We start from the raw sequence: 57671 nt of genomic DNA, 5'->3' as shown, positions 1-57671 counted from the left end.
TAACCAAAAAAGGCCATCGTTTAAAACATCAATGCCGGTTTGGGTGAAGCGAGAAATGCCCCGGGTAACCATAGAGAATTCGCTGGTCAGCCAAGTCAGACCGCTCTCAATCCAATCACCTAGCGGGATGCGTGGGATCTCCATTATTGCTCTCCTGCTCGTGCCAGTTCGTCGAGTACAGCGCCTTTAACCACCACGCCCAGTAACTGCTCCTGCTTATCAATAACGGCGATAGGGAAGCTCTTTTCGCTAAACATGGCAAATAGGTTATGCAACGGTTCATCCATGGGGACTTTGCGAAAATCCTGGGTTAAGTAGGGGATAATCGAATCGGAACCCTCTTCAATCGCCCGGCTTGCAGCGTCGGCCTCGAGTAGACCGATCAAGCGGCGGTCACGATCAACCACATAAATAGAGTCGATAGTGTGGTCACGCATGCGGTGCAGTGCCGTGCGCGGCCCATCGCTTTCGCGAGCGGTAGAGCGCAGGGGCCGCATGGCGCTTTCAGCGGTCAGGATACGTGCCCGGTCGACGCCTTCGATAAAGCGTCGCACGTAGTCATCGGCAGGTTTAGTCAGAATTTCTTCCGGTGTGCCGATCTGCACCACTTCACCATCTTTCAACAGCACGATACGGTCGCCAATATTGAGCGCCTCATCCAAATCGTGGGTAATGAAGACCGTGGTCTTTTGCATTTTAGATTGCAGCTGCAAAAGCTCTTGCTGCATGTCTTTACGAATCAGCGGGTCGAGCGCGGAGAAGGCCTCATCCATTAGCAGTACGGTGGCATCGTTAGCCAAGGCGCGGGCCAGGCCCACGCGCTGCTGCATGCCGCCAGAAAGCTGGTTGGGATAGGCATCTTCCCAGCCCTCTAGACCTACTTGCTTCAGCGCATCATGAGCAATCTTGTGTCGCTCAGCTTTCTCTACGCCACGGATTTCCAAACCGAACTCGGCATTCTGGTGCACAGTGCGGTGGGGAAATAGCGCGAAGTTCTGAAACACCATAGAGAAATGGCGGCGACGACACTCCAGCAGCGCTTTTTCCTTCAGCGTTGGAATGTTTTCACCGTCAATAATGATTTCACCTTCGGTGGTCTCAATCAGACGGTTAAGGCAGCGGATCAAGGTCGATTTGCCCGACCCCGATAGCCCCATGATGACCAAAAGTTCGCCTTCATAGACATCAAACGAAATATTGGATAGCCCCAGCGTTTGGCCGGTTTTCTCCAGAATTTCGGGGCGTTTCATTCCCTGGTTGCGAAGCTCAATGGCTTTTTCTGGCTGCTTGCCAAAAACTTTACTTAAGCCGCGCACTTTAATTTTGACGGGTCGTGTCTCGTCCATCGGCGATGCCTTTTTTTCAGTAAAAACATGTTGAGCAGAACGGGCGTGTGTCGTTGCTACGCCATTCATAAAGAAATAAGAGCTTGAGTCGGATAATTTATTAAAAATTATTATACATAGGTAGGGCCGGTGTGTCACAACGGCTCGCTCAACGGGGCAATTAACGCTACATGTGTCATTTTTTACCCACCCTAGGGGGTTAGTTAACCACTAATGGCGATATATTATTTTTTACATAAATAATTGATTTAATTTAATTAATGATTAATTTTTAATATTTGGCATGTAAAGTGAATAGCATAAGTGTATGCAAAATATTATATGTACAGAATTAGCTCTCGATTACCAGTAAGACGTTTAGAAACATACGGTGTTAGCAATGGAGGTGGGTATTATGGACAAGCAACATGACCACATTGAGAGTAAGCAGATTGCCAATCGCCCACGCTGGTTAACGCTGTGCATGATGGCGACAGCAGCGAGCGTTATTGTATTAGCTGGCTGTGGTGACAACGAAGAGCCAGCCTCGCCTGCGGATGAAACGGCGCCACTTGAGCAAGATGCGACCACTCAGCCAGAGCCGGGCATGAACGAAGAGCCATCAATGGAGCAAGACCCAGGTTTAAACGAAGGTTCAGCATCAGAAAGCACTATGCCTGAAGACACTATGGATGAGCCTGTAGAAGGCACCACCATGAATCCAGAAGAAGATGAGCCTGGTTTTGGTGAAGGTACAGATCCAATGCCTGGTGCAGAAGAAGATGATGAGAACTCGACCAGTAACTAGTCAGTTACCCGTTTTGAGATTTGAGTAAGTGTACCGATCCCTACGATGGTAAATCGATCCAGCTGTTTGTTCCCTGCGGCTGCTCCACACGGTTTACCATCATTTCCGCCCCCGCGCCCGCGGGGGTTTTTTTGTCTGCGTGTTAGGGCCTGCCGCTTCTCGATTTAGAAGGGGGTAAGCAGTGTCGAGTTGGTTACTCTTCATTATCTTCTAAGCGACGATAGAGAGTCCGACGAGCAATCCCAAGTACCTCTGCCGTGCGCCGCTTGTTGCCACCCGTTGCTTCTAGCACCTTGTTAATATAGCGCTTTTCAACTTCCTCTAGACTGGGCCAGCGGATCGGCGGTGGCGTTGGCATTTGACCTCCAGCCAGCACTTCGCCGCGGACTGCAGGTACCAGAGGCGTGCCGGTTTCCACCGTTGATTGCTCGCGCAAGCGCTCGGGCAGATCTTTATAGCTGAGTGAGCCGTCTTCGCTCAGGGTGACGGCCCGCATGATGGCGTTTTCCAGTTCGCGAACGTTACCGGGGTAGGCGTAGTTGAGTAAATTGCTCAGCGCTTCCGGTTCGATTTGCTCTATCTGTTTGCCCTGTGCCTCCGAATGCTTGTCGATAAGCGCAAACACAAGGTGCTCGATATCGGTGCCGCGCTCGCGTAGCGGGGGGATGCGCAGCGAGAATGTCTCCAAGCGGTAAAATAAATCGCTGCGGAAATTCTCCTGCTCGATCTCTTTCTCCAGGTTGCGGTGGGTCGCGGCAATGATACGTACGTCCACCGGCTCTTCTCGCTCCCCGCCTACTGGGCGCACGGTTTTTTCCTGCAGAGCGCGCAGCAATTTCGCCTGCAGATTAATCGGCATTTCACCAATTTCATCTAAAAACAGGCTGCCGCCCTGGGCGCTATGAAATAACCCCCGGCGCGCTTCGTTAGCCCCGGTAAAGGCGCCTTTGACATGGCCAAAGAACTCACTTTCCATCAAATCCGCGGGAATACTCGCACAGTTAACTGGCACAAATGGCTGGTCATGACGCGGACTTTCCTGATGAATAGCGCGGGCAAGTAGCTCTTTGCCAGTGCCGCTTTCACCTAAGATCAGAATGGGGGCATCGCTTTTGGCAAGTCGGGAAGCGTCATGAAATAGCGTCTGCATGACCTGACTTTTACCCACAATGCCATGGAAATGACTGATATCCGTGTCGTGGAAAACCGCCAGGCGTTGGCGTTCCAACACACGAAATACAGCTTCGCGGATGGCATCAAGGTCTAACGGCTTGGTTAAAAAGTCGTCAGCTCCAAGTTTTAGTGCTTCAACCGCCTGATCAATAGTGCCAAACGCGGTAATCACAATGATGCCCAGCTCGCTGCCTGCTTGGCGGAGCTGCTGAAGTAACTGAATGCCGGTCATGCCCGGCAAGCGCACATCGGTAATCACCAGTGAGACGGTGGTGTGGCTCAATAAGGCAATCGCCTCTTCAGCACTAGATACGCCGAGCGTTGTGTAGCCTGCATCCTGCAGCTCTTCTTCCAATAACTCACGTATAGCGGCGTCATCTTCCACCACCAACAAAGGTAAAAGGGGTTCCTGTTGGGTCACAAATGTTGTCCTCACGCGGATGCGGTTTCACTAATAGGTAGCGTAATTTCAAATCCAGCGCCGCCTAGGGCGCTGTCAAACACGCCGATCGTACCGCCGTGGTCATTAATAATGCGATGTACCATAGAGAGTCCCAAACCGCTGCCTTGGCCGACCGGTTTGGTGGTAAAAAATGGGTCGAATACTTTATGGTGATGGGCGGTGGGAATCCCCGGGCCATCATCTTCCACCCACAGTGTCAATTCGTGCTCTTGCTGCTGGGCGCGCACCCGAATACGGGTTACTTCAGGAGCCTGCGCTGCATTGCGCAGTAAATTGGTCAGCACCTGTACAATTTGTTGGCCGTTGGCGAGTAAGTTGGGTGTCGGCGACGGTAATTCAATGTCTAAACGAATATTGCGTGGTTCTAGCTCATCTTCCACTAGGTCTTTGGCACTTATAACAAGCTGATCGAGCGCCTGTTCGTCTTTTTCTACGTTATGTTGACGGCCTAACTCCATCAATTGGCGAACAATTTCAACGATGCGCTCCACTTCGCCGCGTATGCGTCCTAATCGTGCACGTTCGTCGTCGCCAATCACATCGCGTCGAGCCAAGCGCTGAGCCTGGCCGTTAATCACCGTCAGCGGCGCGCCTATTTCGTGGGCTACCCCCGCCGCCAGTACGCCCAGTTCAGCCAATTTCTTTGATTTACGCAGGCGCTTTTCAAGCTCAATTTCGCGCCGCTGGCGATTTTCGATCTCTTGGTCTTTCTCGGCCATCGCATCTAGCATGCCATTCAAACCGGAGGCGAGGTGGCGATATTCGATAGGGCCGTCTTCGGTGGCGCGTTGGCTACGATCACCTTCCTCAACCAACTGCATCACGTGCACCAACCGATTCAGCGGGCGCTCAATATGGCGGCGAAACCCCCACCAAATACTAAATACGATCCCGGCCGCGCCAATCACAAACACCAGAACGGCCACAATACTGATAAAACCCGTGTAGTTCTCGATCCCGGTATTTAACCGATTTACCTGCAGCACGCCATAGACAGTGCCATCTTGTGAGCGCAAAGGTGTCAACGCAGAGTAGTAATTCCAACCCTCGTGTTGTCGGTAATTACTGTATAAGTCATCGCGTTCAATGACTTGCTGAATTTCTTCGCGGCTGAAAATATCTTTGCCAAGGCCTAGTCCGTAAATATCACGACCCTGGGTATCGAAGACATAAGCACCGTAAATGCGATGGAAGGAGAACGCCGACTGCAGCGCTTCTTCAAGCGGTGTGTTGCTATCCGGCGTAACCGCGTAGCTGAGTGATGAGCTCAGCGTGCGGGTAATAATCTCAACTTCCGTTTGTAGCTTCGAGCGTACGTTATCTTCAAGCGACTTGATCGCCACTAAGCTAAACACCACCAGGATGACAAACAGCGGCACAATCACCGTTAAAATAATTAAATTGCGTAATCGCATGGGGCATCCATGGTGGTTTTGATACGTTTAGCTAGCGGCGAGTGAGTGAAACGCTATTGGTTTGTTGGTTTGTTGGTTTGTTGGTTTGTTGGCTTGTTGGCGCCAGGCGATACAAGCTGCCTTTAGGGTCGTCAGTGAGTAAGTAAATGGCGCCATCAGCACCTTGACGAACATCCCGAATACGGCCTACTTCGCCTTGTAAAATCAGCTCTTCTTCGGCGACACGGCCCTCTTCTAAGCGCAGACGCAGTAGCTTCTCGCTACCTAGCCCGCCCGCCAATAAATTGCCCTGCCACTCGCCGAAAGCATCGCTGGTCACTTCAGTAAGCCCGGCAGGCGCAAAACGGCCTTCAAAAACGTACACCGGGTCAACCATCCCTGGTAGTGAATCTTCGCCAATCGGCTCATTAGTCGCGTAGTCATTGCCCTGGCTGACGGTAGGCCAGCCATAATTGTTGCCTGCTTGGATATGATTCAGCTCGTCGCCGGTGCGGGGGCCGTGTTCTGACGCCCAGGCTTCGCCGTTACTGAGTACGGTCATACCCTGAATGTTGCGATTTCCCATGGAGTAAATTTCATCCAGAGTGGTGTCATCGTCAACGAAGGGGTTGTCGTCAGGAACGTCGCCCGTGGCGGTAAGGCGCAGGGTAGACCCCGCATGGTCATCGCTGGCCTGGGCGCGGGGTGGTTCGCTGCCGCGGTCACCAATACTCATGAGGAGCGTGCCGTCGGGCAGCCACGCCAATCGGGAGCCGTAGTGGCGGCCAGGCCCAGAAGCACGATCCTGCTCGAATAAGTGTTCGACTTCGCCCAGCTCATCGCCCTGCCATTTTACCCGTGAGAGTGCTGAACGGCTGTCATTACCATCGGGTTTGCTCCAGGTGAAGTAGACCCAATCGTTGTCGCCTTCGCCGTCTCCTCCTTCAAAATCGGGGTGCAACACTACGTCTAACAGCCCGCCCTGGCCCCGAGGACTCACTTCCGGCATGCCTTCCAGCGTACTGGTTTCCCCATTCGTGGGGTCGACGAGTTTCAACTGCCCGCTGCGTTCGCTCACCAAGTAGCGACCATCGGGTAAAAACGCCACCGCCCAAGGGTGCTCAAAACCATCGGCGATACGCTCAATGGAGAGGTTTAAATGGTCGGTTTCCAGCGATTCCTGGACGACTTCCGCATTTGCCGTGTTAATAGCGCTCGCCAGCACTAGCCCACTGATGCCTGCCCAAACCGCAGGGGTCAGCCGGGGGTGAGTATGATTGCTCTTGTTGATAGACAGCATAGCGTGCCCTCTGGTGATATTAATCATTGGCATCCTTGTCAGTAGTCTAGCAGTGACCTTTTAGCTATGTTGGGGTTCCACTACTTCATGATGAGCAGGGCAATTAACTACATGAGCAGGGCGAGTAGCACGGGCAGGTAAAACAGCGCTAATAACGTAGAGCAGAAGACCAAACTGGCCACATAGACAGGTTCGCGCTGGGCGCGCTGAGCAAAGAGATAGTTGAATACCGCCACCGGCATGCACATCTGCACCACTAAAATACTTTGAGCCAGGGGCGGCAGGCCTACCCAGCCTGCAATCAACCAGGCGACCCCAGCGGCGAGGGGCACGCGCACTAAGCTAAATCCGAGCCCGGAACGCAGGTTCTTCACCTGAATGCTGGCCAGCGATACGCCTAGGGTAATCAGCATCAGCGGTACCGTGAACCCCGACATTAAGTCCACCGTATTCGCCAGCCACGGCGGCAGGGAAGTGTCCGTCAGCAGCAGTGCCATGGAAATCGCGATGGCGTAGACCGTGGGCGTTTTAGCGAGGGTTTTGAGCGGGTTGCCTTGGCTGCTAAGCACGGCGCCTAAGGTGAACTGAAACAGTGAGACGGTCACCATTACGGTAATGCCGTAGGCAAACCCGGCACTACCAAAGGCGTAAAGCACCACGGGTAAGCCCATGTTGCCGGTATTGGGGTACATCATGGGGGCTAGCAGCACCCGCCAACTGCGGCGCAACAGTTTTGCTACCACAAAGGTAGCTGCCCCCATGGTGAGAATCACCAACGCAGCGGCTAGCATCGTCTGGCCAAAAGTGGTGGCATCAATATCAGCGCCCGCCAGAGACGCCAACACCAGCGATGGGGTGCCAATGTTAAACACCAGTCGGGTAATGAAGTCGACTGGGTAGGGATGGCCTAGGCGTACCCACAAGTAGCCGAGCCCTGCACCCGCCAGCACGGGCGCCATGACAGCAAAGAGTTCGGCGAGCATTTACAGTCCTTGGCTAATCGTTAGCCGCCTATTGTCGTTAATAAGCGGGCTAACTGGCAAGGTAAACACTCGAATTAACTTACACAGTGGCGGGTGATGCGCGCCACGGTGCGGGCACCTGGCTACGTAAAAACTCTAAGAGCGCGTGGGTGCGGCGGGACTGGTGGCCGTAGGCGTAGAGCAGCGTAATCGGTAGCGGCACCGGTTCCCAGCCGGGTAGGCAGTTGATCAGCTCGCCCGGATGATGCTGCTCGCGCTTGGCGGTTAACCAGTGGGAAAGCAAGCCTATGCCCTGGCTGCGCGCGATGGCGTCAATGTGCAGCGTGGTGATATCTACTCGCAGCCGTGAACGGGGTGGATTAAAGGTGTATTGGCCATGCTCTGGGTGAGTGAGCAGCAGCCCATCCGAAGAAGTGCCCAGCAGGTCGATCCAGGCGTGCTGGTTCAGCTCATCCGGATGGTGGGGCGTTCCAGCAGCGGCCAAATAGCGGGGGCTGGCATACAGTCCGCGGGTTAAGTGGCCCAGACGCTCCTGGTTTAGCCCACACTCGTGAGTCGGCCCCAACCAGACGTGCACGCTATTGCTGTGCATTTTGGTGGGGGGGGACTCTCGGGTATGCAGTGTCAACTCAACCTTTGGGTGGCGTTGTAAAAATGCCTCAATAGCACTCGCAAGCCAACTGCGCGCCAGGGCACCGTGCACCTCAAGGGTAATCTCGCCGCTAATTTCTTCACGCAGTTCTGCCAGTGCCTCCTGGCTATGCGCCGCCATCGCCAGAAGCTCGGTGCAGTAGTTATGAAACAGCAGCCCCGCCTCGGTGGGAATTAAGCGGTTGGCCTGGCGCCGCAGCAGCGGCTGGTTAAGCCGGGTTTCAAGCTGGCTGATGCGGCGGCTTAGGGTCGATTTGGCTAACCCAAGCTTTTGCGCGCTGCGCGTCAAACTGCCCGTGGTCATCACATCGGCAAAGGCGGTCAGTTCGTCAAAGTCATACATGGTCAGGCCCACGGGAAAAGGGTGAACGCTAATTGTGCCACTGTTTGGTACGAATGAAAATAATAGGCATTTGTGTTCCGGTATGCTGAACGTACCGTCTCACCCTAATATGCAAAGAGTGTGTAAAAATATTAATGCTAATAATTCGCATTTAATAGAGTGAATGCCTATCCACATTGCTCACACATTCTAATTGCTCACACATTCTAATTGCTCACACATTCTAATTGCTCACACACTATGAAGGACGAAGTTATGTCTCCCTGTTTGCGCCGTACGCTGCTGGCCAGCGCTATCTCTTCGCTTGCCAGTAGTGCTCTTTGGGCACAAGACGCGCCCCGCTTAGACGATATGGTGGTAACCGCGTCAGGCTTTGAACAGCAGATTACCAATGCCCCCGCGTCTATCAGCGTGGTTTCCCGCGAAGAGTTGGAACAAGGCCACTATCAGAGTGTTATTGATGCGCTGCGCGATGTGCCCGGTGTGATTGTCACCGGCGGCGGGAGAGGGGATAACGGCCAAGATATCTCCATTCGCGGTATGCCCTCCCAGTACACGCTGATACTGGTGGATGGTCGCCCGCAGAATTCCCGCGAGTCTCGCCCTAACGGCGATGCGGGTTTTGAGCAAGACTGGCTGCCGCCGCTACAGGCTATTGAGCGTATTGAAGTAGTGCGTGGGCCGATGTCGACGCTCTACGGCTCTGATGCGATTGGTGGCGTGATCAACGTGATAACCCGTAAGGTCGCCCAGCAGTGGCACGGCAATGTCCAACTCGACACCGTGCTGCAGGAAAACAGCGACTCCGGCGATAGCCGCCAAGCTAACTTTTATCTTAGTGGCCCGCTGGTGGGAGATCGCTTAGGGCTTCAGCTCTACGGACGCACCTCTCAGCGTGATGAAGACAACATCCTTAACGGCTACGAAGATAAAAGTCTGCAAAGCCTGACTGCGCGGTTGAGTTTTGCGGCGACTGATAACCATGACGTCACTTTTGAGGCGGGTATTACCGAGCAGGAGCGCGAATCGCTGATGGGCAACTCGGCGCCATCCGAGGGCTGCCGGGGCGGCTGTTCTGATAGCTTTAATGAATTCACTAACCAGCATGTCGCTGTGACCCACAGCGGGCGTTTTGACTGGGGCACCAGCGAAACCTATCTGCAGCGAGAAAGTAGCGAAAACAAATCGCGGGATATTGAAATCACCAACACCACCGCCAAAACCAGCGCGGTCATTCCGCTAGGGATGCATATGCTGACGATAGGCGCGAGCTACGAGGAGGAGTCGCTAGACGACAGTACGACGAATCAATTGCCTGGCTCTGATCGTAGTGAAATTGAGAATAGCCAATGGGCTCTCTTTGTGGAAGATGAGTGGATGCTCACCGATGCTTGGGCATTGACCGGCGGTTTACGTGTCGATGACGACGATAACTACGGTAGCCACCTCAGCCCGCGCCTTTACAGCGTGTGGAATATGACCCCTGACTGGACGTTGAAAGGCGGTGTCTCCACTGGCTACCGCGCGCCCAACCTGCGTGAGATCACTCCCGACTGGGGGCAGGTCAGCCGTGGCGGCAATATCTACGGGAACCCTGATCTTGAGCCAGAAACCTCGCTCAATAAAGAGCTGGCCCTGCTTTACGCCAATGAAAATGGCTTAAATGGCGGCGTCACGGTGTTCCATAACGACTTTGACGATAAAATTACCCGCATCGCTTGCCCCATCGATATCTGTACGGATGGCGCCAATCAGTTTGGCAGTGATCCCACCTATCGTATTAACGTTGATGAAGCGGTGACCCAGGGCGTAGAGGCGAGTGTGGCTGCGCCGCTAAGCGATACCGTTGAGCTAACGGCCAGCTACACCTATACCGATAGCGAGCAAAAAAGCGGTGAGTATGCAGGCGAGCCATTAACACAACTGCCTAAGCACCAGGTATCCGCTTCGTTAGATTGGCAAGTCTCTGCCAAGTTGAGTCAATGGACAAAAGTCACTTACCGCGGCGAAGAGAGTCAGCCCACTACCGGCCCTTCGAGCAGTGCCATTGTGGCTCCTTCCTACACCTTTGTAGATGCAGGCGTTGGCTATCAGTTGAGCGAAAGTACTCAACTGAACGCGGGTATCTACAACCTGTTCGACGAAACGATCAACTATGACGAGTACGGCTATGTAGAAGATGGTCGTCGGGTTTGGTTAGGTCTCAACGTTGCCTTTTAAGCGCTAGGTTCCCGTCCTAAACGCAACACAGCAGCGGCTATCCAGCGATAGCCGCTTTTTCTGACGGCTTTTTTAAAGAGCGTGGGAAAAGGGAGGGGGTAAGGAATAAGGGAAAAGGAGAGGGGGGCGGAAACAAAAAAGCCCCAGCGCATGGCCGGGGCAGAAGGAGAACATCGAAACAGAACATCGAAACAGTAGCGAGCTGAAACCGATTAGAACTCGTAGCGAGCGGAGAGCCACAGGCGGCGGCCTTCTTCGCTATTGGCGTAAACGTTGCCAAAGCTGGTGCCATCGCCGTAGGCGCGGTAGTCGACAAAATCTTTGTCAAACAGGTTGTAGATGGTCGCGCTCAGATTAAGCTGATTGGTAACTTCGTAATTACCGCCCAAATGAAACAGTGAGTAGGCTTTGAAGTCGCCCAGGTCATCAAACGAGGGTGCACCACGCACGCCTACACGATTACGGTAGCGCTCGCTGCGGTATTCTGCTGAGAGCCAGGTATCAAGCTTTGCTGTTGCCTGCCAGCGCAGCGTGGCGTTAATGGCGTGTTCCGGGGTGTCCGTCAGCGGTTCGCCCTTGTTATCGCCACTCTTCTGTTCGCTATCGGTGTAGGTGTAATTGGCATTGACGCGCCAATCGGGGGCGAACTGGTAGCTGGTAGAGAGCTCAACCCCCTGTGTGATTGCCTCATCGACATTGACCTGTTGGCTGTAAGTGCCGTCAGGAATTAGCGGGTCATTTTCCACTAGGATATCGCTGCCGCTGGCAATCTTGTCGTCAAACTGGTTGTGGAACAGCGTGGCGCTGGCAGTGAAACCCTGTTGGTTATCGTAATGGGCGCCGATCTCGCTGCTGGTGCTGGTTTCAGGCTCAAGACCGGGGTTACCAATAGTGAGTATCGTGCCCTGGCCCGTCACACCGTTAATGCCGTCATGCAGATCATTAAGCGACGGCGTTTTGTAGCCGCGGCTCACACCACCTTTTAATGTCCAATTAGGCGTCGTATTCCACACCAAGTAGCCGCGCGGGCTGAACTGGCTGCCAAAGGCGTCATGGTGATCGTAGCGACCGCCCAGGGTTAGCGCTAAATCGTCGCGTAGCAGCCACTCATCCTCGGCAAACAGCGACCAGGTGGTTTGCGCAAAGGTCTCACCGGCCAAGCCATCGTCAAGCTCCGCATCCCACCACTGCATTCCCAGGGTGGCCATATGATTGTCTAACGGCATGATGAATTTGCTGTCGAGCACGGTATTGGTGGTCTCCAACTCCCGCGGGGCTCCGCCGACAATGCCAGGAAAGCCTTCATAAGCAACGCCCATATCGCCAGGGATCGTGCGGCCCTTGGTTTCGGTAGTGTTGCGCATCAGGCTAGACTCCAAGGTGCCCGAGGCAAAGCGTCCGGTGTGGCCAATGGCGATTTGCTCGCGCTCAAAACGCAGTTCGTCGGAGTAACCGAAGGCCTCGCCGGGCTCGGGTTCGCAGCTGCGCGAGCGGCCATCTAGCGTGCCTAGCTGGCACTCATCGTTGTCGTAGCGCTGACGGCTGACTTCACCATCCAGCCATAAGTCGTGGTCGTTGCTAGGCGTCCAGGTCAGTTTGCCGCCCAAACTATAGGTATCGCCTTCCACTGGGCTGGGGCCGCGCTGGTCGACTTCAATCGGGTCGCCGTTGTTGTCGGTATAGGTAAGCGCGGAAGCGTCGCGCTCATACATCCGCCCACGCAGTTGAATGCCCAGCGTATCTTCAATCAGCGGGCCACTGGTGTAGAGGTTAATCTCGCGGCGATCACCGAAGTCGCGATCTTCGTTAAAGGTACTTTCGACCTCAACAGAGCCTGTCCACTCACGGCCCACCCGACGGGTAATAATATTGATGACACCGCCCATGGCATCAGAGCCATACAGCGTCGACATCGGCCCGCGAATCACCTCAATGCGCTCAATGCTGGAAACGGGGGGAAAGAAGCTGGTCGAGGTTTCGCCAAAGCCATTGGGTGTCACGCTGCCCGCTGCATTCTGGCGGCGGCCGTCAATCAGAATCAGCGTATAGTCGCTGGGCATGCCACGGATGCTAATGTTACTACCGCCGGTTTTGCCCACCGCGCCGCCTACATCTACCCCTTCAACGTTGCGCAGTGCGTCGGCGATGCTCGTCACCCGCGAACGCTCCAACTCTTCACGAGAGATCACCGAGATGCTGGCAGGCGCGTCGACCATTGCCTGCTCAAACCCGCTGGCCGAGACAACGATATTGTCCAGTTGCTGATTTTCTTGGGCGGAAGCGGTGCCTGCAGAAACAGCGAGCGTAACGGCGCTAGCCAGAACAGAGCGGGTAAAGCGTGGCATATTATTCCCCTTGATGACGATAACTGTTAGCTAATGATACTAATTATCAAATAAGGGCGAGAGTCTAAAAAGAAAAGTTCCCAAATACGAGGCGGTAGCGAGGAACATCGCGTTGCGTAAAGTGAAACGCCGGTGAGGTGTCTGGTTGTACAAATGCGATTGTACAAATGCGGTTGCACAAAATGGAACACGCTATTCGCAGGAATAGTAGTGCAAGTGTTTTTGAGAATCGTTACTATCCATTTTAATATACCGTATTGAGAGATATCCATAGTGGCTAAAATGCTAGTTAAAACGGCGCGGGTTACAACGGCGATGGCTAAAAAGACGATGGCTAAAACGACCTCAGTGGCCGCTATCCTCACTAAAAGTGCCCGCTTAAGTATGGCAAGCGTGCTACTAAGCGCTTTAGCGATAGGCACCGCGCAGGCACGCACACTAGATACAGCCTTTGGTGAGGTAGACCTAGAGGGAACGCCTGAACGCGTGGTAACGCTTTACGAGGGCGCGCTAGACGCAGCCCTTGCGGCTGGCATTACGCCCTTAGGTGCCGTCACCACTCGCGGTGGCGATAATGTCGCCGAGTACGTGGAAGCCCATTTAGGCAATGACCGCCCCGCGATTATGGGGGTGGTGCGCGAGATCAATATTGAAGCCGTGCTGGCGCAGCAGCCGGATCTGATTTTGGCGCCCGCCCAGCTTTCTGATGAACAGTACCAACTGCTTTCACGTATTGCGCCAACCGTTGTTCCGCATACCCAGCCATTAGCCGCGGATAACTGGGAAGCTGAGGCGCGACTTTACGGCGAAGCGTTAAACCGTGAAGAAGCCATTGAGGATGCCATTGCCGCGGTAGATCAGCGCACTGCAGAGCTGGCTGACGCGCTAGCCGCCGCCGACGTAAGCGGCACCGCCTTTTTAGTCCGCTGGATGCCGGGTGGCCCGATGGTAATGTCGGAAAACCTGATTGCCACAGGTCTGCTGGAGCGGGTTGGCCTGGATGTGCAAGGTGCGGATCTGATCGGTGAGCGCGGCGTACACAGCGATGTGCTCAGCCTGGAAAACCTTGCCGAGATAGACGGTGACTGGCTCTTCCTAGCCACCCTCAACGAAGATGGTCAACAGGCCTTGGACGCCGCTAAACAAAGCCCTGCGTTCACTCGCCTCAATGTGGTTCAGCAAGAGCAGGTGGTGCCAGTGAATGGCCAGCTGTGGAGTAGTGCCAATGGCCCGCTGGCCGCGCAAGCGATTCTTGATGATATAGAGGCTGCGCTGTTGCCGTGACGGTTCCACGTTTTGCAACGCCTGCCATCAGGCGTGCCTCACCTCGTCTGCTAATGATGCTGCTACTCACCGCCCTTGTGGCGGTGAGTGGCGTTAGTTTATTGATTGGCGCGGGCAGCGTTGGCCCCGGCAGGGTGTTGGCGCTGCTAAGCGGCGCCCAGGACAGCGAAGCGCGCTTTATTGTTTGGGAACTGCGCGCCCCGCGTACCTTAATCGGCATTGCAGTAGGCATGGCATTAGGCGTTGCCGGGGCGCTGCTGCAAGCGGTTGCCCGCAACCCACTGGCCGAGCCAGGGCTTTTAGGGGTTAGCGCGGGGGCGGCGTTTGCCGTGGCGCTGGCCCTGGTGCTGGGGGCCAGCGCCGCCACTTTGCGCATTTCAGTCGCTCAGCTCGGCGCCTTGGTGGGCTGCGTGTGCGTCTTAAGCGTGGCGCGCTTTCGCGGTGTCGGCAACGACCCGATCCGGCTTGTGCTCGCCGGGGCAGCGTTTTCGGGTCTGCTGGCGTCATTAACTTCATTGCTACTGCTTTACGACCAGCGTGCCGCTGACGAAATTCGCTTCTGGGTCATTGGCAGTGTGGCTGGCCGCCGCTTAAACGACTTGTTCGCTGTGTTGCCGAGTATGCTGGTGGCATCGGTTGTTGTGGCGCTGATCGCCCGGCCATTAGCCGCGCTGGCGTTAGGCGAGAGAGTTGCTTCTGGTTTAGGCCACCACCCCAACCTTATCCGTTGGTTGGTCGTGGCCTGCGTAGCATTACTGGTGGGTGCTGCCACCGCTATCGCAGGGCCGATTGCCTTTGTCGGATTGGTAGTACCGTTTGTGGCCCGTGCATTCGCAGGGCCGGATATTCGTCGTACGCTGCTGTTTTGCCTGCCCATCGGGCCGCTGATGGTGCTCGCCGCCGATATCATCTCCCGCGTAGTGGTGGCGCCTTCAGAACTACCCCTGGGCGTGCTCACGGCGTTATGTGGCGCCCCCGTTTTAGTAGCGGTTGTACGTGCGCGCCGCTTACCGATGTTATGAGTGGGTTTATGAAAAGCGCATCAAGGCCTTCTGAATCAATGACTGGCTCAACGGGTAAATCTGCTGCCATGCCTTTCTCTTATGCTACCCAAGCGGTTTCGGGAAAAAACGGCAGCGTATCGCCGCCTCCAGGGTACTGGCGTTTAGCCTGGCGACATCAACGGGGTGCGCACAGCGTCCTGTTTGAACAGCGTGCGGTGGTGGTCAACCTGGGGCTATTGGGCGCGCTGCTGGTTGCCAGCATTATCTATTTGAGTCTCGGCAGCGTTAAAGTCGCGCCAGTGGCGGTGCTGCAGGCGCTGTTGGGCAATGCGGATATGATGGCGACCTTTGTCGTGCAAGAGCTACGTCTGCCACGTTTGGCCGCTGCCTGTTTCACTGGGGCCGCCTTCGCATTAGCGGGCATCTTAATGCAGACCCTGGCCCGCAATCGCCTGGCAACGCCCGGTATTATCGGCATTGATAATGGCGCGACGGCGTTTGCGGTGGCCTCCATAGTGGGTGTCGGCTTTTCCATCGCGCCGCCCGCCATGGCGTTAGCCGGGGCAACCACCGCCGCGGTACTCACTTTCGGGCTAGCCGCGGGCAGCGGTACCCAGGGCTATCGCTTTATCGTTGCGGGGATTGGCGTGGGCGCGGTGTTTGGCGCGGTGACGCAACTGATGCTGGCGCGAGTCGCGATTGACACCGCGAATGCCGCCTACCCATGGACGGTGGGGTCGCTCAATGCTCGCCCCAGCGGCGCACTTCAATTACTCATGCTCGGCTTGGCGTTAGGGCTGGCCACGGCAATGGCGCTAGCCCGCTCGCTTACACTGCTGCGTTTCAAGGATGCCACCGCCAGCGGGTTAGGCGTGAACGTCAAACGGCGCCGGTTGGAAGTGTTGCTGCTGTCTGTCGCGCTAACCGGGCTGGCGGTCGCCGTTGCCGGGCCGGTGGGCATGGTGGGGTTGATTGGCCCCGAGATTGCCCGGTCGCTGTCGAGCTCCCGTAGCGTACCGGTTTTGGCGGCAACGCTGGCGGGGGCGCTGGTCATGGTGCTCGCCGACTTGGCCGGCCGTACGCTGCTGGCGCCTATCGAGATTCCGGTGGGCATTGTTACCGCCGTGGTCGGCGGGCCTTGGTTACTTTGGATATTAATGCGTCCCCAACGGAGTTTTACATGAGCCAATCCCCGGCGTCGCCAATGCCCTCTCTGGCTACCCAGACACTGGGCATGAGCTATGGCTCACGGCAGGTGATTGATGGCTTGAATATCACTCTGCCTAGCGGTCAAGTCACCGCTATTGTGGGCCCCAACGGTTGCGGTAAATCAACGTTGCTGGCCGGGCTTGCCCGCCTGCATAAACCCGATAGCGGCGCGGTATTGCTGGATGGCGCCGATATTCAACGCCTGCCCACCCGCCAACTGGCCACTCAGCTGGCGCTACTGCCCCAGGAGGCCGTGGCGCCAGAAGGGCTCACCGTGACCGAACTGATCCGCTTTGGCCGCCAACCCCACCAGGGCTGGCTGCGCCAGTGGTCAGCAGAGGATCAGCGCGTGGTGCAGCACGCGCTGGCGGCGGCAGGGCTTGAACAACTCGCGGATAGGCCGATTGATGCGCTCTCCGGCGGCCAGCGGCAACGCGCCTGGATCGCCATGACCATCGCCCAACAAACCCCGCTGTTGTTGCTGGATGAACCCACCTCTGCGCTGGATCTTGGCCATCAGATTGAAGTGTTCGAGCTGGTACGTGAGCTGGCCTGTCATGGCCGCACCGTGGTGATGGTACTGCACGATCTGGCCAGCGCCTGCCGCTACGCCGATCATCTCATAGCGATGCGCGAAGGGCAGATTGTAGCGGAAGGGCCGCCCGCTCAGGTGGTGACGCCTGATCTGGTGCGAACGCTCTATCAAGTAGAGTGCACGCTGCTGCTAGACCCCGATACCGGCAGCCCGCTGCTGGCCAATGTGCGACGCAGCACGGCACCCGCTTAACCCCCCAAGCATTAACGCGTTGAGCCCGAGCATTGAATTCATTACGCTAGCGTCTACCTAGTTGGCCTAATACAACCTCAGTAAGGAATGCTCGTGGCTCCTTCTCCGCCCCGTTCTAAGAATCAGAGCTTTCAAGCCCTGGTGCGGCTACTCCGCTACGCCAAAGGCTATCGACGGCGCATTATTGCCGCCACTACCTGTTCGGTGATCAACAAGCTGTTTGATATTGCCCCGGAAATTTTGATTGGTGTGGCCATTGATGTCGTGGTCAACCAAGAGCAGAGCTTTGTGGCCAGCCTGGGGTTTGAAACACCCCAACAGCAGATCACCATGCTGGCGGTACTAACGTTCTTTATTTGGGCAGGCGAATCGTTGTTTGAGTATCTGTTCCAAATTCTTTGGCGCAACTTAGCCCAACGTTTACAAGCAGATATGCGCCAAGATACCTACGAGCACGCCCAGCGGCTGGATATGGCGTTTTTCGAGTCGAAAAGCTCTGGCCAGTTGGTGGCCACCATGAACGATGACGTCAACCAGCTTGAGCGTTTTCTGGACGGCGGGGCGAATGCGATTATTCAGGTGGTCGTCACCGTCGTGGCGGTTGGCGCGGTCTTCTTCGTGCTTTCGCCACTGATTGCGCTGCTGGCGTTCACGCCTATTCCGCTGATCATATGGGGCGCGTTCTTCTTCCAACGTAAAGCCGGGCCGCTGTACAGCGATGTGCGTGAAAAGGTCGGCGATTTAGCCAGCCGGTTATCCAACAACCTTAGCGGCATTGCGACGATTAAAAGCTTTACCAGCGAAGCCCGCGAGGCCGAGCGCCTGCGCGATGCCAGCGAAGCCTACGTAGACGCCAACAGAAGGGCGATCAAGGTGAGCTCCGCGTTTATTCCGGTCATCCGCATGGCGATTTTGGCCGGTTTTCTAGCCACTTTCACCGTGGGCGGCATGATGGCGCTCAACGGTTCGCTGAACGTGGGCGCTTACGGCGTGCTGGTGTTTTTGACCCAACGCCTGCTCTGGCCGCTGACCGGCCTGGCCCAGGTGATTGACCTGTTCGAGCGCGCCATGGCCAGCACGCGGCGCATCCTCGATCTGCTCGAAGTGCCGATTACGGTAAAAGACGACAGCACCACACCGCTCACCCAGCCAGTGCGTGGCGAAGTAACGGTTGATAATGTGAGCTTTCACTATGCCACCAGCGGCGTTGGGGTGGATGGTATTCACCTGCACGTGCCCGCAGGCAATACCCTGGCGCTGGTGGGGGCGACAGGGTCGGGCAAATCCACTCTGATCAAACTGCTGCTACGTTTTTATGACCCCGAAAACGGCCGCGTGCTCATTGATGGGCAGCCCATCACCGAAGTGAGTATGAACTCACTGCGTCAATCGATTGGTTTGGTCAGCCAGGATGTTTATCTGTTCGAAGGCAGCATTCGCGACAATATCGCTTACGGTAAGCCGGACGCCGACGAAGCCGCGATTATCGACGCCGCCAAAACCGCTGAAGCGTGGAGCTTTATCGAAACGCTGCCCCAAGGTTTGGACACACCGGTAGGCGAGCGGGGCGTAAGGCTTTCCGGCGGCCAACGCCAGCGGCTTTCACTGGCCAGGGCGCTGCTTAAAGACCCGCCTATCTTGGTGCTGGATGAAGCCACCAGCGCGGTGGACAACGAAACCGAAGCGGCGATTCAGCGCTCGCTAAAACGCATCGCCCATGGCCGCACGGTGATTATGATTGCCCACCGGCTTTCCACCATCGTGCACGCCGATGAGATTGTGGTGATCGAGAAAGGCCAAGTGGCCGAGCGCGGCAGCCACTCAAGCCTGCTTGCGGCTAACGGCCACTACGCCGCCCAGTGGCGGGTGCAAACCGGCGAGGCCCAGGCGGGGGATATGGAAGTACTCAGTCGTTAATCTTTAGCGGTTCTCTACTACCGATTAACTAACAGCGCATTAAGGGTGACGGGCACATGCTCGTCAATCTCCTGATAGCCCAGCAGCGACATCACGGTACGTACCGTGGTGTTGGCCATCAGCGCTCTGCCATCCATTGCCATGGGCTCTGCGTGCGTCACGCGTATCTCGTTCAAGCCTTCACGGGTAAACCGCAGTGGCACGGACTCCTGCTGGTTAACCATGTCGGACTGCACGCTAAACGTCAGCGTTTCAACCAGCGATTCACCAATATCCAAACCGTCTAGCCGCTCTGGGGGCATTTGCGCCTCCAGCGTTACCAAGGTGGTGTTCGCCAGCAAGCCTATCCACGGCGGAAGCTCGCCAAAGCGCTCAAGGACATCCGTTTGGCTGAGTTTTAACGGCAAGCGCAGCGTGCCATCGCTGGAGATATCCCCCTGCAGATCGCGCACCTGATGGTGGTGGGTTTGCGGCGCCTCGCCGTTGAGCTGGGTAATCGACGCCTGCACCCGGGACTGGGCCGGGTCAAGCTGCCAGTCCGCCTGCACGGGCAGTACCAACAATAAAGGAACTAGAGCAATCAATGCTTTCACAGCGCGTCTCCGCATAAAGAACTACTCACCAGACTGCCCAATCCACATAAAGTGCCGTAATGACATCAAGATAGCGCAATGGGGCTAGCCTCACACCGCCACATTCGCTATGATATGTACGCTTTTCGGGCCTATAGCTCAGTTGGTTAGAGCAGGGGACTCATAATCCCTTGGTCGTAGGTTCAAGTCCTACTGGGCCCACCATTGTTGCTTTTTAGGCAAGGGATTATGAGTTAGCTTTTAAATCAATAAGATACTGAACTTACTACGAAATCCACAGTAACCTTGCAAAGGTTAAAGTATAAAACTATCAATAGCTTAGCGAAGGTTAGTGTAACCTATCCGAACCAATCACTGTACCGTCACTGTACCGATATCAGTCCATTTCCCACGGGTTGATCGTCTCGACGCTCAGCGTCTCGAAATCCTTTACATTGCGTGTCGATAACACCGCTTCATGTTGGATGCAGATAGCCGCAATTTGGGCATCGGCCATGTGAACTTGCCTTCCTGCACTCTCGCAGGCAGCGACCTGCTCTGCGTAGTGAATCGCAGCCCCGCTATCGAACGATAGAATCCGTCCAGAGAAATCTTCTTCGAACATTGCCGCCGCCTTGGCCGCGAAACCACGCTTGCGCTTGCCGTTGGGCAGGCGCTCGATACCATAGAGAATTTCAGCCACCGTAATAGCGGAAATTGTCACGGAAATAGCATCCTGCCTGTCCAGCCAGTCGACAACCCGTGCATCTGGTACAGGCCGCATCAGCTCGGATAGCACATTGGTATCAAGAACTATCATGCGCCGAAGCCCAGATCACGAGGCTTATCAGACCTAGGCGGTACTTCCAGTTCGAAGCCCCCCGCGTCTGCGAATCGCTCACGTATGCGACTCCCTAGCCCCTTTGCTTGAGGCTGGTTCAAGGCACTACGCAGAATGATGCGAACCTCCTCTTCCATGGAATGGCCATGCCTAGCCGCCTCTACGCGAAGCTGAGCCTTCAATTGGTCGTCCAAGTTGCGGATCGTGATCGAAGCCATGCCAGACTCTCCATATGATTGCATATGCAATCAATGATAGCACAAGGCCAACGAGTACGCCTATGCATTCAAATGACCACGAGATACACACACTTGGCACCTGACCACTTAAAAGCAACGATCACGCTCGGCCCGAAGATATTCGGTTGACACTTTGTTGTCACTTTAATGAGAAGATACAGCTAGGAAGGGATAAAACGCGGGTAAGTCATTGATAAATGGTGGGCCCAGTAGGACTTGAACCTACGACCAAGGGATTATGAGTCCCTGGAGCTGCGGTATATCTGATTCTAGTTAACCCTGCGCACGTCTGAAATATTCAAGTCTCCCGTTTTCACACAACATTACCCAACCCACCAGCGCCAACCCGCAGCGCAAAGCATACCCATGGCAATCGATACCAGCGGGCTTCTCATGACTACCGCCACCGTGCCAGCGGCAATGGCCGCGAGACGCACGCCGCCATCACCATGAACAATGATAGGCGTAATAACGGCAATCAGAACTGAGCTAGACATGGCATCGACGAATCGCCTAACGCGTGGGCCTAGCGGTACATGTGACATGACCAGCAGCCCCAGCACTCTGGAGCCATAAGCAATCACCACCATGACCATGATGGCTATTAACGACTGCCACACTGATGATGAGCTCATAAGGCGCTTTCCCTGAACCAGCGTCCAGGCAACAGCACGGCCACCACGCCACCGGTAATGGCGCCCACCATCACATGTAGGTAGGGCGGTAACCACCAATACGCCATTAATGCGCTAGCCGCTGCTGCCAGCCAGGGCAGAACCATGGCTGCTTTGGGGTTGCCACCGACAACGATTATCAGCAGAAAGCACAGCATAATCACGTCAAGGCCGAAGCGTTCAGGCTGGGTAATGCCTCCGCCAAAGGCTAGCCCAAGCGCCGTGCCCACGACCCAGGCACACCACAGCGCTATTCCGCCACCTAACAAAATGCCCAGATTGCGCTCGCCGCGCTGATACTCTCCCAGTGCCATCGCCCAGTTGGAGTCGGTTAGCAGTATGACCATCGCGAATTGCTGGCGTCTAGGTAACGGCTTGAGCCAGGGATAGAGCGCCGCGCTCATTAGCATATGCCGGGTATGGATAGCTATTGTGACTGCCGCCAAAGCCAGTAGTGGTAGCGGCGAATGCCACATTTCCAGGGCCGCAAATTGCGATGGCGCCGCGAATACAAACAGGCTCATTAACATCGCTTCCCAACCGGCTAACCCTTGATGCACCGCGGCAACGCCAAACGCTAATCCAAAAGCGATCGTAAAAACCGCTAAAGGCAGCATCATGCGGATCCCTCGCCAGGTGCCCGCCATATCAAGCAGCGTTGGATTTTCCTTTGCTTTCATTATGTAACCTTGCTCCGCGGAATCGATCATGTAAAAAACAAACAGACCTGCTTGTTTTTTTATTATTTGAAGTCTAGATTGAATTACGTACACGCGCCACACCGGGTGACGTGTCAATAAGACCTAGTAATAAAACAGAAGTCATACAACAGAAAAAAACAGCCGATTAAATCGGCACGGGAAACTACATGAACTCCACTCGTAAGACGCTGACACTAGCCGTTGCGGCGTTGGCTTTGCCTGCCATGGTCTCATCGGCACAGGCAGCAACATCATTCATCGCCAATTCGTTCTACGATCAACAACACCCTCACTCCCTTAATGGTTATATCGAGTGGGCCGAAATGGTCAAGGAGCTCTCGAACGGCGAACTGCAACCCGAGGTATATACAGGCACCGTGCTGCTGGCACCACGCGCTAACCTGCAGGGTATTCAAGATAATATCGTTCAGGTTGCTCATCATGCCGCAATCTACACGCCTTCCGAAATGCCGGTGGCTAATGCCGTTCAGGAGTTAGGCTTTAACTATGACGATCCGCTGGTTGGCATCCTGGCGGTGACAGATTTCAGTCTGAATAATCCGACCCAGCTTGCCGAGTGGAAGGAGCTAGATATTGTCTATCTAGGCGCCTATAACACGCCTTCCTATGTGCTGTTCTGCCGCGAGCCAGTGCGCAATCTAGAAGAGCTGCGCGGTAAGCGTATTCGTACCGCAGGCTCGACGGTTTCTGCCTGGGTTGAGCAAGCCGGGGGTACGCCGGTGAATGTGCCTTCCAGTGAGATGTACAGCGGTCTTGATCGAGGGTCTTTGGATTGTGCATCGAATGCAGCGAATGACTTGATTGATCGGTCTCTTTGGGAAGTTGCCGAGCACACGACGCTGCTGCCGACCGGGATGTATTGGTCTGGCCCTCAGTGGGGCTTCAACTCGGGCTTTTGGGCTAGCCTCAGCGATGAAGAGCGCGATGTCTTCAAAGAAGCAACTGCCAAAGCAATGACACGCATGATCGTCCAGTACCTCGGCGCTTCTGAAGCCGCACTAGAAGAAGCCGCTTCCCATGGCAACAACATCTATGAGCCCGAAGAGGATCTGATGGCGTCCGTGGAGGCTTTCCGCGATGAAGCCTTGGCCAATGTTTACGATAAGGCCCGTGATGAGTATGGCGTTGAAGACCCCGAGGCGCTGATTGATGATTTTATCGCGACCTACGCAAAGTGGGATGCCTTACTTAGCGACGTTGACCGCGAAGACGAAGACGCATTGGCCAAACTGGCCATGGAAGAGATTTACAATAAGCTTCCTGCTGACTACGGCATCTATTAACGCTGCAACACTTAGGCCGTCGCATTGAGGCGGCCTAGGCCAAATAAGGGTTCGCTATGACGAAGCGACAGAATCAAGAAGAACGCTCACGCCAAACCCAGGCTCGGGTTACACAAGCGACTATCGAGTGCATTCTCGAGAAGGGCATTCGTGCTACTTCAACCGTGGATGTTGCTCGTTTGGCGGGCGTTTCCCGGGGCGCTTTAGTTCACCATTACCCTTCTAAGACATTATTGATGCAGGCGGCGCTTGAGGACTTGCTGAGTCGTGAAGTGGAAAGCGTAAGGGAGATGGCCACGCACGTTAAGGCGGGAGAGCTCAACTTTGATAACTTGTTAGAGGCATTGCATGAGCACTTCAAGGGCGACCTTTATATGGTGACCCTCGAATACCTCACTAATGCGCGTACCGACCCCGATATCATGAAAGTGCTTGTGACCCTGGGCTCGAAGTTCAATGACTCTTTGGAGCAAATTTGGGAACAGTTGGTCGCCAGTGCCAGCCACACGTCACATCAGAATCGAGTCGCCCTGAATGCCACTCTGTGCATGATGCGAGGTATGGGGGCGCAAAGCATCTGGCGTGATGATCCTGAACTTTACCGCGATATGCTGCTGTTCTGGAAAGAGACCCTGTTAGAACTGGGCTTTTCTGCTCCGGATTCGAAGAGGGGCGAGCTCGTATGATGGCCAAACACTTCGAATCACTGAGCCAGTGGGTCGCCAAAAGTGCCATGGTGCTAGCGGCACTCTTTCTGGTGTTGATGGCGCTGCATGTCTCGCTTGATGTAGGGCTGCGCTACCTATTCGGAAAGTCGTTTACCGGAACGCTAGAGTTTGTGTCTTTTTACTACATGGTCGCTGTCGTCTTTCTGCCACTCGCCTATGTAGAACTTCAGCGGGAACACATCAGTGTGGATGTGCTGGTGGGTAGGCTTCCGCCGGGTGCCCAGCTGGTGCTTTATCTGTTCGCGAGCTCCCTTGGGCTGCTTTATTTCGGCATGCTCTGCTACCAGAGCTATCTTGATGCGGTTCGCGCCACGGTTCGAATGGAAACTGCCATGGCCAATTTTACCTTCTACCTATGGCCCAGTCGCTGGGCGTTACCGGTTGGCTTCGCGGCAATGTGCTTGGCCATCCTCGCCAACATGATTAAGGCGCTGCAACAACGCCGAGCCCTCTAGGAGTTTCCTAATGAGTAATATCGAGATAGGCGTGGCTGGCATTGCCATCGCCTTGGCCCTTATCGCCCTGCGCGTGCCAATCGGCGTTGCCTTGGGTTTAGTGTCGATCATCGGCATTGGCGAAATGACCAGCATGCGCGTGGCCTGGGGCATGATTTCTGCCACGCCGTTTGACTTTGCGGGCACCTGGGAACTGACCGCCGCACCTATGTTTCTGTTTATGGGTTATTTGTGTACCAGCACGAATATGACCCAAGGCCTGTTTCATGCCATGCGCCTTTATTTGGCGCGCCTGCCCGGTGGTTTGGCAGTTTCCAGCGTTATGGCCTCTGCCTTCTTTGCCGCTGCCTCGGGCTCCAGCGTGGCTACATCGGCGGCCATGTCGCGTATCGCTGTACCCGAAATGCTCAAGCATAACTACGACAAGGGGCTGGCTACCGGGACCGTTGCCGCATCGGGAACACTCGGCTCGCTGATTCCCCCAAGCGTGCTGCTGGTGCTCTATGGCGTTTATGCCCAGGTGTCGGTAGGGCAGCTGTTTATGGCGGGTTTTATTCCTGGGGTACTTTCCGCGCTGCTTTATATCGCCATGATTATGGTGCGCACCAAGCTTAATCCCAGCCTGGCGGGCAACACCGACGTACGCTCTAGCTGGGGCGAGAAGTGGGATGCCTTTAAGCATATCTGGCCGTTGCCGCTGCTGATCGGCTCAGTACTTGGCGGGATTTTTCTGGGTGTTTTCTCACCTACCGAAGCCGGGGCCGTGGGGACTTCTATCGCTGCGCTGATCGCCTTGGCGCGTCGCACGCTAACCTTTTCAGCCATCCGGGAGGCGTTGATTCGTACGGCGGTGAGCACGGCAAGCATCTTTATTATCCTGATCGGCTCACTGTTCTTCACCCGCTTCTTAGCCATGAGTGGCGTGCCCGCCGCTTTTTCTGAGTTGATTCTCGGCGTCAGCACTGAGACCTGGTGGATCATTCTCGCGGTAGCCCTGATCTATCTGGTGCTGGGTATGTTTATCGACTCCATTGGCCTACTGCTGCTCACTCTGCCGTTAATCCTGCCATTAGTTGAGGGCGCTGACCTTAACTTGATCTGGTTCGGGATCATCGTCGTCAAGCTGCTTGAAGTGGGGCTGGTTACTCCGCCTATCGGGCTCAATGTGTATGTCATCAAAGGTGCCCTGGGCAATAGCGTCACGCTGTCTGAAGTGTTCAAGGGCGTAGCCTGGTTCATCGTCATGGATATTGTCGCCCTGTTATTGATCGTGCTGATTCCAGCGCTTTCGCTCTATCTCCCGCAAAAAATGTTTTAACGCCACTCTCTCAAGAACACTCTCAAAAACGCTCACAAGAACGCTCACAAGGAATACTCATGACAACGACACGCTTTATCAATGCCAACGTTATCGACACGCGCAATGGAAAGGTTCTCGCCAACCAGCAGGTGCGCATTCAGGAGGGGCGTATCACCGATGTTAGTGATTCACCGCTAGAGGGCAGTGATGATCAAATCATCGATATTAAGGGCCACTTCCTGATGCCCGGTCTGGTTGATTCGCATGTCCACGTTACGGCTATCACGCCCAATTTTGCTCTGCTTGAAACGCTTTCGCCTTTCTATGTTGGTGCCAAATCAAGCGAGTTGATGGAAGCCATGTTGATGCGTGGATTCACTACCGTACGCGACGCTGGCGGGGCAGATTACGGCTTAGCGAAGGCGGTCGATGAAGGGGCGCTGATTGGCCCGCGCATCATGTACGCAGGCAATGCGCTTTCCCAGACTGGCGGTCATGCCGACATGCGCGGCCCAGGCCAGCAAACCTTTGAAGGCTGCTTCTGCTGTGCGGGTTTAGGTCGCGTTTGCGATGGTGTCAGTGAAGTACGCCGGGCTGCCCGGGACGAAATTCGCAAGGGGGCCACTCAGATTAAGATTATGGCCTCTGGTGGCGTTTCTTCACCCACCGACCGTATCGACAGCACGCAATTTTCGCTTGAGGAAATTGACGCCATTGTGGAAGAAGCCACCGCCGCCAATATTCACACCATGGCTCATGCTTATACGGCGCGGGCTATCAACCGGCTTATTCCACGTGGGGTCAAGACCATTGAGCACGGCAATCTTATGGACGAAGAGAGCTGCCGACTATTTCTTGAGCACAACGCCTACCTCACGCCGACGCTCTGCACCTATGACGCCCTAGCAAAAGAAGGTGTGGAGGCAGGGATGGCTGAGCACCTACAGCGCAAGGTTTATGACGTTTTGGATGCGGGTAGCAAGGCGCTGGAGATGGCACAACGATACGGCGTTAAAATGCTCTACGGCTCTGACCTGCTGGGTCGGATGCAGCGTCATCAGCTCAATGAGTTCAATTTACGTAAAGACGTGGTGCCCACCGACGAGCTGATTCGTGCAGCGACAAGCCATGCCGCCGACGCCTATGGGCACACAGGAGATTTTGGCGAGATTATTCCTGGCGCAAGGGGGGACGTTATCGTGCTCAAAGACAATCCTTTAGATGATATTAATGTTCTTACTCAGCCGGATGATCAGCTCATGCTGATTATGAAAGGGGGAGTGGCTTACAAAAATGTACTCTAGTCAGGGTTAATAGCGCGGAATGAATCGGCCACTAAACGTTGTCAAAGCAAAATAAAACGAAAAAAACCAAAACAATACGTTTAGTGGCCGTTCAAGGCAGATGCCAATTTGCCACTTACAATATCGAAAAGACCCTGGTGTAGAGCGCGCAATCTCGGCCATCGCAACATCTAGCTGGTTGTCTGTACCGATAATGGCGATCAGTGAAATGACGCTATCGATAGGTTGCACTAGGTTAGTGGACTGGGGGGGGACTCACGTTACGGCATGATGATTGAGCAGGCGGTCATACTCGTTCTTGACCACTGAGTAGCACTCGCAAACGCGCGCCTCCAGGCCTGGCCTGTCGATTACCGTAATATGACCCCGGTTGTAAGAAATCAGGCCTGCCCGCTGAAGCTTACCCGCCGCCTCAGTGACTCCTTCACGACGAACGCCTAGCATATTGGCAATTAATTCGTGAGTCATGAGCAGTTCATTGCTGTGCAGCCGGTCAAGGCTGAGTAGCAGCCAGCGGCATAGCTGTTTGTCGAGGCTGTGATGACGGTTGCATACGGCGGTCTGCGCCATCTGGGTGAGTAAAGCCTGGGTATAGCGCAGCAGCAGGCGCTGCATAGAACCCGCGCGATAAAACTCGTTTTTAAGCAGTTGCCCCTTGAGCCGATAAGCCTGCCCCGCACTCTGAACGATCGCTCGGCTAGGCGTCGTTTCACCGCCCATAAACAGCGATACGCCAACGACGCCTTCATAGCCGACCACGGCGATTTCCGTCGAGGCGCCATCTTCCATCACGCAAAGCAGTGAAACGATGGCATCAAGAGGAAAGTAGACATGGCTCATTTGCTTGCCTGATTCAGACAGCGATTGTCCCAGCGTGAGCGTCACCTTCTCAAAACTTGGCAATAAATGGGTTAATTCTTCTTCGGTCAGCAGTCTAAGTAGAGAATTCTGCTGCAAATCTTCAGTTTTTAGCATAGAAATCCTCTCTCTATGGCTGGCTGTCGCGCAGCTGCTCAGCGAAATAATATTCATATATATCAAAAACATATAATCATATGGATAAATTGTAGAGCACTGCGCAGCCGAGACTGTACGCTACCGAACATACAGAAGTATCACCATACTGAGATAACACGAATCGTATGGTTTAAAAGTAGGTTTTTTTCGAATATTTCATCACCTAATGTACGCCAGCGCACATTCAGTTGCGGAGCAAACGTGTAGCGTTAAATTAACTGAGGCAAGGGATATGCCAGTACAGGATGTTCCACTTTGCGCTGCAATCCACTATGTGATGCAAAGAGCGCAGCGTTTTTATTTTCAAATCTTCAAGCTAAGACCGGCTTCTTCATAGGCCACGAAAAGATTCCTCTCAGTTTTTTAAAAGGGGGAGGCTCCCGTTATAGGGTAAGGAGCGAGTAAATGGCGCTGGAGCATTCCATACTGAGTATTAACTGCCTAAAAGAAGGCATGCACACACACGAAGATACCGCCGAGCAGGATCATATAGACACGCGATTGCATACCGCCGAAGCTGCCCTGCAGGACGCAATGGAGTGGGCTCAAGCGACATTAAACTCAATCGGCGATGCCGTGATTACGACCGACATAGAGTACCGTGTTACCTACCTAAACCGCGTTGCTGAACAGTTGACTGGCTGGTTGAGTCTGGATGCGATTGGCAAACCCTTGTCGCAGGTGCTTACGCTCGTCGATGGCCATACGTTGCTTGCCGCTACTAACCCTGCGCAGCGTGCCATAGATGAAAACCGCACCGTCGGGCTCGCGATGGACTGCGTACTGATTCGCAAGGACGGTAGCCAGTTGAAGATAGAAGACTCTGCGGCGCCCATCCAAGGCCGTGACGGCTGCATCAAGGGGGCGGTGATCGTATTTCATGATGCCTGCCAGTCGCCTGTTCAGTCGTCGCAGCTGGCCTATCAGGCGCAGCATGATTCACTCACCGGGCTGCCCAATCGTGTTCTGCTTTCCGAGCGCCTTTCCTGGGCCATTGGGCTAGCAAAACGGCATCAGCATCAGGTGGCGCTCATATATCTGGATCTTGATGCTTTCAAGCCTATCAATGATTCGCTTGGCCATGCGGTAGGCGACGCTCTATTACAGTCGGTCGCTGCTCGCCTTAGTGAATGTATCCGCGACACAGACACGATATGCCGGCAGGGCGGCGATGAGTTTGTAGTGTTGCTAAGTGAAATTGCAACGCCACAAGATGCTGCCAAGATGGCAGAAAAAATGCTAAGTGTGTTGGCTACACCCTATCGAATCGATACCCACGAACTGCGCATTACCACCAGTATCGGCATTAGCCTCTATCCTGATCACGGTACCGATGCTCGTACGCTGCTCAATAATGCCGATACGGCTATGTATTACGCCAAGAGTAGCGGCTGCAATCATTACCAGCTTTTCAGAACTGATATGAATGCACAGAGAGAGCAACGTCGCGATATTGAACTTCAACTGCATCGAGCGCTGAAGGAAGATGGCCTGTTTCTCGATTTCCAACCCCGAATAGATATCACAACGGGTTATTTGTGTAGTGCCGAAGCGTTGGTGCGATGGCGCAATCCTATCTTGGGCCTTGTGCAGCCTTTGGCGTTTCTGCCTGTCGCAGAGGCCCGCGGCCTTATCGGCCCTATTGGCCACTGGGTGCTGCTTGAGACTTGCCGACAGTTGCAGGCATGGCGAGCGCAAGGCGTTGAAATCGTCCCTATCGCTGTAAATTTGTCGGCTATAGAACTGCGCGATAAGTCATTGCCTGCGCGTATTGACGGCATATTGTCTGAGACAGGGCTAGCAGCACATTTTCTAGAGCTGGAGGTGACCGAAAGCAGCCTTATGTCTTATGAAAACGATGCATCAATAGCAACACTGATAGAGTTGAGTCATCTAGGTATACGCATTGCTATTGACGACTTCGGCTCGGGGAGTGCCAGCCTGAAACGCTTGAAATGCTTTCCTCTCGACACGCTCAATATTGCCCCCTGTTTTGTTAATGACATGCTCGATAGCTTCGAAAATACCAGTTTCATCAATGCCCTTATCAACTTTGGCCAGAACCTGGCCTTACGGGTCATTGCCAAAGGTGTTGAGACTCAAGCACAGCTGGATCATCTCACGCTGCAGGGTTGCGATGGCGCCCAAGGCTTTCTGTTCAGTAAACCGCTGTCGGCAACAGATTTCCGCGCACTACTCAGCCCCGAAAGGCCTAAATGGCCGCTTCGCCATCTGACGGTTGAGCCTGCTCCAGCCACGCAAGCGACCCCGATCAAAGACCAACCTGCTCGCCCTTAAATCCTGTCAAGCCAAAACGCTTTCCGCCGACTAGTAATTGCCGTGAGGAATAAGTCCCTGGTGGCATCGCCTTTATGCTGGTGTGAGCTCCCCCCGGTGTCATGGTAGTTGTAGCGTTGAAACGCCCGCACCAAGCTATTGATAGCAACTACTCAAAAAAGCTATCATGAATACTAATAACAACGATTATCATGATGCTTAATGCACTGCTTCCTCTTCGCTCCCATTTCCAAATGAGACTACAACATGCCTTGTCTGCCGTTTGCTCGTCGCCCCTTGGCGCGTTCAATTTCCGCGCTGATTCCCGTCACCGCGGCGCTGTTTTGCGCATCCGCCTATGCGCAAGAAGAGTCCGTTAACAATGACACTGTTGTCGTTACGGCCACTGCTCTTAAGGTCGATACTCAGCTGGTGGAAACACCACGCCCAGTTTCAAGCGTTGACCGCGAAGAGCTGGAAACCCGCAACGTTCAGCAATTAGATGAAACCTTCCGCTATCGTGCGGGCGTGTTGTCAGGCCATTTCGGTAGCGACAACAACACCGATTGGTTCAAGGTGCGCGGTTTTGATCAGTCCACTTACCAGGACGGCCTGCGTATCTATCGCGAAGGGTTTTATCAGTGGCTGCCGGAGCCTTATGGCCTGGAGCGAGTGGATGTCTTCAAAGGCCCCTCATCGATTCTTTACGGTGAGGCGCCTCCTGGCGGTTTGATTAATGCGGTGAGCAAACGCCCGACCGAAACGCCACAAGGCGAGGTGAACCTTCAGCTAGGCAACCGCAATCATCGCCAAATTGGGATTGATACCAGTGGCCCGCTGGGTGAATCAGATGATGTCCGCTACCGCTTAGTGGGTCTGTATAAAGAGCGCGACGGCGATTTAGACGCCACTGATAATGAGCGCTACTACTTCGCACCGAGCCTAGCGGTGGATTTCAGCGACGATACAACCGTCACCTTCCTGGCCAGCGTGCAAAAAGACGATGGCGTCCCGGTGAACTCGTTCAAGCTGCCCTATGGCACCGTGGAGAACACGCCCTTTGGTCGTGTCGACCCGCAAACCAACCTCAGCGAGCCGGGTTACGATAAAGATGAACGCACACAGTGGGCGTTAGGCTACGAACTGCGCCACAACCTTAATGACACTTGGCGTTTCGAGCAGGATTTACGTTACAGCGAGCTGGATTTAGAGCTTCGCAGCACCTACGCCTTCTTTATGGCGGATGAACGGCAGGCAGCTCGTGGCCACGTCTACCGCGATGGCACCATCGATAGCTGGACGGTCGATAACCGTGTGGTAGGTAACTGGTACACCGACCGCACCGAAAACACGCTACTGCTGGGGGTGGATTATCAAAACCTCGGCGTGAGCGGCCAAGAAGCGGATCCTTTCCCGTTCGGCGACCCCATTGATATCTTCAACCCCACTTATGGCAACTTTACCCCTGTAGGCGCGGATGACCTGCTCACCCGTGAAATCGATAAAGAGCAGACGGGTTTGTATGCTCAGAATCAACTGCGCATTGATGACCGCTGGGTGCTGCTAGGCGGTGTGCGCTATGACCAAGCAGAGACCGAAAACAGTAACCTAACGGCGGGAACGACCCAGCGTTCAGATGACGATCAGGTATCTTGGTCGGGCGGCGCTATGTACTTGGGTGAAAACGGCGTTAATCCCTATATCAGTTACACCGAGTCCTTTGACCCGCTGGGCCGTGTGGATAGCGACGGTGATCTTTATGACCCCCGTGAAGGGCGCCAGTGGGAAGCGGGCGTTAAGGTGGCCCCCTTTGGTTGGGATGGTTACGTGACGGCGGCGCTGTTTGATTTGGAAGAGAGCAATACGCTGGTGAACTCACCAACTGGCTTCCAGGTGCAGGAAGGCAAACGTACTTCTCAAGGTTTTGAGCTGGAAGGCGTTGGCTATATTACCGATGATCTTAAAGTCACCGCGGCCTACACCTACACCGATTCACGTCTGGAAGACGATGACCGTGCGCCGTTAATCCCGCGTCACCAGGCCTCTACCTGGCTGGATTACGCCTTTACTGGCGGCGCGCTGAAGGGGGTGACGCTGGGCGGCGGCGTGCGGTATGTGGGCAGCACCGTTGATACCAGTGTCGCTGATAACACAGAAGTAGATAGCTACACCCTGTTCGATGCCATGGTGGGCTATGAGTTTGCCGACGGCTGGCAGGCCCAGGTCAACGTCAACAACCTAACGGATAAAGAGTACGTGGCCAGCTGTGAATACTGGTGCTACTACGGTGAATCCCGCAGTGTGATTGGTAGTGTCAAATATAGTTGGTAAGGTTTCGATCTAGCTAAGGCTTTCGATCCGCCTAAACACCCACGACCTGTGGTTTGCGCAGGTCGTGGGTGCGTTTATGACCGACTAAACGACCGACTTTAGAAAAGCAGCGGTTTCTGGTTTCTGTGGGTTATCGATCACCTGATCGGGAGGGCCAATCTCGTGAACTAGGCCTTCACGGAAAAAGGCCACGCGGTCGGATACGTCCCGGGCAAACGGGATCTCATGGGTCACCAGAATCATCGTCATGCCGTCTTCAGCCAGTAGGCGCATGGTATCAAGTACCTCGCCTACCAACTGCGGGTCGAGGGCCGAGGTGGCTTCGTCGAAGAGCATATAGTCCGGCGACATGGCCAGCGCCCGGGCAATCGCCATGCGCTGTTGCTGGCCACCGGAGAGCTTGCCGGGAAATACCTTGAGCTTATCCGCAAGACCCACATGGGTGAGCTGCTTGACGGCGAGCTCTTCAGCTTCAGCCCGGCTCTTGCCCAGTACTTTACGCGGTGCGAGCATCACGTTCTCCAGCACATTCAGGTGCGGAAAGGCATTCCACTGCTGGAAAACAATGCCTATTTTCTGGCGCAACTTATTGATATCGGTGCCCTTGGCATGCACCTCTGTGCCATCGACGCGAATCGAACCGCCCTGAATATTTTCCAGGCCGTTGATGCACATAAGCAGGGTTGATTTCCCAGAGCCAGAGCCCCCCACAATAGACACCACCTCGCCCTTTTGGACGGTTAGGTCGACTCCCTTGATTACTTCTAAGTCTTTAAATGATTTATGTACCTTTTCAATCTCAATCATTCTGCTGCCACCTTTTTTCCACTTGGGCACCTAGGCGGGATACCACTAAGCTAATGAGGTAATAGATTAGCCCTGCGATGCACAGCACCAGCAGTGGCTCCTGAATGCGCGTAACGATGGCCTGGGAGGCACGGAGCAATTCAATGATGCCGATCCACATCACCAGCGCGGTATCTTTCATGGCCGAGAGGGAGAGGTTGAGCCAGCCGGGAAAGGCTACCCGGGTTGCGAGCGGCATCACCACGTAACGCAGGTCTTGCCAGTAGGTCATGCCCAGCGAACGGCTGGCCAAGCGCAGATTCTGGGGCACCGAGAGCACACCGCTGCGCACGATCTCGGTGCAGAAGGCGGCCACATAGACTCCCAGCACCACACAGCCAACAGTGAAGGCACTCCAGTCCAGCCCCACAATGCTCTTGAGCGAATTGAACAGCACAAACTGGATGAGCAACGGTACACTGCGAAAGATATCCAAAAACCACCCTAGCGGGATGGTCGCCCGAGGTAGTAGGGCGCGCAGTAATCCGCAGGAGACGCCCATAAAGGTACCGAGTAGCATCGACCAGAAGGTCAGTAGCAGCGTGATCCAGGCCCCTTGAAGCAAAAATAACAGGTCGTTCCAGGTAAAGCTGGTTGAAAACGTAAAGCCGGTTGAAAACATAGTCAGGCCCTCAATAGCGGAATAGCCGCCAGGCCAACAGCCGGGCTATCGCTACGATTAGTTTGGCGATCAGGTAATAGATCACCGCTGCCAGCGCAAATAATTCAAAGGTGCGAAACGTCCTGACGTTGTAATCCTGGGTTACGCCAGTGAGGTCGTTATTCAGGCCAACGATAACCCCCAGCGACGTCATTAATACTGCCCAAACCATCTGGTTCGTGATGGGGTAAAAAACGATCCGCAGGAGTTGGGGCACTACCACCAATCGATACGCCTGGAAGCTGCTCATCCCCAAGGAACGGGCCGCACGGACTTGGGTGTCGGGAATCGCTTTAAGGCCGCCACGGAAATTCTCAGCCAGATAACCCGCGTTGTTGAAGGTGATCCCGGCCAGCAAAGCAGCCCAGGAACTGACATGCAAACCGATAGCGCCCAGGCCGAAATAGACGATGTAGATCTGGAACAGCGCAGGGGTGTTGCGGGCGATTGATACCCAGGTGCCTGCTACTGCCCGCGTGGCAATGTTGGGGGTCTCCCGCATCGCCAGCAAGGCAAGAGCGATCAAGACACCGAAGATCATCGATAGCGCCGCGGTCTCAAAGGTGACAACAGCGCCTTCGAGCATATCCGGCAGGGCTCTTAAGGCAGTTCGCCACTGGAAGGTATAATCAAACATGGCTCAGTGTGCTCCTTGGCGAGTTGCAGCGGCTGTTAGCCAGGTGGGTAGCCGACCACTGGCTTCTCCGCTGCAGGCGGTCTCGACACACTCGGCGAGGTTGCCGAAATGCACCTGTCGACCGACTAACCCGGGGGCGTAGTGGGCATATTTGCCCGAGTTGGTCATTAGGGTGCGTGCCGTTGTCGGTACTACGGGCTCACCCAGCATGCACCAGCAGGTATCGTTGATAAGCTGGGCACCGAAACGCTCCAGGGTGGTGACGTACCCCGCCGCGCTAGCGTCGGCATAAACTGCCCGCCCCAAGGTGACCGCGATGGCCACATCGGGATGTTTACGGCGTCCTGAACAGAGCGCCGCCAGTGCTGCGCATTCGCTCAATGAGAAGTGGGGATTGCCCAAGGAGACAAGGTCTACCTGGGGCGTTTCAGCGTGATCCAGTTCGTACCAGCTAGCGAGTAGGTCGTCGGGCTCAATGGCCAACACTCGCGAGGGCGGGAGTTTACCAAGGGCTTGGGATTCGCTCATCGCTTCTGGGGTAATCTGGCTAATATGGAACATCGGTGCGGCAGAGGTAGTAGCGAAAGCCGCGCCGAACGCTTTGAGATCATCGCGGCTGGGCGCTGTCTCCTCCAGACCGCAAAGCAACGGTATTTCGCTGCCGCAGAGCAGCCCGACGTGATACCCCAGCAATGGCCAGAAAGCGTCATCCAGTGTATCGAGTGGCTTGATGTCGATACGCAGCGTGGCAAAACGCCCCTGGTCGCGATGTGCCCCAACGAAGGGCGCACGACCCGTTAAGGCGATGCAGATATCCAGGTAGTCAGGGTATTTCAGCGTTCGTGCCGCCAGCACACTGTTGGCATAAACGACAGCGTTGGATTCAGCCCAGACGACCTGATCGCCAGCCTTGGGGGCGCTGTCGAGTAAATAGGGTGCGCAGGTGTAACTGAGCTGCGCGCCCATGGCCATGTAAGCATTGCCTAACGCACTGGCAGGCTCGCCGAAAGCGGGGTCGATGCCCTGCGCCCGCCAGCGGCACTGATCAACCGATATAGAATTGAGTGTGGTTGGTACGCGCACTTGCGCGCCCCATTCCACTAACTGCTCAGCGAAGCGCAAACTGGCTGGGCCGGTATAAATACAGCCGTCTATATGCGCTTGGCTGATGTCTATCAGTTGGTCGGCGCCTTGAAGCTCAGCCATTCGTAACACGATGCGCATCGCCTCCTGAGCTGCCTTTCCATGGTGACCACTGAGGAGCGCGTGGTCGCTTTCGCTGAGCGATACGCGGGAGGGTTTTGGGCTGAAGGGCGCTGGTGTAGATGGGTGAGAGTCGGTGTTGTTCACCTTTGCTGCCCAATCGCCCAAGGGGAGAGTGTCGAAAAGACTTATTTTTTCATTTTCAATACGCGCAAAGCGTCTTTGGCGAAGCGTGGTAAACGCCTTTGGGCCGACGCACACTACCGGGATAGAGGATTTAAACAGTGTTTCGGCAACAATGACCCCTAGAGTCAGGATCTCTTCTTGATCGGCGAATATCAGTGCAGCGGGGGCGTTGTCGCCGGTAAGCAGTTCAAGCAACACGCTGCTACCGGTGCAAGAACCGCGTCCACTAGGCAGTGCGAGTATGCGTCCGGCAAGACACTGGCCTCTCAACGGATGATGACAGTCAATAATCTCGCCACTGAACGGATCAACGCCACCCCAGAAGCTCAAGCCAACGTCGGTATACAGTAGTTCGCCCTGGGCTGAACCACAAACCAAACTACGACCGGTGAGCGAAATATTAGACATAACGTCATCTCGTTCGTTGGGAAGGGCGCGCCGCCAGAGCGGCGCGTGGTACATGGTTGTGAGTGGTTAGTTGTGTTACGTGGCGTCTAGTAGTAAACGCCGGGTACGGTCAGATCGACGGGTTCGCCGCCTACCCACTTGTCGTAGAGTTCTGCGTAGCGTCCGGTGCGCACCTGCTGGTTGACGAAGAGATTGAGGTAATTTAGCAGGCCGTACTCTGTGCGTTTGGCAGCTAGGGATACGTAGTCAATGACGTAGGGCGCTTCACCCGCAATTTTCAGCCCCTCATATTTGCCGGATTCGAGAGTCGAGGAAGCAACCGTGTTGGTGACCACGGTGGCGTCGATATGGCCTTGCGCGACGGCCAGAATAGTATCGTTCTGGGTTTGATAAGCGCGGAAGCTGCCATCGCCCCACTCGTCCACATCCTCCTCCAACGCCATGGCCTCATAAGTGCCGCTGGTGTTGCCCACCGGGCGACCCTGCAGATCATCGTATCCTTCGATACCGGTGTCATCACGGGTCAGGACGACCATCTGGAAGGCGAAGTAGGGAATGGTCATGCCAACAGTTTTGGCACGCCCCAAGGTGTCAGACGTGGAGGCGACAATCACATCAGCGCGTCCGGAGACCAGTGCGGGAATACGGTCGGGGAAGGGGGTTTCAACGATTTCAGCATCGACTTCGAGGACATTGGCCAGGTCGTTACAGTAGTCGACATCGAAACCTGCAGGTTGGTTGTTATCGTCGCGAAACCCCATGGGGGGGAAGTCGAGGGTAACGGCGCAACGTAGGGTTCCAGAGCTAATTATTTCATCGAGTTTATCAGCCTGTGCCTGGCCGATGACGGATACACTCAAGATAGCGGAAAGCGCTAATGGAGCGGTCTTGTTTATCATTCTTGACCTCCTAGGTGGGCTTTGCTTGGCTGTAAGAGACAGCAAACTTAGTATTTATTATTTCGGATACGATTTGCAAGTTTTGCAGACATTAATTCTGATTTAAAGCTAATGCATTGTTTTAATTGCTTTAAATAGAAAATTCGAGCGGTGGTGCGCGATGAAATATTAATAAAAATGTGGGCAGAAGCCGCTATATCACTACTTTAGCGCCTCAGCGTTGAAACAGATCACGCAAGGGGAAAACATAAAATAGTGATGGGTTGGGCAGCGATTAGAATATCGCTGCCCTGCATATTGAGAGGGCAGGACTTAGTGATCTAAGCCCTGTCTGAAAAGTCAGTGGCTTATTCGGAAAGCCGGTTAGGTAGGTGATCGTAGAGTGTCCGGCACACGCCGATAATATGTTGCTCAACCAGCGCTGCCGCCTCGTCGGCGTTGCCTTTGCGGCAAGCGGCGATAATCGCGCGATGTTCAGTGTCGGCGCGGACTTTGCCTTTTGATAAGCTCAATTGCAAGCGAAGATAGCGCTCAACCTTATCGTGAATAGATCGAATCAGACCCATCATAAAGGGGCGCTGCGCTGGCTCGTAGAGGCAGGCGTGGAGCTCCCAATTCAAGGCGGCCCAGCGGCCAACGTCGTCCTCACGGTTGAACTCGTCGCAGATGCGTTCGGCGTTGTCGAAGGTTTCCGAACCCATGTTGGGTACCGCGAGGCGAATGGCCTCTACCTCAAGCAGAACGCGTACTTCGAACATCTGGGCAAGCTCGGGTTCAGAGATCTTGGTGACCACGGCGCCTTTGTTGCGCTGGAACAGCACCAATCCCTCCGCCTCCAGACGCTTGAGCGCCTCCCGAACCGGGATTTTGCTGACATTGAACTTATTCGCAATGTCATCCTGACGTATCGGCTCACCCTCTTCGATTTGGCCAGCAATAATGGCTTCGCGCAGGTGCTTGACGATCACCTCAGAAGTTGAAGGGGTAATGCCGAGGTTAGGTGCGTTAAACATGGTAAATGACAACTATAAGAATCCGTAGGTGAGAGAAATATACGAGATACTGTATACCAACTCGGTATTTTGCAATTTATTTTTTGCCCTAACGGCGCAGCTTAATCGTTAAGCTTTTTGGAATGTTGTCGATTTTTTCCTGTCAGCTTTTTCCTGTCAGCTAAAACGGCTTAACCGGTAGGGCGATAAGTCAGCCACCCGCTGAGAGTGAGAGCTCGCTGCTAGGTCGGCAATAATCTCTGCTGTCAGCGCTGCCTGGGTCAAGCCAAGGTGGTGATGCCCGAAGGCCAGTAAAACCTTGCCATCTTTGACACTGTCGATAATTGGTAAGGAATCGGGCAAAGAAGGGCGAAAACCCATCCAGGGCTTGGCATCGCGGCTATCCAGCTCACTTCTAAACAGTCCCTGGCTGAGTCTATGTAGTTGCCAGGCGCGCTGCATATTGGCTGGCCGCTGAAGGCCGGCAAATTCAACTGTTCCTGCCAAGCGCAGCCCCTCATCCATTGGCGTCATGATAAAGCGGCGCTCCAACGACGTCACCGCTACCGGGAGGCGACCTCGTTCATTCGGCAGCATTAGGTGATAGCCCCTCTCGGTATCCAGCGGAACCTTGGTACCCGTCAGGGCGGCGGTCAGCTTGGCCGAGTAGGCTCCAGCGGCGATGACTACTTTGCTGGCCGTCAGGGTTGCCGCGTTGTCAGTCTGTAGAGTGACGCCTTGATCATTGACGTGTCCGGATATCACCGTGGCCTGCTTGAACTGTACCCCGTTTGTTTCGGCAGCCCGTACCAGCGAGTTAACCACCTGCCATGGGTTGACGACATGAGCGGTACCTGGGAAAAACAGGCCCCCTTGAATGTTATCTGACAATTGAGGGGCAACGTCGCGAATGGCATCACTCGTCCAGCCCTCTACCGGGACTTGCTGCTCGACCATTCGTGTCCGCAGCACTTCCAACTCGTCGGCAGCGTCGGCCTTTTCGTATACCAGGAAAGAGCCTTCTTCTTTTAACAAGTGCCTGCTATCGACGCTGTCAAGCAGCCGCTGCCAGGCGGCCAAACTCTGCTCATTGAGTGCACGAATGCCGGCCACGCTAGCTTGATAGGGGGCTGGGCGCAGGTTCCAGAGTAACCGAGTGAACCAGGGCAGCGCTTTCGGCATGTAGCGCCAATCCAGCCGCAATGGCCCCATGGGGTCGCGTAGCATCTTAGGCAGTTGCTTTACGATGGTGGCATCGGCAATGGGGAAGACCTGCTCCGTTGCCATATGCCCAGCATTGCCATAGGAGGCCCCCATCCCGGGAGGCTGGCTATCCAGCACCACGACCCGCAGACCTTGTCGACTTAACGCCAGGGCGCAAGCTGTGCCGATAATGCCAGCACCGATAACGACGACATCAGTCGCTACATTGGGGGCGCTGGCAGCCTGGGGGTGTGCGCCCGTGGTGTTCTCTGGCTTCATAACGAGGCAGACCAGCCCGCATACCAAGAACGGAAGAGCGCGTACTGTGACTCCACATAATGACGCTGTGAGTCGCTGAGCGCATCGGTTTCATTAAAGTGAAGGGCGTATTCGCTATCGCCGTTGAGTACCATCAGGTGCTTGTAGTAGAGAACCAAATCGCCGCCTTCGTCAAAAGAGGAGAGCACACCAAGTGCTTCCTCTAGCTCCATGGCCAAACGCCGTGCTTTGACGTCCCCTTTGGCGGCCTGTTGGCTGAGCGAGACAAGTTGCAATACTTCTCGCGGCAGCGCGTTGCCGATACCGGTGATAGCGCCAGTGGCACCGCAGTTGACGAAGCCATGGTAAACAGTGGTGTCGACACCCACCATCAGAGTGACATCTTCGTCTTGAGAGGTAATGTTTTCCGCCGCATAACGAAGATCATCGGCGCCGCCAAACTCTTTGAAGCCAATCAGGTTGGGATGCTTGCGGCGTAGCTCAAAGAATAAGTCAGCACGTGTGGCGAAGCCGTAATAGGGGCTATTGTAAATCACTGCAGGTAGCTTGGGCGCCGCGTCCAAAATGGCCGAAAAGTGTGACTTCTGCGCCGCCGCCGAGGTGCCTCGTGAAAGCACGCGTGGAATCACCATCAGTCCTTGGGCGCCTACTTTAGCGGCGTGAGCCGCATGGGAAACAGCCTCCCGTGTATTGATTGCACCGGTACCCACAATCGTTGGAACGCCAGCCTCAACCAGGCGCGCGACGCCCTCCTGGCGCTGCGCTTCGCTGAGTAGCGGCCAATCGCCCATGGAGCCACAATACACCACGCCACTCATGCCCAGATCTACCAATGAACGGCCTTTAGCCACCAGGGCGTCGAAATCAGGTTGCCGGTCAGCGCTGCAAGGGGTCATTAATGCCGGTATGCAGCCAGTAAAAATGTTATCGCTCATCGTTGTTCCTTTTCGTTTGGTGTTATCAGTAATCGGAGTTGGCGCTGGGTTCGAAAGCGGGGCAGTCGATGGTCAATGATTACGAGGCAGTGATTCCCCAGGCGAACGGATCTTGCTCATTAATCAACAGAGTGTTGTCGGCGCTTAAATAAGCGCGACCTTTAATGTAGGGGCGCACCCGATCACCTTCCCATTCGTAGTGCGCTTCGAACTGACTGCCGCAAATACTTGCCTGTACCCAGGGCGTGCTGGGTGCCAGTTTGCCATCCGCTGCTAGACACGCCAGCTTGGCGCTGGTGCCGGTACCACAGGGGGAGCGGTCATAGGCCTTGCCGGGGCAGAGTACGAAATTACGGCTATCGGCCACAGCGTCGTCAGCAAATAGCTCGATATGGTCAATCACGCCCCCTTCCTCACCAGTGATTGCGGAAGCTTCCAGCGCCTGGCGAACGGCCCAGGTGAAGTTAGTCAGCGCTTCGACGTTGTCGAGCGTCAATGATTGGCCATGGTCGCTAATCAGGAAAAACCAGTTGCCACCCCAGGCAATATCGCCATGTACCTGACCGAAACCTGGTACTTCTATTGGAACTTGCTTGCGATAGCGATAGGCGAGGACATTACGTACGGTAACGGCGCCGTCTTCATGCAGGGTTGCACTGATCGGCCCAACTGGGGTGTCGATTTTGTGATCTCCGGGGGATATCAGACCCAGGTGATGCAGGGAGGCCACCAAGCCTATGGTGCCGTGACCGCACATGCCCAGGTACCCGGTATTGTTGAAGAAGATGACTCCGCAGGTCGCATCCGACGATTCAGGTGCACAGTAAAGCGCGCCCACCAGTACGTCGTGCCCACGAGGCTCTAACATGCAGGCGCTTCGCCACCGGTCATGAGATGCGCGTAGCGCGTCACGCTTCTCAGCCATAGTGGTGCCGGGAAGTTCAGGGAAGCCCTCTACCACCAGCCTTGTCGGTTCCCCACCCGTATGAGAGTCGATGACGCGTACCTGTTTCATGGGACACCTTTTCTGTTTATGCCACGTGTTTTTATGTCATGGGTTGCTAATGCTGAAAATAGCAGCTTGCCTAATCATGCCTTATTTTTTATATCTTATACAATATCCAAAAAGCTTTGTGAAGCTACCCAGGTGCCCGAAGTGAGGATGGTCGGAATAGCTGGGGGCGGGGCATTGGTTTGGTGTTTATCTCAAGAAAATCTTGCAATGCACTTTAGTATATCTTATACCAAAAAGAGAGACGAAAACGGAGTAGATAATTTAGTCAGCTGGTGGCTTATCCGGTTTTTGTAGCGCCCAGCCTGTCTCAAAGAGAGATGAATAAAACCAACACACAGTAGGGGTGAATGATCATGAATGTTATGAAAACTAAATTAAAAACAACGAAGTGGGTTTCGTCAGTGCTAGCAATAATGGCGCTTTCCTCTCCCTCATACGCAGCAGAAGTCGAGTGGCGAGTACCTACTTCAGTGCCAGGAGGTTCCCCTTTTTATGAAAACTTCCTGGAGAGATTCGCCGACAATGCAGAGATGCTCACCGCAGGAAGAGTTGACATCAGTCCGTTTGGCGCAGGTGTTATTGTGCCTGCATTACAGGTTTATGATGCGGTAAAAGAGGGTACCGTAGAGGCTGGTCACTCTACTCCGAGCTACTTGGTTAACCAAAATCCGATTAATGCCATCTTTGCTGGGTTTCCTGGCGGCATGGGATCGCAGTCGTATATCAACTGGATTTACGAAGGCGGTGGCAAGGAAGCACTGCAAGAAATCCGCGCTAGCGAAGGGTTGCACTCGCTCATTGTCGGGATTGGTTCTACTGAAATATTTGCTCACTCCAACGTACCTATTAATGGGCCGGATGATCTTGACGGCTTAAAGTACCGAACTTCTGGGCCTTGGGCAGAAGTTGTGCGCGAGTATTACAATGCGGTGCCCACCGTTGTGCCGCCCGGTGATATTTATACGTTACTGCAACGCAAGGGCGTTGATGCCATTGAGTGGGCAACCCCTTCCAGTAACTATCCAGAAGGCTTCCATGAAGCAGCCCGCTACATCATCGTGCCCGGTGTGCACCAACCCACCTTTCTCTGGGAAGTGGTTGTCCGTCAGGATACTTGGGATCAAGTCCCCAACGATCTAAAACAACTTATTGAGTCTGCTGCCAAGTTAACCACTTACGAAGGGCTTACTAATTTTTATCATAACGATCTAATCGCTATGGAAAATTATCGCGCTGGTAGAAATGAAGTGATCAGCTTGGACGAAGCGTTTGTTGAAGAACTAGCGGAAAATGGCCGAGCTTGGATCGCTGCCCGAGCAGCGGCAGAGAGTGACGCGGGCAACCCGGCTATGGAAGAAATTTTAGAAGATTACCAGGCCTATCAAGCGCGTTGGAATGCTCAAAAAGACTACCTAATCACTGACTAATATAAACCTGCTAAGGGAAGGCGCCCCCTATTCGTCAACCTACGCCTTCCCAGGTAGTTATACATATGAGCAATGTACCGATATGAGTGATGCCTATTATGTTTTTTAATTTAGTGGATCAGCTGGCTAAAATATCGGCTTGGCTAAGTAAGCTGGCGCTCATCGTCTTAGCAGGTGCGATGTTATACGAAGTAGTAGCGCGCTACGCTTTTAATGCCTCCACCATCTGGGCTTTTGATATCTCCTATATGGCCACTGGCGTTGCTTTTATGCTGGGTGTCGCCTGGACAGCACAGGTAGATGGCCACGTCAAAGTAGATGTTTTAAGTAGTCTTATGCCAGTGCGTATCTCACGTATTATAACGGGAGTGGCTTATACCTTTGTGTTGTTTCCCACTCTTTCATTAGTTGCTTTGTATGGCTGGAAGAAAACTCTATCGGCCTTTACAACGAATGAAGTTGAAATGGTCAGTACATGGGCGCCGAAAATGTGGCCCTTTTATACATGTATTGCCGTAGGTCTCACGCTTCTTGCACTTCAAATTTTGGTAATTGGATTACGCTCTTTTCTTTTGAATACTCATTATAATAGGGCCAACTAAATGGATACTATGACGGCTGCCCTGATGTTTCCAGGCCTGTTCTTATTGATCTTTATGGGGATTCCTGTTGCTTTTTCACTGATTACCGTCTCATTGGTGGCTGGTTGGTTTGCCTTTGGGCCTATAATCTTCCAGCAACTTTACGGCAGTATTTATAGCGCTTCGTCTAATTACGTTCTCTCCTCAATTCCACTTTTTGTGCTTATGGGCGCGATACTTGAGAAGTCGGGTATCGCCAAAAACCTCTTCGATGCTATTCAGATGTGGATTGGTCGCCTGCCTGGCGGATTGGCATTGACCACGATCGCCATGGCGGCAATATTTGCGGCTGCTTCTGGGGTTGTTGGTGCGGTGGAGATAATGATCGGGTTAATGGCTATCCCCGCTATGCGAGCTTATCGCTATAACAACTCGCTGATCGCAGGAACTATTTGTGCAGGCGGCTCCTTAGGCACCATCATTCCTCCTACGGTTATTGTTGTTGTCTATGCGGCGCTTGCGCAATTATCCATCGGTGCTCTTTTCGCTGCGATTATTTTCCCCGGCATCCTGATGCTGTCTCTTTTCGCCCTTTATATTATCGGACGTTGTTGGTTGCGTCCCCAAGATGGCCCTGCTGCTAAAGCTATCGATGATGATAAAACACTGGGAATGAAAATCAGCATTACGCTGAGGGCGTTACTGCCTCCTCTGATATTAATGTTTGCAGTACTAGGATCGCTTTTGGGCGGTATCGCGTCACCGACAGAAGCCGCTGCCGTAGGTGTGGCTGGCGCAGTAATCTTAGCGGTCATCAATGGCGGAATTACCCTCCCTTCACTGGCTGACTCTCTATCACTGACGGTGCGTATTACAGCGATGATTTTGCTTATTGTGGCTGGAGGCACGATGTTTACCGGTATCTTCGCCGTTAACGGTGGCGGTGAAATGGTATCCACAATAGCCAGTGGCTTAGGAGGTGGCACCACTGGCGTCATCCTGTTTTTCCTAGCCGTCACTTTCTTACTAGGGTTTGTGCTTGACTGGACATCAATCGTTTTGATCTGTGTGCCCATTTTCACCCCTATTATTAGACAGCTAGGTATTGACCCTATTTGGTTTGCGACACTGGTACTGGTGACCATTCAAACCAGCTATCTTACTCCGCCTATGGCATCGTCAATCTTCTATTTAAAGTCGATTGCACCGAGTGATATTACCTATGGGCAAATGTGCAAAGGGGTATTGCCCTTTATCGCAGTGCAATTACTTACGCTTGCGGTAGTAGCATTATTCCCTGCAATGGCGACATGGCTGCCTGATAAAATCGTAGGTTTTTAAAGAAGCGCTATCGATGGTGGGCTGGAATTAGCGTTGCCAAAACGTGAGGGCGAGCTGTCACCTCACTCTGCTTAAGTCGGCTTATACATTTCACAATGTACAGTGTTGCTAAACAACCATATCCGATTCAGTGACGGCTTGGTGTCGCTTACGCGGCACACAAATCGGGCTGCCGCTTTCTGGGTCGTGGATGACATGAGCATCCAGGTCAAACACGCGCTTGAGATTGGGCGCGGTAAAAACTTCGCTAGGCACGCCGCTGGTGACAATTCGGCCATCGCACATCATCACTAACTGATCGGCGTAGGCGGCGGCCAAGTTTAGATCATGAAGCACTAGTAGCAGGGTGCGGCCTTTCTCATGAGCTAGGCGCGAAAGTAACTCCAGCAAATCAACCTGTACCTTAAGGTCTAGAAAAGTAGTGGGCTCATCAAGCAGGATCAGGTCGGTTTGCTGGGCCAGTACCATGGCAATCCAGCAGCGCTGGCGCTGGCCGCCGGAGAGCGCATCGACGTTGCGCTCGGCAAACTCCGTTACGTGGGTATAAGCCATGGCCTCATGAATGGCCTCGGCGTCCTGCTGAGCATTCTTTTGCCATAAGCCCTGGTGTGGAAAGCGGCCCATGCCCACCAACTGCTTTACGCTTAGTCCCTCCGGTGCCACCGGGCCTTGGGGCAGAATCCCTAGGCGCTTGGCGACCTCTCGCGTCTTGCTGCGATGGATATCCTTACCGTCCAAATAGACATGCCCGCCACTAGGCGTGAGCGTGCGGGCAAGAGTTTTCAGCAGCGTCGACTTGCCACTTCCGTTCGGCCCCAATAGCACCGTGAGCTTGCCTTCCTCAATGGCGATATCCACACCATCCAGCACACGTCGAGTGTCATAGCCCGCGTGCAGGGCTTTGCCCGTCAAACGAGGTGGCTGATGAGAAGAGTGTGTCATGGAGGTGCCCATCGAGGTTGTTAAAGCAGGCAGAACCGTAAGCCAAAATATTATCATTTTCAATATTGCTCACCGCTAAGTAAGCAATTGCTCTCTGCCTCTAAGCGCTAGCAGAAGAGAAAATATGGGGTAAGAGGGGGGGAGTGCCGTTATTCCGAACGGTTCGTTCTGCTTGAGTAGACCTTTGTGCTTTATATGCATAAAATAATTATTATCATTTAGATGTAGATTGCGTTTTCAAGGGTGAAATCACTCAAAAGCAAGGGATAAAAACTAGATGTACATTAAGAAACGCCAGGTATTTTGGCCGACGGTGACGCTCGCGGGATTAATAGCAGCCACACAGGGTCACGCTCAGGAAACGGCAACCAACGATGCACAGAGTGGACGAGGTGACTCAAATCAAACAGTCGTGGTAACCGCCTCGCGTACAAATGCAACAAAAGAAGATTCGCCTCAGACAGTGCGGATAATTAGCGAACAAGAGATCAATCAACAGCGGCAGCTGACCAGCGATTCGTCTCAGATACTGAGCAACCTGCTTCCTTCTTACTCACCCAGCCGTCAGAAAATGAGCGGCAGCGGTGAAACCCTGCGCGGCCGCACGCCGCTGATTCTGATCGACGGCATTCCCCAGTCAAACCCGCTGCGCCCCACCGGCCGTGAAGCTCATGCCATTGATTTTTCAATGGTAGAGCAGATCGAAGTGATACAGGGCGCCAACGCCACTAATGGCGTTGGTGCTGCGGGTGGGGTCATCAACCTGATTACCAAGCGCCCCGAGCCAGGCTCATTTAATCAGCACGTGGAGGCGCAGATAACCACGCCCACCAGCGAGCTTGATGGCGATACGCTGAGCTATAAAACCAGCTACGGCGTGAGTGGTAACAGCGGTGATGTGGATTACCTGTTCTCGGCAAGTTATGAGGATCAAGGGCTGTTCTTGGATGGCAATGGAAATGCTGTCGGGGTGGATAACACCCAGGGCGATCTCATGGATGCGCGCTCTTTCGATATTCTGGGCAAGCTGGCTTACTGGTTGGATGACAATCAGCGCCTGCAGTTTTCGCTCAACCACTACAATATTGAGGGGCACAACAACTATGTAAGCGTAACGGGTGATCGTGCCAATGGAGTAGTCACGACGTCCGAGCGCGGCACGCCGGAAGGAGATGCGCCTTACAACCGGGTGTGGACGACAGGGCTCAGCTACGACCACTATGATCTTGCCGGCATGCATCTGAGTGCACTGGCTTTCTACCAGGATTATGAGGCGTTGTTTGGAGCGACCAATTCCGCTACCTTCCAGGATCCTGCGATTGCCCCTGTAGGAACTTTCTATGACCAGACCATGGCAGCCACTAGCAAGTTTGGTACCAAGGTTTCGCTAACCAAGGATGATCTGTGGGATGAGCGCCTGAAGATGACCTTGGGTTTCGATACTCTGTTCGATGAAACCGAGCAGTACCTGTATCAAAGTGACCGCACCTACGTGCCGCCCACCGAATACACCGATCTTTCCCCGTTCTTACAAGTTGATCTGAGGCCGGTTGATTCTCTGTTGCTCTCCGCTGGCGCTCGCTATGAATACGCTAAGCTGGACATTGATGGCTATCAAACCGTTGCCGCCAATAACGGCGTTGCGGTCGAAGGTGGCGACCCCAGTTTCAATGAAACGCTTTATAATTTCGGTGCGGTGTGGAAGCCCGTTGATCATTGGAGCCTGTTTGCCAATTACGCCGAAGGCTTTTCTATCCCCGATGTGGGCCGTGCATTGAGGGGAATCAGTACGCCTAATCAATCAGTTAATAGCATCGAAAACTTAAGCCCTATTGTCACTGACAATATTGAAACCGGCGTGCGTTTTGAGAATGGGCGCTTAGCGGCCGAGCTTAGCTACTACGAGTCGTCTTCAGACTTCGGTAGCCGCCTCACGGAAGTAGACGATGTGTTCTTTATGCAGCGTCAGGAGACTGAAATTAAAGGCTTCGAGGCATCGGTAGATTACCAGTTTAACGATCAGCACTCTGGCCGCTTAGCTTACTCTCGTATGGAAGGGCGCTACGACAGCAATGAAGATGGCAATTTAGATGCCAAATTATCGGGACTTGATGTCTCGCCCGATCGCTTGACCGCCAGCTGGTCGGCCAGCTGGACCGATGATCTTTCCACTTTTGTTCAGGCCAACTACGCCTTTGATGAAACCTTCGATGAAGCCAATCGTGAGTTTGATGGCTATCTGTTGATGGATGCTGCCGTGGGATATCAACTACCCGTTGGTCAGGTCAATGTAGGGGTTTCCAACCTGCTTGATGAGCAGTACGTCACGTATTACTCGCAAAGCGCTCTAGTGAATGATGAGCGCTATTTTGCCGGGCGAGGCCGCACCTTAACGCTGGGTTATCGTTTGGATTTCTAATCAGCCGCTTTCTATTTTTATTTTCTATGCTCAATACTGTTTGGCGGCGCCCCGAGGGCGCCGCTTTTTTTCGTCAACAGGCCCTAGAAGCGAGCTCGCGATCTATGCAACAAATAGACAAAAAAGGGCGCGCCTATCCCGGCAACGAAAATGCCCGCAGGCAGATCTTTGGGTAAAAAGGCCACTCGGCCCAGTAGGTCGGCATAAAGCACAATCAACGCGCCGACCAGCGCTGATGCGGGCACCAAGCGTGCCATATTGCGCCCCACCAGCCTAGCTGCCAGGTGGGGGGCAATTAACCCCACAAAGCTTAAGCCTCCTGCAAACGCCACGGCGGCACCGGCCAGTACCACGCTGCAGGCCAGCAATACTAATCGACTGTGTAGAATCGCCACCCCGAGCCCTTCGGCAACGGCGTCGCCTAGTGCCATGGCGTCTGCATGGCGGGCGAAGGCTAGGCTGATCGGCACCGCGACGACTAGCCACGGCAATAGACCGCGAACATCGTCCCATTGTGCAGCGTAAAGGCTGCCAGTGAGCCAGACATAGGCGGTCATGGCGGCGGAGTCATCGCTGATCACGATTAACAGCGTAGTTCCTGCGCCCATGGCCGCTGCAAGGCCAATGCCGACCAGTACTATCCGCGATGGGCTGATGCCGCCTTTCCAGGCGAGGCTGACCACCAGCAATGCTGACACCAGCGCCCCTAGCATGGCCGCCACGGGCAGCCAGTTGATGCTAAAGGTGGTGCTCAATAGCGCTAAAAACAGCACCGCCGCCAGCGCTGCGCCGCTGGTAATGCCGATCACGTCTGGAGAGGCCAGCGGGTTGCGTACAATGCTTTGTAGAATTGCCCCCGCCATCGCCAGGGCGGCACCAACCAGTATAGCCAGAAGAATTCTGGGCAGCCTTAACTCCCAAATGATAAAAGCGATATCGCTACGTTGTGGCGCGGCGAGGGCGTGTAGCACCTGGGTGAATGATGTAGGAAAGCTGCCTAAGCAGAGCGACAGCCCGACGCTGGCGACTAATAAAATGCTTAGCATTATTAAGCTGCGCAGTAAGCGGTTACTGTCGCTCTGCGCCTTGCTATCGAGGGTTAATGTTGCCGTTTGTCTCATTGGCCTACCATCTTGCGTCGCGCCAAGTAGATAAAGAAGGGCGTGCCGATCAGCGCCGTCATTACACCCACCGGTATCTCCTGGGGAGGCATTAAAAAGCGCGAGCCCAGGTCAGCCAACAGCAATAAACAGGCACCCAGCAGGGCGCAGGCAGGCAGCAGCCAGCGGTGGTCAATGCCAAACAGCCCCCGCGCCATGTGAGGCACAATCAAACCCACAAACCCAATCATGCCCGCTAGCGCCACGGAGCTACCCGCCAGCACAATCACAATCAACCCGAGCAGCAGCTTGATAGTGGTGGCCTGCATACCAAGTCCGGTGACCATATCATCGCCCAGTAACAGCGCATTGGCGTGGCGGACGAGCAGTGCGCTAAGTAAAAGCGCCCCGCCGAAGAGCGGCAGTAAGGGCGCTACCAATGAAAGATCGCGTCCTGACACCGAACCCGCCAGCCAGTAGAGCACGCTTTCAAAACTTTGCTGATCGACCACCAGCAGCCCTTGGCTGAACGACACAAACATCGCCGTTACCGCCACTCCTGCCAGCACAACCCGCAGTGGGGAGAGCTCACCGTGGCGACCGCGGCTAAGTACCACCACTAGTACGGCAGCGACAAGTGCGCCCAAAAGCGCGGCCCATACGTAGTGGGCGGGGGTATGCAGAGGTAAAAGTGACACCGCGACCACGACAAAAAACATCGCGCCAGCGTTAATGCCCAAAATTCCCGGCGAAGCCAGCGGGTTACGCGTCATGGTCTGCATCAGTGCCCCGGCAATCGCCAGGCTGGCGCCCACCAGTGCGGCGATCACCGCGCGGGGTAAGCGCTCGGTTAGCAGAATAATATGGGCGATATTGGTCGGGTCGTAATGGGCTAGCGAGCCGAACAGAGACGATAGGGCGATCTCCGTTGTGCCTAACATGACGCTGGCAAAAAAGGCGCCCAGTGCCACCAGCGCCCCCAACAGCAGGCCAATACTTTTCGCGGCGGCGCTGTTCAGCATGAGAGTTCCTCGCCGCGGTTTGGCAAGGGAGCATGGCAAGCTAATTCATAGTGGCTATAGAGATCATCCAGCATGACGTTGGCCGCTAATATGCCGCCGCCCATCATCCAACTGACAGGCTCCACTTCAAATATGCGCCCGCTTTGTACCGCTGAAAGCTGTTGCCAGAGAGGGTGGGAGGCCCAGTGCTGGTAATTATCTGCAATAGCGGGGTCATCCGGCTCAAGCAGAATAAAGATAACATCGGCATCTAGCACCGGAATGTTTTCAGTACTGGACAGCTTCATTCCCCAGCTCTGGCTTTGCAGTGTATCCGGTTGCTCAAAGCCCAACTCATTTAGAATCGAGCCTGCAAAGCCGCTGGTATAGATGCGCACGTGGTCGGCTTTAAACCGCACAACGGCCACTTTTTGCGGCCACTCGCTGCCTAGCCTGGCGGCAATCTGCTGACGAAAGTCGGCGACACGATCATTCCATTGCTGAAGCAGCTCATTCGCCTGCGCTTCGCGGCCAGTGGCATTAGCCACCATTGTGAGCGTGGTTTTAAAGTTAGATACCGTAGGGGCAGATACCGTGGGGGCGATAGCATCGAGTAGCGGCGCTATTCGCGCATGGCGAAAGTCGCTGGCAATCACCAGGTCAGGCTTCAGCCAGGCAATCTTTTCCAGGTTGGGTTGGGTTTCCAGCCCCACGTGCTCGACGCCATCAAGCGGATCACGCAGGTAGCGGTACATGGGCTTTTCCAACCAGGAGTCGACCACGCCAATCGGCGTCAGCCCAAGTGCCACGGCGCTGTCGGTGGCGCCCTGGTAAAGTGTCACAATGCGCGGCGAGTCAGGGGGGCTGTGTAGCGGGTTGGCGGTCAACATCGCGGGCGTTAGCGCCGCCAGCGTTATCAGCAACACACGCATTAAAACCTTTTTGCCATGGGTGTGTGCTTTTAACATTAAGGTCACTTTACGACTGCCCTGGAGTGAAAAGTCAGGATGATGGCATGGCGTAAAAGCTAATGCAAAGCATTACCAAATGAGGGCCGCGACCTCCACCAACCCAAACACCCCAACTCCAGCAGCGACCGGCCAGCCCAATGAGCGCACCCGCGACCACACCAGCAGCGTAACGGCAAGCCCGATGGCGGTGGCGATCCAGGAAACAGCGTTGGGGTTAACCGGCACAATGGACACCCCCAGCACGGCGGCAATCATCAGCGGGCCAAGAATACCCAACCACTGTGGCATATTATTAAGGCCGGTCGTGCTGTTGAGTCGTCGCTGCATCCATAAAAAAGGCACGACTCGCATCAGCAGGGTGCCAAGGGCTGAAACCGCTACCGCTAGCCAAAGTGCGCTGCTCATTGCTCACACCTCTTGTTTTGGAATTTCAGCATATAGAAGCACAGCGCACCGCAAGCAGCCGCGAGGGGAATCGCCACATTGCTCCAGCCGACCAGCGTTAAACCGAGTGCGGCCAGAATGGTGCAGCCCATGGCCACGGCCCAGCGCTTATCGGTAAAGCGTGGTGCCACCATGGTCAGAAATAGCGCGGGCAGGGCGAAGGGCATAATCTCACCCAGCAGCGGCCAGCGGGCGGTAAACGCTTCCCCGGCGGTAGCGCCCACCGCGGTACCGATTATCCAGGCGCCCCAGGCCAACAGCGATGCACCCACAAACCAACTAAAGCGCTTAGCCTCGGGCAATTGGGGTAGCCGGGTTAAGGCCAGGGCAAATACCTGGTCGGTGAGGCCGTGCATTAACCAGGGCCAGTGGCGGCTGCTCGGCAGTAGCCCCGCCAGGTTAGGGCCGTACACCACATGGCGGACGTTAATCAGCAGCGTCATCGCCACCACCAACCACAGCGGTGCGCCGGTGGCGATCATCCCGACAAACAGAAACTGCGAGGCCCCGGCGTAAATCAACGCTGAAATAGCCGTGGCCTCCAGCGTGCTAAAGCCTGCTTGGGTGGCGACCAAGCCAAACGACAGCGCCACCGGAATGTAGCCGCCGAGCAGCGGAATGGCTTCGCGCACGCCCTGTAGTGCGCTACGCAGTGGAGAGTGGCTGGCAACTTGGTTCATGAAGTTTGGCCTTCTGCACCGTAGGTGATGGTCATTATCAACGTGGCCTCCGCTGCTTGGGTGCGATAAAGGTGTGGCTGGTCGGCGGGGAAGGTCACGGTATTCCCCGGGGTTAGCTGCGTGGTGGCACCTTCTGGCCCCGCTTCCAGCCAGCCGCTAATTAGCGTAAGCGATTCGCGGGTGCCCGGTGTATGGGCTTCAGCATGACGCAACGTATGCGGCGCGCAGCGCATCCAGTAGGCATCCACCTGGGGTGAATCTTTGCCTTGATCAATTAAGCGCACCTGCACACCGTCTTCGCCCAGAGGCACGCTGATGGGTGCCACCAGGGTGCCGAAGGGCACATTGAGCTGCACCGCCAACCGCCAAATGGTATCGATAGTGGGATTACCGTTGCCTTGCTCCAAGCGACACAGGTTGGACTTGGCGATGCCCGCTTCATTGGCTAATTGAGAAAGCGACCAGCCTCGCTCAAGGCGAAGTGCTTGAAGGTGCTGGCCCAGCGTGTTGAGTGAGAGTTTATCCATGAGGCTTCCCGCCGTTCTTTATATAGAACGTTCTATATAAAGAACGCATGCCTGTCAATGATATCGCCTGTCAATAATCTTGCTTGCTAACGCAATGGCCTGTTGTCGATGTGGCGTTTTCGGCAAGTGGCATCTTTTATGCATCGACTTAATGTAGTTAAGAAGGTTAACGACGTTAGCAAGTCTGCTACGAGGAAGCGCGATGCGTTCATTGGCAATGCTCCAACCGGTTAAATCGATTCTGAGAAGTGTGGCGCTATTGTTGCTAGGCAATGGCTTGCTCAACACGCTGCTCACCCTGCGCGGCACAATGGAAGGCTTTTCTAGCGCGGTGTTGGGGTTAATTATGTCAGGCTATTTTGTCGGCTTTATTTGCGGCACCTGGGTGAGCGGACGATTAATTCGGCGGATGGGCCACATTCGTACCTTTGGGTTTTGCGCCTCAATTTGTTCTTCAGTGGCGCTTTTACACCTGGTGTTTATTGACCCGTGGGTATGGCTGCCTTTGAGAGTGGTCTATGGGCTATCGTTTATCACCTTAATTACCGTGATCGAAAGTTGGTTAAATAGCCAAGCCGCGAGCCACGAGCGCGGGCGTATTTTTGCGGTGTATATGGTGGTCAACTTAGGCGCTTTGGCCCTCGCCCAGCAGTTGCTGAGGCTCTCTTCACCGCAAGGTTTTTTACTCTTTGTGGTGATCGCCATTTTGATCAGTTGGGCGCTGTTACCCATTACCCTGACCCGTCGCGTTCAGCCTAAAATCCCAGAGCGGCCCAAAAGCAGCCTACGTTCATTGCTGGGCTTCGCGCCGCTGGCAGTGGCTTCTGCCGCGTTATCGGGGCTTGCTATGGGGGCGTTCTGGTCGATGACCCCGGTTTACGCGACCCAGTTAGGGTTTGATATTGGCGGCGTAGGGCTGGTGATGAGCGTAGCGATTATTGGCGGCGCGCTGCTGCAGATACCTATCGGGCGCTTCTCGGATAAGCATGACCGCCCCAGGGTGATGACCTGGGTGGTACTGCTCGCGGCGTTGATTGCCGCGGCCATGCCCTTTGCGCCCAGCCACGAGGTGCTGCTGGGGCTGTATTTTATCTGGGGCGGTTTGGCGTTTTCGCTTTATCCGCTGGCGGTGGCGCAGTTGATCGACCAATTGCATCCGGATGAAATTGTTTCCGGCTCGGCGGATATGCTGGTAATGCACGGGGCAGGCTGTGCCGTCGCGCCGATCGCAGCGGGGTCACTGATGACCGCAGTCGGTGGCCACGGCCTGCCGATCTATATCGCCTGTGTGTTTACCCTGTTGGGCATTTACGCCATTTATCGTCGTCGCCACGTAACGGCCTTGATTACTCATACGGCTCACTTTGAACCAATGGTACAAAGTAGTGCAGGGGCACTAGAAATGATCTTCAATGATACCCAGCGCGACCTGTTCGATGACCCGAGCTTTTATGAGGAGGATGAGCGTGAGCGGTTGACGACTCTTCTCAAGCCAACCAATAGTTAATGCGAAAGCGCCCAGGGGAAGGGCTGATATAGGAGGAGTGGCTGTTATAAGAAGCCACTCCCCAGGGTGAATGGTAAAAAGGTGAAGGGTTAAAAGGTGAAGGCTTAAAAGCTGAACGGTTAAGCGCGCTTACCTTCTTGCGCCTGACAAGCGGCGGCGGTGAACAGTACATCGGTGGAGGAGTTAAGCGCGGTTTCGGTGGCGTCCTGTACCACGCTGATCACAAAGCCAATCGCCACCGCCTGCATAGCTACTTCTGTGGGAATGCCAAACAGGTTAGCGGCCATGGGAATCAGCATTAGCGAGCCGCCCGCCACGCCGGAAACACCGCAGGCCGCCAGCGCTGACACCACGCACAAAAGCAGCGCCGTGGCAAAATCAACGCTAATACCCAGTGTGTGCGTGGTGGCCAGGGTAATGACGGTAATGGTGATGGCCGCACCGCACATATTGATCGTCGCGCCCAGTGGAATGGATATCGAGTAGGTGTCAGGGTCAAGCTTCAGGCGGCGACAAAGCTCAAGGTTGACCGGAATATTCGCTGCCGAGCTGCGGGTGAAAAAGGCGGTAATCGCACTGCCCCGCAGGCAGGTAAATACCAGTGGATATGGGTTTTGCCGGGTGGTGAGGTAGACCAACAGTGGATTGCTCACTAGCGCCACAAACAGCATACAGCCCACAATCACACCCAGCAGTTGGGCGTAGTTAAGCAGCGCCGCAACGCCTGATTCTGCCAGCGTGCCTGCCACCAAACCAAAGATACCCAGCGGCGCTAAACGAATCACCAGCGTCACAATGCGGGTGACCGCCGCGGATAAGTCGCTTAACGCTTGGCGGGTGGTATCGCTTGCTTGGCGCAGCGCCAAACCTAGGCCGATGGCCCAGGCCAGAATAGCGATAAAGTTGGCTTCCATCAGTGCGCTAACCGGGTTGGCCACCGCATTTAACAGCAGATCGCGCAGAACGCTAAAAATATCGCCGGGCGGGTTTCCGTCAATTTGGCCTGCATTCAATGAGAGTTCGGTGGGAAACAGAAAGCTGGCCGCCACGGCAATTAACGCCGCGATCAGCGTGCCTACCACATATAGCACCAGCACGGGGCGAATGTGGGTTGGCTGGCCTTTTTGGTGAGCAGAAATCGCTGCGGCTACCAGCACAAATACCAAAATGGGAGCTACCGCCTGCAAAGCGGCGATAAACAGCTGGCCAAGCAAGGCCACATCGCTGGCAAGGCCCGGCGCAAATAGGGCGAGCGCTACCCCGGCAACAATACCGATTAAAATCTGCGGGATAAGGCCCAGCCGTAAAAGTGGCCGGAATACTGCGTGGGCGGTGGCGATCATTGCGGAACTCTCAGGTAGTCAAAAGTGGGGTGGCATTAGGGCGGTGGGCCGCTAACGCGCCTGAAGGGGGCAGTATTCTATCAGCTGATGCCTGCCTCCGTTACGCTGATATTCGCTTAGTCGATGAGATGGCTATTTCGAGGGTTAGCGAAGGCACGCCAAATTGATTCAATAAAAATGCCCCTACCGCTTAAGCAGGCAGGGGCTGATCGATGAAGTTGTCTGCACTAACAAGCTAACCGAGCTGTGCTGATTTTGACGACTAGGCCGCTACGACCTCGAGAGTCGCTGGGGCGGTTTTGGGCGACTTGCCGATGCTGTCGTCTAGTGAACTGTTGGCAGCCATTTCCGCATACCCGCGTCGGGTTAATGCAAGCACCTCGTGTGAAGTGCCCCACTTCATCAGCATCTCATCCAGCAATTGTTCGGCTTTTTCAGCTTGGCCCCAGCGGGTGAGCAGTTGGGCGATGGCGTAATCGCACTCGGGGGTATCGAACAGTTCATCCTTGATGTCTTGAATGGCGATTTGAAGACCCGCCTTGGAAAGGTCGTTTGATGTTTCGCTATGCATATCACGGCTCCGTGTGATTGCTAATGGGACGATGGTTAATCTGAGATAACCGTCTGAATGTAAATAGCACGCTTAGCGTGCCAAGTTGAGACTAATATAGCCGTGAGTCAGAAGCAAATGTGAAAAATGGCTGACAAACAGTTAGTTAACATGGGTTATGTGATCGATGAATAAACACCTCAAGCTGGTGGTGTTGGCCATCCAATGGGACACGTACCTCTCCTTGCTGGAGGCTGAGGTGACAACCATCAAGTTGCGCGTTAAGCGCCTTATCGGTGGTGATGACCTTAACCGCGTAGTGCGTGGCGGCAATGGCCAGCGTTGCGCTAAACCCTGGCCAGTCGTGGGGAAGGCAGGGAGCGATTACCAGCCAGCCACCTTCCCGACGAATACCCAGAATACCCTCAATACCGGCGCGGTACATCCAGCCCGCTGAGCCCGTATACCATGTCCAGCCGCCGCGGCCAGTATGAGGTGCAACTGAGTAAACATCGGCGGCCACTACATAGGGTTCAACGTGATAACGGGCCGCGCTTTCCGGCGTGCGTGAATGGTTGATGGGGTTGAGTAGCGAGAAAAGCTGGTGTGCCTTATCGCCTTCGCC

General features: G+C 54.6%; 52 protein-coding genes and 1 tRNA gene (2 of these 53 running past the window's edge). 20 read left to right on the top strand and 33 right to left on the bottom strand.

The features are described from left to right. Together J7J49_RS08930 and J7J49_RS08925 are read right to left on the bottom strand one after the other, a co-directional pair. Window positions 1–144, bottom strand: the start of a protein-coding gene (locus J7J49_RS08930) for an ABC transporter permease (RefSeq protein ID WP_215091899.1). The gene continues 687 nt to the left of window position 1, outside the view; the window shows 144 of its 831 coding nt (coding positions 1–144); its start codon is at window positions 142–144; its stop codon lies beyond the left edge, outside the window. Beyond that, entirely contained in the window at window positions 144–1346 is a 1203-nt protein-coding gene (locus J7J49_RS08925; protein ID WP_215091896.1) for a quaternary amine ABC transporter ATP-binding protein, read from the bottom strand. Before J7J49_RS08925 ends, J7J49_RS08930 begins: the two co-directional genes overlap by 1 nt. A 394-nt stretch (window positions 1347–1740) precedes the next feature. On the opposite strand from J7J49_RS08925, the gene J7J49_RS08920 reads away from it, so the two are divergent. Beyond that, window positions 1741–2133, top strand: a complete 393-nt coding sequence (locus J7J49_RS08920; protein ID WP_251048220.1) for a hypothetical protein — start codon at window positions 1741–1743, stop codon at window positions 2131–2133. A gap of 193 nt (window positions 2134–2326) precedes the next feature. On the opposite strand, the gene J7J49_RS08915 is transcribed toward J7J49_RS08920, so the two are convergent. The 5 genes from J7J49_RS08915 to J7J49_RS08895 form a co-directional block, all read right to left on the bottom strand. Further along, a complete protein-coding gene (locus tag J7J49_RS08915; RefSeq protein WP_215091893.1) occupies window positions 2327–3727 on the bottom strand; it encodes a sigma-54-dependent transcriptional regulator in 1401 nt (466 codons plus the stop codon). A gap of 11 nt (window positions 3728–3738) precedes the next feature. After that, window positions 3739–5184: an ATP-binding protein gene (locus tag J7J49_RS08910; protein WP_215091892.1), complete on the bottom strand. Its 1446-nt coding sequence runs from the start codon at window positions 5182–5184 to the stop codon at window positions 3739–3741. A 31-nt stretch (window positions 5185–5215) separates the two neighbouring features. Beyond that, on the bottom strand, window positions 5216–6463 hold the full coding sequence (locus tag J7J49_RS08905) for a PQQ-dependent sugar dehydrogenase (RefSeq protein ID WP_215092409.1): 1248 nt from the start codon (window positions 6461–6463) through the stop codon (window positions 5216–5218). A 107-nt stretch (window positions 6464–6570) separates the two neighbouring features. Further along, entirely contained in the window at window positions 6571–7446 is an 876-nt protein-coding gene (locus J7J49_RS08900) for an AEC family transporter (protein WP_215091891.1), read from the bottom strand. A gap of 79 nt (window positions 7447–7525) precedes the next feature. After that, window positions 7526–8440 carry a LysR family transcriptional regulator gene (locus J7J49_RS08895; protein ID WP_215091890.1) on the bottom strand — a complete coding sequence of 305 codons (915 nt, stop codon included), beginning with the start codon at window positions 8438–8440 and terminating at the stop codon, window positions 7526–7528. 255 nt (window positions 8441–8695) lie between these two features. Here J7J49_RS08895 and J7J49_RS08890 point away from each other — a divergent pair, with 255 nt between their 5' ends. Further along, a complete protein-coding gene (locus J7J49_RS08890) occupies window positions 8696–10660 on the top strand; it encodes a ligand-gated channel protein (protein WP_215091889.1) in 1965 nt (654 codons plus the stop codon). 212 nt (window positions 10661–10872) lie between these two features. On the opposite strand, the gene J7J49_RS08885 is transcribed toward J7J49_RS08890, so the two are convergent. Next, entirely contained in the window at window positions 10873–13005 is a 2133-nt protein-coding gene (locus tag J7J49_RS08885) for a TonB-dependent receptor domain-containing protein (protein WP_215091887.1), read from the bottom strand. A 384-nt stretch (window positions 13006–13389) separates the two neighbouring features. Between J7J49_RS08885 and J7J49_RS08880 the strand changes: the two genes are divergently transcribed. The 5 genes from J7J49_RS08880 to J7J49_RS08860 all read left to right on the top strand — a co-directional run bounded on the left by J7J49_RS08880 (window position 13390) and on the right by J7J49_RS08860 (window position 19206). Continuing rightward, complete coding sequence (locus J7J49_RS08880; RefSeq protein WP_251048238.1) at window positions 13390–14289, top strand: ABC transporter substrate-binding protein; 900 nt, start codon at window positions 13390–13392, stop codon at window positions 14287–14289. Window positions 14290–14342: 53 nt separating this feature from the next. Then, the gene (locus tag J7J49_RS08875; protein WP_064234373.1) at window positions 14343–15311 is read left to right on the top strand and encodes a FecCD family ABC transporter permease; all 969 of its coding nucleotides are present in this window, start codon (window positions 14343–14345) and stop codon (window positions 15309–15311) included. Window positions 15312–15379: 68 nt separating this feature from the next. Beyond that, window positions 15380–16477, top strand: coding sequence for a FecCD family ABC transporter permease (locus tag J7J49_RS08870; protein ID WP_251048237.1), 1098 nt, complete (start codon window positions 15380–15382; stop codon window positions 16475–16477). Continuing rightward, window positions 16474–17289 carry an ABC transporter ATP-binding protein gene (locus J7J49_RS08865; protein WP_215091885.1) on the top strand — a complete coding sequence of 272 codons (816 nt, stop codon included), beginning with the start codon at window positions 16474–16476 and terminating at the stop codon, window positions 17287–17289. The genes J7J49_RS08870 and J7J49_RS08865 overlap by 4 nt, the downstream gene beginning before the upstream one ends. A gap of 87 nt (window positions 17290–17376) precedes the next feature. Continuing rightward, window positions 17377–19206, top strand: a complete 1830-nt coding sequence (locus J7J49_RS08860) for an ABC transporter ATP-binding protein (protein WP_215091883.1) — start codon at window positions 17377–17379, stop codon at window positions 19204–19206. A gap of 17 nt (window positions 19207–19223) precedes the next feature. On the opposite strand, the gene J7J49_RS08855 is transcribed toward J7J49_RS08860, so the two are convergent. After that, window positions 19224–19814 carry a hypothetical protein gene (locus J7J49_RS08855; protein WP_215091881.1) on the bottom strand — a complete coding sequence of 197 codons (591 nt, stop codon included), beginning with the start codon at window positions 19812–19814 and terminating at the stop codon, window positions 19224–19226. Between the two features lie 112 nt (window positions 19815–19926). Here J7J49_RS08855 and J7J49_RS08850 point away from each other — a divergent pair. Continuing rightward, window positions 19927–20003: transfer RNA gene (locus J7J49_RS08850), tRNA-Ile, on the top strand. A gap of 172 nt (window positions 20004–20175) precedes the next feature. Here J7J49_RS08850 and J7J49_RS08845 read toward each other — a convergent pair. The 4 genes from J7J49_RS08845 to J7J49_RS08830 form a co-directional block, all read right to left on the bottom strand. After that, window positions 20176–20598 (bottom strand): type II toxin-antitoxin system VapC family toxin, encoded by a 423-nt coding sequence (locus J7J49_RS08845; protein WP_215091879.1) that lies wholly within the window; start codon window positions 20596–20598, stop codon window positions 20176–20178. Continuing rightward, a complete protein-coding gene (locus tag J7J49_RS08840) occupies window positions 20595–20837 on the bottom strand; it encodes a FitA-like ribbon-helix-helix domain-containing protein (RefSeq protein WP_215091877.1) in 243 nt (80 codons plus the stop codon). Before J7J49_RS08840 ends, J7J49_RS08845 begins: the two co-directional genes overlap by 4 nt. 344 nt (window positions 20838–21181) lie before the next feature. Next, window positions 21182–21493 carry an AzlD family protein gene (locus J7J49_RS08835; protein WP_215091875.1) on the bottom strand — a complete coding sequence of 104 codons (312 nt, stop codon included), beginning with the start codon at window positions 21491–21493 and terminating at the stop codon, window positions 21182–21184. Further along, window positions 21490–22212, bottom strand: coding sequence for an AzlC family ABC transporter permease (locus tag J7J49_RS08830; protein WP_215091873.1), 723 nt, complete (start codon window positions 22210–22212; stop codon window positions 21490–21492). The genes J7J49_RS08835 and J7J49_RS08830 overlap by 4 nt, the downstream gene beginning before the upstream one ends. A 188-nt stretch (window positions 22213–22400) precedes the next feature. On the opposite strand from J7J49_RS08830, the gene J7J49_RS08825 reads away from it, so the two are divergent. From J7J49_RS08825 to J7J49_RS08805, 5 genes are read left to right on the top strand one after another with little or no spacing between them, the layout of a single operon-like run. After that, a complete protein-coding gene (locus J7J49_RS08825) occupies window positions 22401–23537 on the top strand; it encodes a C4-dicarboxylate TRAP transporter substrate-binding protein (RefSeq protein WP_215091871.1) in 1137 nt (378 codons plus the stop codon). Between the two features lie 56 nt (window positions 23538–23593). Beyond that, the gene (locus tag J7J49_RS08820) at window positions 23594–24223 is read left to right on the top strand and encodes a TetR/AcrR family transcriptional regulator (protein ID WP_215091869.1); all 630 of its coding nucleotides are present in this window, start codon (window positions 23594–23596) and stop codon (window positions 24221–24223) included. Further along, window positions 24220–24720: a TRAP transporter small permease gene (locus J7J49_RS08815; protein ID WP_064234389.1), complete on the top strand. Its 501-nt coding sequence runs from the start codon at window positions 24220–24222 to the stop codon at window positions 24718–24720. Before J7J49_RS08820 ends, J7J49_RS08815 begins: the two co-directional genes overlap by 4 nt. A gap of 10 nt (window positions 24721–24730) precedes the next feature. Next, window positions 24731–26038, top strand: a complete 1308-nt coding sequence (locus J7J49_RS08810; protein WP_215091867.1) for a TRAP transporter large permease — start codon at window positions 24731–24733, stop codon at window positions 26036–26038. A 59-nt stretch (window positions 26039–26097) separates the two neighbouring features. Then, window positions 26098–27324 carry a metal-dependent hydrolase family protein gene (locus J7J49_RS08805; RefSeq protein ID WP_215091865.1) on the top strand — a complete coding sequence of 409 codons (1227 nt, stop codon included), beginning with the start codon at window positions 26098–26100 and terminating at the stop codon, window positions 27322–27324. A gap of 255 nt (window positions 27325–27579) precedes the next feature. Here J7J49_RS08805 and J7J49_RS08800 read toward each other — a convergent pair whose 3' ends face one another. Next, window positions 27580–28299 carry a Crp/Fnr family transcriptional regulator gene (locus tag J7J49_RS08800; protein ID WP_215091863.1) on the bottom strand — a complete coding sequence of 240 codons (720 nt, stop codon included), beginning with the start codon at window positions 28297–28299 and terminating at the stop codon, window positions 27580–27582. 447 nt (window positions 28300–28746) lie between these two features. Here J7J49_RS08800 and J7J49_RS08795 point away from each other — a divergent pair, with 447 nt between their 5' ends. Together J7J49_RS08795 and J7J49_RS08790 are read left to right on the top strand one after the other, a co-directional pair. Next, window positions 28747–30639, top strand: coding sequence for a putative bifunctional diguanylate cyclase/phosphodiesterase (locus J7J49_RS08795; protein ID WP_215091860.1), 1893 nt, complete (start codon window positions 28747–28749; stop codon window positions 30637–30639). Between the two features lie 246 nt (window positions 30640–30885). Further along, window positions 30886–32949, top strand: coding sequence for a TonB-dependent siderophore receptor (locus tag J7J49_RS08790; protein ID WP_215091858.1), 2064 nt, complete (start codon window positions 30886–30888; stop codon window positions 32947–32949). Window positions 32950–33033: 84 nt separating this feature from the next. Here the strand turns inward: J7J49_RS08790 and J7J49_RS08785 are convergent, their stop codons facing one another. The 9 genes from J7J49_RS08785 to J7J49_RS08745 all read right to left on the bottom strand — a co-directional run bounded on the left by J7J49_RS08785 (window position 33034) and on the right by J7J49_RS08745 (window position 42213). Next, on the bottom strand, window positions 33034–33756 hold the full coding sequence (locus tag J7J49_RS08785) for an amino acid ABC transporter ATP-binding protein (RefSeq protein ID WP_064234395.1): 723 nt from the start codon (window positions 33754–33756) through the stop codon (window positions 33034–33036). Continuing rightward, complete coding sequence (locus J7J49_RS08780; RefSeq protein ID WP_215091856.1) at window positions 33749–34417, bottom strand: amino acid ABC transporter permease; 669 nt, start codon at window positions 34415–34417, stop codon at window positions 33749–33751. Before J7J49_RS08780 ends, J7J49_RS08785 begins: the two co-directional genes overlap by 8 nt. A 10-nt stretch (window positions 34418–34427) precedes the next feature. Next, window positions 34428–35093, bottom strand: a complete 666-nt coding sequence (locus tag J7J49_RS08775) for an amino acid ABC transporter permease (RefSeq protein ID WP_215091854.1) — start codon at window positions 35091–35093, stop codon at window positions 34428–34430. 3 nt (window positions 35094–35096) lie between these two features. Further along, on the bottom strand, window positions 35097–36890 hold the full coding sequence (gene lhpI, locus J7J49_RS08770) for a cis-3-hydroxy-L-proline dehydratase (protein WP_215091852.1): 1794 nt from the start codon (window positions 36888–36890) through the stop codon (window positions 35097–35099). Window positions 36891–36976: 86 nt separating this feature from the next. Continuing rightward, a complete protein-coding gene (locus tag J7J49_RS08765; RefSeq protein WP_215091849.1) occupies window positions 36977–37789 on the bottom strand; it encodes an ABC transporter substrate-binding protein in 813 nt (270 codons plus the stop codon). 347 nt (window positions 37790–38136) lie between these two features. Continuing rightward, window positions 38137–38814: a GntR family transcriptional regulator gene (locus J7J49_RS08760; protein ID WP_251048219.1), complete on the bottom strand. Its 678-nt coding sequence runs from the start codon at window positions 38812–38814 to the stop codon at window positions 38137–38139. Between the two features lie 144 nt (window positions 38815–38958). Continuing rightward, window positions 38959–40263 carry an FAD-dependent oxidoreductase gene (locus tag J7J49_RS08755; protein ID WP_215091847.1) on the bottom strand — a complete coding sequence of 435 codons (1305 nt, stop codon included), beginning with the start codon at window positions 40261–40263 and terminating at the stop codon, window positions 38959–38961. After that, entirely contained in the window at window positions 40260–41198 is a 939-nt protein-coding gene (locus J7J49_RS08750; protein ID WP_064234401.1) for a dihydrodipicolinate synthase family protein, read from the bottom strand. Before J7J49_RS08750 ends, J7J49_RS08755 begins: the two co-directional genes overlap by 4 nt. Before the next feature lie 79 nt (window positions 41199–41277). Next, a complete protein-coding gene (locus J7J49_RS08745) occupies window positions 41278–42213 on the bottom strand; it encodes a 4-hydroxyproline epimerase (RefSeq protein WP_215091844.1) in 936 nt (311 codons plus the stop codon). 362 nt (window positions 42214–42575) lie between these two features. On the opposite strand from J7J49_RS08745, the gene dctP reads away from it, so the two are divergent. The 3 genes from dctP to J7J49_RS08730 all read left to right on the top strand — a co-directional run bounded on the left by dctP (window position 42576) and on the right by J7J49_RS08730 (window position 45562). Next, the gene (gene dctP, locus J7J49_RS08740) at window positions 42576–43640 is read left to right on the top strand and encodes a TRAP transporter substrate-binding protein DctP (RefSeq protein ID WP_215091843.1); all 1065 of its coding nucleotides are present in this window, start codon (window positions 42576–42578) and stop codon (window positions 43638–43640) included. An 89-nt stretch (window positions 43641–43729) separates the two neighbouring features. Further along, complete coding sequence (locus J7J49_RS08735) at window positions 43730–44242, top strand: TRAP transporter small permease subunit (RefSeq protein ID WP_251048218.1); 513 nt, start codon at window positions 43730–43732, stop codon at window positions 44240–44242. Continuing rightward, window positions 44243–45562 carry a TRAP transporter large permease gene (locus J7J49_RS08730; RefSeq protein ID WP_215091841.1) on the top strand — a complete coding sequence of 440 codons (1320 nt, stop codon included), beginning with the start codon at window positions 44243–44245 and terminating at the stop codon, window positions 45560–45562. A gap of 108 nt (window positions 45563–45670) precedes the next feature. On the opposite strand, the gene J7J49_RS08725 is transcribed toward J7J49_RS08730, so the two are convergent. Then, on the bottom strand, window positions 45671–46504 hold the full coding sequence (locus J7J49_RS08725) for an ABC transporter ATP-binding protein (RefSeq protein WP_215091839.1): 834 nt from the start codon (window positions 46502–46504) through the stop codon (window positions 45671–45673). A gap of 277 nt (window positions 46505–46781) precedes the next feature. Here J7J49_RS08725 and J7J49_RS08720 point away from each other — a divergent pair, with 277 nt between their 5' ends. Further along, on the top strand, window positions 46782–48923 hold the full coding sequence (locus J7J49_RS08720; protein WP_215091837.1) for a TonB-dependent receptor: 2142 nt from the start codon (window positions 46782–46784) through the stop codon (window positions 48921–48923). Between the two features lie 83 nt (window positions 48924–49006). On the opposite strand, the gene J7J49_RS08715 is transcribed toward J7J49_RS08720, so the two are convergent. From J7J49_RS08715 to J7J49_RS08690, 6 genes are all read right to left on the bottom strand, one after another. Continuing rightward, complete coding sequence (locus J7J49_RS08715; protein ID WP_215091835.1) at window positions 49007–50044, bottom strand: FecCD family ABC transporter permease; 1038 nt, start codon at window positions 50042–50044, stop codon at window positions 49007–49009. Further along, entirely contained in the window at window positions 50041–51045 is a 1005-nt protein-coding gene (locus J7J49_RS08710; protein WP_215091833.1) for a FecCD family ABC transporter permease, read from the bottom strand. Before J7J49_RS08710 ends, J7J49_RS08715 begins: the two co-directional genes overlap by 4 nt. After that, window positions 51039–51992 carry an ABC transporter substrate-binding protein gene (locus tag J7J49_RS08705; RefSeq protein ID WP_215091831.1) on the bottom strand — a complete coding sequence of 318 codons (954 nt, stop codon included), beginning with the start codon at window positions 51990–51992 and terminating at the stop codon, window positions 51039–51041. Before J7J49_RS08705 ends, J7J49_RS08710 begins: the two co-directional genes overlap by 7 nt. A gap of 72 nt (window positions 51993–52064) precedes the next feature. Then, window positions 52065–52400: an AzlD domain-containing protein gene (locus J7J49_RS08700; RefSeq protein WP_064234409.1), complete on the bottom strand. Its 336-nt coding sequence runs from the start codon at window positions 52398–52400 to the stop codon at window positions 52065–52067. Continuing rightward, window positions 52397–53119 (bottom strand): AzlC family ABC transporter permease, encoded by a 723-nt coding sequence (locus tag J7J49_RS08695; RefSeq protein ID WP_215091829.1) that lies wholly within the window; start codon window positions 53117–53119, stop codon window positions 52397–52399. The genes J7J49_RS08700 and J7J49_RS08695 overlap by 4 nt, the downstream gene beginning before the upstream one ends. Next, window positions 53116–53646, bottom strand: coding sequence for a helix-turn-helix domain-containing protein (locus J7J49_RS08690; protein ID WP_040481074.1), 531 nt, complete (start codon window positions 53644–53646; stop codon window positions 53116–53118). The genes J7J49_RS08695 and J7J49_RS08690 overlap by 4 nt, the downstream gene beginning before the upstream one ends. A gap of 202 nt (window positions 53647–53848) precedes the next feature. Here J7J49_RS08690 and J7J49_RS08685 point away from each other — a divergent pair, with 202 nt between their 5' ends. After that, window positions 53849–55153 (top strand): MFS transporter, encoded by a 1305-nt coding sequence (locus J7J49_RS08685; protein ID WP_215091827.1) that lies wholly within the window; start codon window positions 53849–53851, stop codon window positions 55151–55153. A 119-nt stretch (window positions 55154–55272) separates the two neighbouring features. Here J7J49_RS08685 and sstT read toward each other — a convergent pair whose 3' ends face one another. The 3 genes from sstT to J7J49_RS08670 form a co-directional block, all read right to left on the bottom strand. Then, the gene (sstT, locus tag J7J49_RS08680) at window positions 55273–56496 is read right to left on the bottom strand and encodes a serine/threonine transporter SstT (RefSeq protein WP_215091825.1); all 1224 of its coding nucleotides are present in this window, start codon (window positions 56494–56496) and stop codon (window positions 55273–55275) included. A gap of 262 nt (window positions 56497–56758) precedes the next feature. Next, the gene (locus J7J49_RS08675; protein WP_215091823.1) at window positions 56759–57067 is read right to left on the bottom strand and encodes a hypothetical protein; all 309 of its coding nucleotides are present in this window, start codon (window positions 57065–57067) and stop codon (window positions 56759–56761) included. A gap of 145 nt (window positions 57068–57212) precedes the next feature. Further along, window positions 57213–57671, bottom strand: partial view of a glycoside hydrolase family 94 protein gene (locus tag J7J49_RS08670; protein ID WP_215091821.1) — the final stretch only. The gene runs 8223 nt beyond the window's last position; only the last 459 of its 8682 coding nucleotides appear in the window; the start codon falls outside the window, past its right edge; its stop codon occupies window positions 57213–57215.

Origin of the sequence: Halomonas sp. ISL-56, from assembly GCF_018612805.1 — a bacterium.
In the GTDB taxonomy this organism is placed as follows: domain Bacteria; phylum Pseudomonadota; class Gammaproteobacteria; order Pseudomonadales; family Halomonadaceae; genus Vreelandella.
Note: the sequence above shows the minus strand (reverse complement) of the source record. Positions and strands in the feature narration are given on the sequence as shown.

Coding starts and splice junctions, on each gene's coding strand:
- J7J49_RS08925 (WP_215091896.1), bottom strand. CDS start 1,346: ATGGACGAGACACGACCCGTCAAAATTAAAGTGCGCGGCTTAAGTAAA.
- J7J49_RS08685 (WP_215091827.1), top strand. CDS start 53,849: ATGCGTTCATTGGCAATGCTCCAACCGGTTAAATCGATTCTGAGAAGT.
- J7J49_RS08785 (WP_064234395.1), bottom strand. CDS start 33,756: ATGATTGAGATTGAAAAGGTACATAAATCATTTAAAGACTTAGAAGTA.
- J7J49_RS08820 (WP_215091869.1), top strand. CDS start 23,594: ATGACGAAGCGACAGAATCAAGAAGAACGCTCACGCCAAACCCAGGCT.
- J7J49_RS08730 (WP_215091841.1), top strand. CDS start 44,243: ATGGATACTATGACGGCTGCCCTGATGTTTCCAGGCCTGTTCTTATTG.
- J7J49_RS08765 (WP_215091849.1), bottom strand. CDS start 37,789: ATGATAAACAAGACCGCTCCATTAGCGCTTTCCGCTATCTTGAGTGTA.
- J7J49_RS08700 (WP_064234409.1), bottom strand. CDS start 52,400: ATGAGCAGCGCACTTTGGCTAGCGGTAGCGGTTTCAGCCCTTGGCACC.
- J7J49_RS08900 (WP_215091891.1), bottom strand. CDS start 7,446: ATGCTCGCCGAACTCTTTGCTGTCATGGCGCCCGTGCTGGCGGGTGCA.
- J7J49_RS08920 (WP_251048220.1), top strand. CDS start 1,741: ATGGACAAGCAACATGACCACATTGAGAGTAAGCAGATTGCCAATCGC.
- J7J49_RS08725 (WP_215091839.1), bottom strand. CDS start 46,504: ATGACACACTCTTCTCATCAGCCACCTCGTTTGACGGGCAAAGCCCTG.
- J7J49_RS08710 (WP_215091833.1), bottom strand. CDS start 51,045: ATGCTGAACAGCGCCGCCGCGAAAAGTATTGGCCTGCTGTTGGGGGCG.
- J7J49_RS08870 (WP_251048237.1), top strand. CDS start 15,380: ATGCCTTTCTCTTATGCTACCCAAGCGGTTTCGGGAAAAAACGGCAGC.
- J7J49_RS08860 (WP_215091883.1), top strand. CDS start 17,377: ATGCTCGTGGCTCCTTCTCCGCCCCGTTCTAAGAATCAGAGCTTTCAA.
- J7J49_RS08690 (WP_040481074.1), bottom strand. CDS start 53,646: ATGGATAAACTCTCACTCAACACGCTGGGCCAGCACCTTCAAGCACTT.
- J7J49_RS08750 (WP_064234401.1), bottom strand. CDS start 41,198: ATGAGCGATAACATTTTTACTGGCTGCATACCGGCATTAATGACCCCT.
- J7J49_RS08735 (WP_251048218.1), top strand. CDS start 43,730: ATGCCTATTATGTTTTTTAATTTAGTGGATCAGCTGGCTAAAATATCG.
- J7J49_RS08745 (WP_215091844.1), bottom strand. CDS start 42,213: ATGAAACAGGTACGCGTCATCGACTCTCATACGGGTGGGGAACCGACA.
- J7J49_RS08780 (WP_215091856.1), bottom strand. CDS start 34,417: ATGTTTTCAACCGGCTTTACGTTTTCAACCAGCTTTACCTGGAACGAC.
- J7J49_RS08840 (WP_215091877.1), bottom strand. CDS start 20,837: ATGGCTTCGATCACGATCCGCAACTTGGACGACCAATTGAAGGCTCAG.
- J7J49_RS08845 (WP_215091879.1), bottom strand. CDS start 20,598: ATGATAGTTCTTGATACCAATGTGCTATCCGAGCTGATGCGGCCTGTA.
- J7J49_RS08910 (WP_215091892.1), bottom strand. CDS start 5,184: ATGCGATTACGCAATTTAATTATTTTAACGGTGATTGTGCCGCTGTTT.
- J7J49_RS08695 (WP_215091829.1), bottom strand. CDS start 53,119: ATGAACCAAGTTGCCAGCCACTCTCCACTGCGTAGCGCACTACAGGGC.
- J7J49_RS08815 (WP_064234389.1), top strand. CDS start 24,220: ATGATGGCCAAACACTTCGAATCACTGAGCCAGTGGGTCGCCAAAAGT.
- J7J49_RS08885 (WP_215091887.1), bottom strand. CDS start 13,005: ATGCCACGCTTTACCCGCTCTGTTCTGGCTAGCGCCGTTACGCTCGCT.
- lhpI (WP_215091852.1), bottom strand. CDS start 36,890: ATGTCTAATATTTCGCTCACCGGTCGTAGTTTGGTTTGTGGTTCAGCC.
- J7J49_RS08875 (WP_064234373.1), top strand. CDS start 14,343: ATGATGCTGCTACTCACCGCCCTTGTGGCGGTGAGTGGCGTTAGTTTA.
- J7J49_RS08705 (WP_215091831.1), bottom strand. CDS start 51,992: ATGTTAAAAGCACACACCCATGGCAAAAAGGTTTTAATGCGTGTGTTG.
- J7J49_RS08830 (WP_215091873.1), bottom strand. CDS start 22,212: ATGAAAGCAAAGGAAAATCCAACGCTGCTTGATATGGCGGGCACCTGG.
- J7J49_RS08810 (WP_215091867.1), top strand. CDS start 24,731: ATGAGTAATATCGAGATAGGCGTGGCTGGCATTGCCATCGCCTTGGCC.
- J7J49_RS08895 (WP_215091890.1), bottom strand. CDS start 8,440: ATGTATGACTTTGACGAACTGACCGCCTTTGCCGATGTGATGACCACG.
- J7J49_RS08880 (WP_251048238.1), top strand. CDS start 13,390: ATGGCAAGCGTGCTACTAAGCGCTTTAGCGATAGGCACCGCGCAGGCA.
- J7J49_RS08825 (WP_215091871.1), top strand. CDS start 22,401: ATGAACTCCACTCGTAAGACGCTGACACTAGCCGTTGCGGCGTTGGCT.
- J7J49_RS08720 (WP_215091837.1), top strand. CDS start 46,782: ATGTACATTAAGAAACGCCAGGTATTTTGGCCGACGGTGACGCTCGCG.
- J7J49_RS08855 (WP_215091881.1), bottom strand. CDS start 19,814: ATGCGGAGACGCGCTGTGAAAGCATTGATTGCTCTAGTTCCTTTATTG.
- J7J49_RS08755 (WP_215091847.1), bottom strand. CDS start 40,263: ATGAAGCCAGAGAACACCACGGGCGCACACCCCCAGGCTGCCAGCGCC.
- J7J49_RS08890 (WP_215091889.1), top strand. CDS start 8,696: ATGTCTCCCTGTTTGCGCCGTACGCTGCTGGCCAGCGCTATCTCTTCG.
- J7J49_RS08715 (WP_215091835.1), bottom strand. CDS start 50,044: ATGAGACAAACGGCAACATTAACCCTCGATAGCAAGGCGCAGAGCGAC.
- J7J49_RS08865 (WP_215091885.1), top strand. CDS start 16,474: ATGAGCCAATCCCCGGCGTCGCCAATGCCCTCTCTGGCTACCCAGACA.
- J7J49_RS08675 (WP_215091823.1), bottom strand. CDS start 57,067: ATGCATAGCGAAACATCAAACGACCTTTCCAAGGCGGGTCTTCAAATC.
- J7J49_RS08800 (WP_215091863.1), bottom strand. CDS start 28,299: ATGCTAAAAACTGAAGATTTGCAGCAGAATTCTCTACTTAGACTGCTG.
- sstT (WP_215091825.1), bottom strand. CDS start 56,496: ATGATCGCCACCGCCCACGCAGTATTCCGGCCACTTTTACGGCTGGGC.
- J7J49_RS08835 (WP_215091875.1), bottom strand. CDS start 21,493: ATGAGCTCATCATCAGTGTGGCAGTCGTTAATAGCCATCATGGTCATG.
- J7J49_RS08795 (WP_215091860.1), top strand. CDS start 28,747: ATGGCGCTGGAGCATTCCATACTGAGTATTAACTGCCTAAAAGAAGGC.
- J7J49_RS08805 (WP_215091865.1), top strand. CDS start 26,098: ATGACAACGACACGCTTTATCAATGCCAACGTTATCGACACGCGCAAT.
- J7J49_RS08790 (WP_215091858.1), top strand. CDS start 30,886: ATGCCTTGTCTGCCGTTTGCTCGTCGCCCCTTGGCGCGTTCAATTTCC.
- J7J49_RS08905 (WP_215092409.1), bottom strand. CDS start 6,463: ATGCTGTCTATCAACAAGAGCAATCATACTCACCCCCGGCTGACCCCT.
- dctP (WP_215091843.1), top strand. CDS start 42,576: ATGAAAACTAAATTAAAAACAACGAAGTGGGTTTCGTCAGTGCTAGCA.
- J7J49_RS08775 (WP_215091854.1), bottom strand. CDS start 35,093: ATGTTTGATTATACCTTCCAGTGGCGAACTGCCTTAAGAGCCCTGCCG.